The sequence below is a fragment of the Rhodococcus sp. AC861 genome, from assembly GCF_979256035.1.
The window spans coordinates 451,310-507,523 of the sequence record NZ_CEEDMW010000004.1 but is presented as its reverse complement, the minus strand read 5'-3'; the positions used below and the strand labels follow the sequence as shown (position 1 = coordinate 507,523).

Sequence of the window (56,214 nt, the reverse complement as noted above, 5' to 3'; positions counted from 1 at the left end):
CCTTCACGTGGAAACAGGATGCCCTCGCGGAGGACGCGGCGCGGGTGCGCGTGCTGGGACGCGAACTCTACGAACGACTGGGAACGGTCGGAGCGCACGTCGATCGCCTCGGTTCCCAGTTGGGAAAGGCCGTCGACTCGTTCAATGCGGCGGCCGGTTCCCTGGACACCCGCGTGTTCGTGACCGCGCGCAAACTGCACGAGATGTCGCTGTTCGAGGGGGAACCACCGCACGTCACCCCGGTCGATCAGCGTCCGCGCACCATGTCCACGACCGCGACGGGGATCACTCCGTAGTGGTGTCGCGGGCATGCCGACGACGCAACGGCGTGAATCAACGCTAATCTCGCAGTGTGTCCACTAGTCAACGCGCACGATCGGGAGTGCCTCTCGACCAACGCTCCGCGTTGCCCTCGGTACCCGGCATCCCCGCATGGGGCGCCGTCGCGGTCGCGGTAGGAGCAGTTGTCCTCGGCTTCCTCGTCGACGCCATGCGCGTCGGCGAACTCTCGTCCACCTTCGCTGTGCTCTACGTTCTCGGGTCGCTCATCGCCGTCGTCGTGGTCCGCCATCGCGGCCTGTTCACGGCCATGGTGCAACCGCCGATCATCATGTTCCTCGGCGTACCCCTCGCGTACCAGCTCACCACCGAGGATGCGGGAACGTCCATCAAGGACGTCGTACTGAACGTGGCGGTCCCGTTGGTGGACCGTTTCCCGCTGATGCTGCTGACCACACTGCTGGTGCTGGGAGTCGGCGGGGCGCGACTCGCACTCGATCGTCGGCCGAGCCCCATCTCGAAGCCCGCACCGCGGTCCCGCCCGGCAGCGGCCAAGTCCGCGGCCAAGGCTCGGCCCACGACCGATCAGCGCGCAGCAACGCCGCGCAACGAGAGCCCGCGCACCCGATCCGGCGAACGGCGTAGGGCTCGCCCGGAGGTCAGGGACACCGCGAGCGAACCCCGTCACGATCGCACTCGGCGCGAACGGCCCCAGGCTCCCCGTGAAGATCCCGGGTACACCCGGCCGACCGGCTACGAACCGCGACGCACGGGTGCGGAGAATCTGTCTCCGTACCCCGCGCCGCAGGTGCGGTACCGCGACCGGGACTGAGTTCTAGACCCGGCTGCTGGACCGCAGCTCGCGGGGCAGCGAGAAGACCAACGTCTCGTTGGCGGTGGTCACCGACTTCACGTCCGTGTACTCGTGCTTCTCCAGCAGGTCCAGCACACCGCGTACCAGCACCTCGGGAACCGACGCGCCGGACGTGATGCCGACGGTGCGGACACCGTCGAGCCACGACAGGTCGACGTCCTTCGCGTAGTCGACCAGGTAGCTCGCGCGCGCGCCGGCAGCCAGGGCGACCTCGACGAGGCGGACCGAGTTCGAGGAGTTGGTGGAACCCACGACGATCACCAGGTCGCACTCGGGCGCCATAGCCTTCACCGCCACCTGCCGGTTCTGGGTGGCGTAGCAGATGTCATCGCTGGGCGGATCCTGCAGGTTGGGGAACTTCTCCCGGAGTCGCGCGACGGTGGTCATGGTCTCGTCGACGCTGAGCGTGGTCTGGGAGAGCCAGATGACCTTGTTCTCGTCGCGCACGGTGACGGCGTCCACGGAGTCCGGACCGTCGACTACCTGCACGTGCTGGGGTGCCTCACCTGCAGTGCCCTCGACCTCCTCGTGCCCCTCGTGGCCGATGAGGAGGATGTCGAAGTCGTCGCGGGCGAACCGCTTCGCTTCCTGGTGCACCTTGGTCACCAGCGGGCACGTCGCGTCGATGGTGCGCAAGTTCTTGGCGGCAGCGGATTCGTGGACCGCGGGTGAGACACCGTGCGCGGAGAATACGAGAAGGGCGCCGTCCGGCACCTCGTCGGTCTCGTCGACGAAGATCACTCCCTGGTCGGACAGCGTGTCGACGACGTGGCGGTTGTGCACGATCTCCTTGCGCACGTAGATCGGCGCACCGTGCTTCTCCAGTGCCTTCTCCACGGTCTCGACGGCGCGGTCCACGCCTGCGCAGTAGCCGCGCGGCTCGGCGAGCAGGACCCGCTTGGGGCCGTCGTACGCCTTCCCGGGAACGGTCGGACGCGCGATTCCCAGGTCGAGGGGGATCGCCGAGGACGCGGTGGCAGAGGACGAGGGAACAGCCGAAGACATATCACGAGGATACGTGGTGCGGAGTCGCCGGCGCTTCCCGCGCACGTCGACTGGGAAAAAGCCGCGCCGTGGGGCACTCTGGGACCATGATTCGTCCTCCGTTCGCAGCCCGCGTCGCGCTCGGGATCGCCGTGACCGTCGTCGAAGAAGCGCGACGTCTGCCCACCACGGCCATCTCCCTGCCCATGACGGCGGTCAGCGAAGTCCTGCAGACCGCGATGCGGCTCCAGCAGACGGTGACCGAGCTGGCAATCAAGGGCGACCAGGTGTTCTCGCTGATCGGAGCTCGCCCGGAGGAGACGGCGTCCTGGGCGACGTTCGACGAGGACGACGACGGGCTTCCCGGCCGCTACACCGACGTGCCGCTGAGGTCCGAACCGCTCTCGACCGAACCGGAGCCGGTCGGAGACATGACGGGCGAGATCGACGTGCCCGACCCCGGTGCCCCCGCGGGACGCTTCGCGCTGTACTCGACTCCCCCGTCCGAGATCGAGTCCGTCGACGCCGGGCCGGGTCCCGTGCTGGCCACAGCTCCGACGAAGGCGCCCGAGATCGTGGAATACCTCGACTACGACGCGCTGACGCTGGCGCAGCTGCGTGCCCGGCTGCGGACGTTGTCCGTGGAGGATCTGTCGTCGCTCCTCGACTACGAGGTCTCCTCGGCCGACCGCGCTCCGTACCGCACGATGCTCGAGAATCGCATCACCACCGCCCGCGCCAAGTGACCTCTTCCCCGTCCGCCGCCCCCTCGAGTACGGCCGAGAACCCCCTACCGGTTCGCACGGTGGCCACGAAGGTCGCCGGATGGATCGACCGGCTGGGAAGCGTGTGGGTCGAGGGCCAGATCACGCAGATCTCGGTGCGCCAAGGGACTCGAACTGCGTTCCTGACTCTGCGGGATCCGTCGGCGGACATGTCGCTGTCGGTCACCTGTTCGCCGATGCTGATCCAGAATTCCCCCGTGCAGCTGGTCGAGGGCGCGCGCGTGATCATGTACGGCAAGCTGTCGTTCTTCACCGGTCGCGGGACATTGTCGTTGCGCGCCACGGAGATTCGCGCAGTCGGCGTCGGTGAACTGCTTGCACGCATCGAACGGCTCCGAGCCCTCCTCGCCGCCGAAGGCCTCTTCGATCCGCGTCTGAAGCGCCCCCTCCCCTTCCTGCCCCGGACCGTCGGCCTCATCACCGCACGGGCGAGCGCAGCCGAACGCGACGTGCTGAGCGTGGCGCAGCGCCGATGGCCCGCCGTGACGTTCGAGGTTCGCAACACGCCTGTGCAGGGGCCGTCCGCGGTGCCCGGCATCGTGCGAGCGCTGGCCGAACTGGACAAGGACCCCGCGGTCGACGTCATCGTGCTCGCCCGCGGCGGCGGCAGCGTCGAGGACCTCCTGCCGTTCTCCGACGAGGCTCTGTGTCGGGCCATCTCCGTGGCGACCACACCCGTGGTGAGCGCCGTGGGACACGAGCCGGACAGACCCCTCAGCGACTACGTCGCCGATCTGCGCGCCGCGACTCCCACCGACGCCGCCAAGCTGGTGGTTCCCGACGCCGTCGCGGAACTGGAGCTGATCGGCGAACTGCGGAGTCGCAGCGCCGCCGCGCTACGGAGTTGGGTGCAACGCGAGACGCGGGCACTCGACGAGATGCGGCAACGTCCCGTCCTCGCCGATCCCCTGTCCGCGATCGACCGTAGGCACGCGGAGATCTCCGAGATGCGCCGCGTCGTCCGCCGGGACGTCGATCGGGCGGTGGCCGGGGAGAGCACGGCCGTCGGACACATGCGGGCCCGGCTGACGACGCTCGGACCGGCCGCGACGTTGGCTCGCGGGTACTCGGTCGTGCAGCGGGTCGTCGCCGGATCGGATCCCGAGGTGGTGCGGTCCGTCGAGGAGGTGGCGCCGGGCACTCAACTGCGCATCCGTGTCGCGGACGGCGCCGTCACCGCCGTCGCCATGGGTCGCAGCGGCTCCACCTGACGAGTCTGTCGGAGCAGTCGGGAACAATGGGCTCCATGAGCGAGACGACGCCGGTTACCGACCTGGGATACGAAGACGCGCGGGACGAACTGGTCGACGTGGTCAAGTTGCTCGAGCAGGGCGGCCTCGACCTCGACGCGTCCTTGGCGCTGTGGGAGCGCGGCGAGGCGCTCGCGACCCGCTGCGAGGAGCACCTGGCCGGCGCGCGCACCCGCATCGAGAAGGCGCTGGCGCGCGACGAGGACTGACCGCGCTCAGCGGGGAGCGAGAACCTTTGCCGACGCGACAGCTGTGGCCAGCGCGACGAACTCGTCCTGCGATCCCGATCCGGTCACCAGCACGCGCGCATCGCCCAGATCCGCGACCCAGTACGGCTCGGTCGCGTCGTTTCCGTACACGACCCAGTTGACGTTCGCGATGGTCTCGGCGCCGCCGGCGGACACCTGCGAGCTGTCGGCCTTGAAACGCACCAACTCGTCCTCCGTGGCGTCGCTCTGAGTGAGCGAAAGGTAGCTGCCCGCGCCGGTGACGTACCCGACGGTGCTGGCGTCGGACCCCGACCCGGTGACGGGGGGCCTGCTCGCGGAGTTCGGAATCCACTCCGCGGGTACCTGCGGTTGACGGATGGGGAACGGCAACGCGTTCGCGTCGGCTTGCAGGGATGCACCGACGTCGATGCGAGGAACCTCACCCGCTTCCGGGCCGCCGACACGCAGCGAACACTGTCCGGCGATGGCCGCGATCACCAGGCACGCGAGAAGCAGCGGGATCAGGGACCAAGCCATGTCCTTGTTGTTCTGCAGAATCCTGGGTTTCTTGTCGGCCACGACTCCAGTATCGCACCGTGCGCGGCGGTGCCCGCCATCCCTGCAGTTCGGCGGCTCACCCGAGAGTCCGCAGCCATGCCGCTAGTGCGACAATCACGACGAGTCTTTTCGCCCGAGTCGATGTTCATCCGGTGCGGACGACGCCCCGACACGGGCTGCGGACCGCGCCACGCGCCAGGAGGCAGCAGTCACATGACGGCCAGCACAGACAGTCCCACGCACATGGCGCCAGATCGCAACCTGGCTCTCGAGCTCGTCCGCGTCACCGAGGCCGGGGCGCTCGCGTCCGGTCGCTGGGTGGGTCGCGGCGACAAGGAAGGCGGCGACGGCGCTGCGGTCGACGCGATGCGTCAGCTGGTCAGCTCGGTCTCCATGCGCGGAGTCGTCGTCATCGGTGAGGGCGAGAAGGACGAAGCGCCCATGCTCTACAACGGCGAGCAGGTGGGCAACGGCAACGGTCCGGAGGTCGACTTCGCCGTCGATCCCGTGGACGGCACCACGCTGATGGCCAAGGGCATGCCCAATGCCATCTCCGTTCTGGCAGTGGCCGAGCGCGGCGCCATGTTCGACCCGTCCGCCGTGTTCTACATGGAGAAGATCGCCGTCGGCCCCGACTACGCCGACGCCATCGACATCACCGCTCCCGTGGCCGAGAACATCGCGCGCATCGCCAAGATCAAGAAGGGGTCGTCCTCGGACGTCACCGTGTGTGTGCTCGATCGGCCCCGCCACCTCGAGCTGATGCAGCAGATCCGCGACACGGGTGCACGCATCCGCCTCATCTCCGACGGTGACGTCGCCGGCGCCATCGCGGCCGCTCGTCCCGATTCGGGCACCGACATCCTGATCGGTACCGGTGGCACCCCCGAGGGCATCATCGCCGCGGCAGCCATGCGCTGCATGGGTGGAGCACTTCAGGGCCGCCTCGCCCCCACCGACGACGCGGAACGCCAGAAGGCCGTCGATGCCGGCCACGACCTCGATCGCATCCTCAACACCACCGACCTCGTGTCGGGCGAGAACGTCTTCTTCACCGCGACGGGCGTCACCGACGGCGACCTGCTGCGCGGAGTCCGCTACTCCGGCGGCGGCGCGTACACGCAGTCCATCGTCATGCGCTCCAAGTCCGGCACCGTGCGCATGATCGACGCGTACCACCAGCTGAACAAGTTGCGGGAGTATTCCTCCGTGGACTTCGACGGCGACACCTCCGGCGCCGTCCCGTCCTTCTGACGCGCGCACTCCCGAATTTCCCACCACCGACTCGAGGCACGAGGTACATGACAGACAACGATCAGCAGTTCCGCATCGAGCATGACACCATGGGTGAGGTCCGCGTCCCGATCGACGCGCTCTGGCGTGCGCAGACCCAGCGCGCGGTGGAGAACTTCCCCATCTCGGGCCGCCCGCTCGAGCGCACCCAGATCCGTGCGATGGGCCTGCTCAAGGCAGCGTGCGCCCAGGTGAACAAGGACCTCGGGCTCCTCGACGCGGACAAGGCCGACGCCATCATCGCGGCGGCCGGCGAGATCGCCGACGGCAAGCACGACGACCAGTTCCCGATCGACGTGTTCCAGACCGGGTCGGGCACCAGCTCGAACATGAACGCCAACGAGGTCATCGCGAGCATCGCGAAGAACGCCGGCGTCGACGTACACCCCAACGACCACGTCAACATGTCGCAGTCGTCCAACGACACGTTCCCCACCGCGACGCACGTGGCCGCCACCGAAGCCGCCGTCACCAGCCTGATCCCCGCGCTGGAGTACCTGCACGCTGCACTCGCGGCCAAGGCCACCGAGTGGAAGACCGTCGTCAAGTCCGGTCGCACCCACCTCATGGACGCGGTACCCGTCACCCTCGGACAGGAGTTCGGCGGTTACGCGCGGCAGATCGAAGCCGGCATCGAGCGCGTCGAGGCCACCCTGCCCCGTCTCGGTGAGCTGCCCATCGGCGGCACCGCTGTCGGTACCGGTCTGAACGCACCCGACGGTTTCGGACCGAAGGTCGTGGCCGAGCTGGTCAAGTCGACCGGTGTCGATGCCCTGACACCCGCCAAGAACTCGTTCGAGGCACAGGCCGCACGTGACGGCCTGGTCGAGGCGTCCGGTTCACTGCGCACCATCGCCGTGTCGCTGACCAAGATCGCCAACGACATCCGCTGGATGGGATCGGGCCCGCTGACCGGTCTCGGCGAGATCAGTCTCCCCGACCTGCAGCCCGGCAGTTCGATCATGCCCGGCAAGGTCAACCCGGTGCTGCCGGAAGCCGCCACGCAGGTTGCCGCGCAGATCATCGGCAACGACGCCGCCATCGCCTGGGGCGGTGCAGCCGGTGCCTTCGAGCTCAACGTCTACATCCCGATGATGGCGCGCAACCTGCTCGAGTCGTACACGCTCCTCGCCAACGTCTCGCGTCTGTTCGTCGACAAGTGCGTCGACGGTCTGGTCGCCAACGAGGAGCACCTCAAGCAGTTGGCGGAGTCCTCGCCGTCCATCGTCACCCCGCTCAACAGTGCGATCGGGTACGAGGAGGCGGCAGCCGTCGCCAAGCAGGCACTCAAGGACAAGAAGACCATCCGCGAGGTCGTCCTCGAGCGTGGTCTGGTTCCCGAGAAGTTGTCCGAGGCCGAGCTGGACAAGCGGCTCGACGTTCTCGCCATGGCGAAGGTCCAGGACTGATCCGACTCCCCCGATTTCCCCCTACTGCGTGCGAAACGCACGTGGTAGGGGGTTCGGAGGGGGATCGTCTCGGCTCATGAGACGAACTGCAGTAGCAATAATCGGCGCCACCGCTGCGGTCGGCGCAGCACTGGCCGCACCGGCCCTCGCGTCGGCCGGGCCCGTTCCGGACGGTGTCTACATCGGCACGACACCGCAGGGCGCGCCCGTTCCGCTCTGGGACGGCAAGACCATCACCGGCGACACCACCGTGAACCGGTTGCTGGGCGTGAACGCGATTCCGGGTGACGTCTACCGCGCGCCGAGCATCGCGGGCGGGGGCGACGTGGTCCACGTCGACTACTCCCGGCTGTCCCCCGCCTTCGGCGCCGTGTTCCACGACGAAATGACGCAGGACGCGGTGAACCCGAACCGGTGGAACGGCACCGTGTACTTCGTCGGTGCCGGTCAGCCCATCGAGGTGGGGGCTTTCGCCATCACCCGGTGATCAGGATGCTGTGCTGAGCGCCGCGTTCAGCTCGGCGCGGGCAGCGAGTCCGTCCTCACCCAGGCCTTCGAGTCCGAAGACGTTCCATGCCTCGAGCAGAGGAGCGACGACCTGGTCGCGCTGCACCGTGCTGTCGTACAGCCCTGCCTCGGCGAGCAACTCCGTGCTGTTGCCACGGCCGGGAAGTTCGACGGACGGCAGTGCGAACGACGCGACGGTGTCGGCGATGGCTCGGATCGCGCCGTCGGCGTCGACGCGGATGGCGGCATTCACCAGGTCGACGAACAGCGTGGTCTGCAGGTCGTCGTCCTGGGCGATGCGATCGAAGATGCTCGCGAGCAGCGGATCCTGCGCCACCGACGCCGACATGCGATGGCGGACGGTCGCAGCACGCTCGTCCAGGGCGAACTTGGCCAGGATGTGCAGGACGTGCAGCGACGGTGCCGAGTATCCGGACGTCATGTGCTCGATGCGCACGCGCTCGAGTTCGACGGGGTCCACCGCACGCGTCGTCATCAGGTAGTTCCGCAGGACGATGGCGTGCCGGAACTCCTCGGCGGTCCAGCGTCCGAGGAGCTTCCACCACGTGTCGTTGCTGCGCAGCGCGAACGCGAGGTCGCGGTGGTACTCGGGCAGGTTGTCCGCGAGCAACACCCCGACGGTGGCGCCGAGCACGTCGACGTCGCCCAGGGTGACCTGGTCCGCGGACCAGTCCTCGCCGCCGAGGAACGCGAAGTTCCTGCCCGAGTCCCACGGCACGTACTCGTGAGGCTGCCAGTCCTGCGCGGCGTCGATGTGCTTCTGCAGCGCCTGCGCGGCGTCGACTTCGAGCTCACTCAACAGGTCCTGGTCACTCTTCGGCATCACAGCAGCATAACGGCACGTGACGGGGTCACCGAACGATCCGACCTGCTCGGGACCGATTCCAGTGATCGTCCCGACAGTCCCGCGCGGAATCAGGGACGCGTCACATGAGCTCCCCCGTCACTTACCTCGACTACCTACCCCGGACTCAGGCGGGCCCGAATTCCTCCAACATCTCCGTGACCAGTGCAGCGATGGGCGAACGCTCGGATCGTGTGAGCGTGATGTGGGCGAACAGGGGGTGGCCCTTGAGCTTCTCGATCACGGCGGCGACACCGTCGTGGCGACCCACCCGCAGGTTGTCGCGCTGCGCCACGTCGTGAGTCAGCACCACGCGAGAACCCGTACCCAGGCGGGAGAGCACCGTGAGCAGCACGTTCCGTTCCAGCGACTGCGCCTCGTCGACGATCACGAACGAGTCGTGCAGCGACCGTCCGCGGATGTGCGTCAACGGGAGCACCTCGAGCATGCCGCGTGCAGTGACCTCCTCGATGACCTCGGGGCTCGCCAGACCGTCGAGGGTGTCGAACACCGCCTGCGCCCACGGGCCCATCTTGTCGCTCTCGCTGCCGGGCAGGTATCCCAGTTCCTGACCACCCACCGCGTACAGCGGCCGGAACACAACGACCTTGCGGTGGGTGCGGCGTTCCAGGACTGCGTCGAGGCCGGCCGTCAACGCGAGTGCGGACTTGCCCGTCCCCGCCTTGCCGCCCAGCGACACGATGCCGATGCTCTCGTCGAGCAACAGATCGAGTGCGACGCGCTGTTCGGCGGAGCGTCCGTGCAGGCCGAAGGCTTCCCGTTCGCCGCGCACCACCTGGATCTGCTTGTCCGCGGTGACCCGTCCCAGCGCGCTCGATGTTCCGCCGAGGAGCCGGACACCGGTGTGGCACGGCAGTTCCCGTGCCTCGTCGAGGTCGATCACACCCTCGGCGAACAACTTGTCGATGGTCGCGCGCGACGCCTCGAGCTCGGTCATGCCGGTCCAGCCGGACGGGACGACGTCGTGAGCCTTGTACTCGTCGGCGGGCAGCCCGACGGCGCCGGCCTTGACGCGCAGCGGAATGTCCTTGCTGACCAGGACGACGTCCTTGCCCTCGGCGGCGAGGTTCAGGGCGCACGCCAGGATCCGCGAGTCGTTGGTGTCCGTCCGGAAGCCGACCGGAAGAACGGCCGGGTCCGTGTGATTGAGCTCGACCTGCAAGGTTCCGTTCTCGGTTCCGATGGGCACGGGCTGATCGAGCCGCCCGTACTGCACCCGCAGGTCGTCGAGCATCCGCAACGATTCGCGGGCGAACCAGCCGAGTTCGTGATGATGACGCTTGCCCTCCAGCTCGCTGATGACGACGAGCGGAAGGACGATCGCGTGCTCGGCGAACCGAGACACCGCCCACGGATCCGAGAGCAGAACCGAGGTGTCCAGCACGTAGGTGCGGACGGGGGAACCTGAGCGAGCTGCAGTCACGAGGGGCTCCTAGGAACGCGCGGTCACCGCGCATCCGTCGATCGCTGGACCGGTCGATCCCGACACTGCAGGGACCGGGGCCGGCCCCTCCCGACCGAATGAATCAGTCATGTGTGAGGACCTCCCGTACGGACGGCTTCCCCGCCACCCGCACTGCTGACGCTAGACCGAAAGACGCTCCGCGGCCTGCCGACACGAGTGGGCGTGTCGGTGAACAGCCTGTTACATGCGCGCCACAGTGTTAACTTCGGCCGATGCAGAATGCGCAGGAAATGCAGCAGCTCAGGGGAACCCACGGCACCGTCGCCTACCGTTCCTGGCCGTCCACCACTCCGGGATTCATCGCCCTCGTCGCTCACGGATACGGAGAGCACTCGGGCCGGTACGGCCACCTGGCGTCGACACTGACCGCTGCCGGCGGTGCGGTGTACGCGCCCGACCACCACGGTCACGGCCGATCCGACGGCGAACCGGCCGAGGTGTCCGACGTCGACGGCATCGTCGCCGACCTGCACACCATCGCGGACACCGCCCGCACCGACCACCCGGGGCTGCCCGTCGTCCTGATCGGCCACTCGATGGGCGGTCTGATCGCCACTCGCTTCGCACAGACGTACCCCGGCGAACTGGCCGCCCTCGTCCTGTCGGGCCCGCTGGTCGGCGAGAACCCCGCGTTCGCGATGCTCCTGTCGATGGACGAGATCCCCGAGATTCCGATCGACCCGTCGGTGCTGTCCCGCGATCCGGCCGTGGGTGAGGCCTACGGGAGCGACCCGCTGGTCTACCACGGTCCGTTCGCGCGCACCACGCTCGAGACCTTCACCGCCGCCGTCGAGAAGGTGTCGGCGTCGGGCACCCTCGGGGATCAGCCGACTCTGTGGTTGCACGGCGGCGACGATCAGCTGGTGCCGCTCGACCCCACCACCGAGGCGATGCGCACGCTCCGCGGACCGAACTTCGGCGAGAAGGTGTATCCCGGTGCGCGGCACGAGATCCTGAACGAGACGAACCGGGACGAGGTCGAGTCGGACATCGTCGAGTTCCTGGCGACGGCCGTACCGGTCACTCAGGACTGACGACGCGGGCGATGCCCGCATAGAGGTCGGGGCGCCGGTCGACGAGGTAGGGATTGTTCCGGTGCGCCGCCTCCACCACGTCGGTGTCGACGACCCCGAGCACCAGTCCGGTCCCGTCCTCGAGCCGGTCGATCACCTCGGCGTCGGGACCGACGATGCTGCTGCGTCCCACGTAGGTGGTCCCACGTTCGGTGCCCACATGGTTGATGTACGCGACGAACATCTGGTTCTCCCAGGCGCGCGTGCGGATCACCACGTCGGCGACGAACGTGAACGGGACCATCTGAGCGGTCGGCACCAGGAGCGCATGCGCCCCGAGAAGTGCTGCGGCGCGGACGTTCTCGGGAAACTCGATGTCGTAACAAATCATAAGGCCCAGTCGTACTCCGCGGAAGTCCACCACGGTCACCGCGTCGTCACCCTCGGTGTAGTAGGCACGGTCCAGGTCGCCGTAGAGATGCGACTTGCGGTGCTGCGCGACGACGGTGCCGTCGGCATCGATCAGAGCGACGGTGTTGTAGACGGCCTCCCCCACCTGTTCGGGGAGCCCGACGAGCAGCGCGATGCCGCGGCGGCGTGCCACTGCGGCCGCCTCGGACACGAGATCCTGCGGCGACAGCTGGTGCAACTGCTCACCGATGTCGTATCCGGTGAGGAACATCTCGGGCGTGATCAGCAGGTCGGCACCGCGTCTGAGCGCGTCACCGGCAGCCTCGTCGAGCTCGGCGAGGTTGGCGGCGACGTCCCCGGGCGTACCGACCGTCTGCAGACCCGCGACGGTCAGTCTCACCCCAGCAGTCCCCATCCTTCGAGACCCTCGTACAGCGGGAAGTTCTGGGCCAGGGTCGACACGCGTGACCGCAGGGCGTCGGTTGCCTCGCCCGTCGCGAGCGCGGTCGCGATGATGTCGGCGACCTCGGTGAACTCGGTCTCGCCGAAGCCGCGGGTCGCGAGGGCGGCGGTACCGATACGCAGGCCCGACGTCACCATGGGCGGGCGAGGATCGAACGGCACGGCGTTGCGGTTGACCGTGATGCCGACCTCGTGGAGGAGGTCCTCGGCCTGCTGGCCGTCGAGCTGGGAGTTGCGCAGATCGACGAGCGCGAGGTGCACGTCGGTACCGCCGGTCAGCACGGAGACACCCTTGTCGGCGACGTCTGCGCCGGTGAGGCGCTCGGCGAGCAGCGAGGCACCGAGCAGTGTGCGCTCCTGTCGCTCACGGAACTCGGGAGTACCGGCGATCTTGAACGCCACGGCCTTCGCTGCGATGGCGTGCATCAACGGCCCGCCCTGCTGGCCGGGGAACACGGCGGAGTTGAGCTTCTTCGCCCACTCCTTCTTCGCCAGGATGATGCCGGAGCGGGGTCCGCCGAGAGTCTTGTGGACGGTCGAGGACACGACGTCCGCGTACGGCACGGGCGACGGGTGCACGCCGGCGGCGACCAGTCCGGCGAAGTGCGCCATGTCGACCCACAGCAGCGCACCGACCTCGTCGGCGATGGACCGGAACGCGGCGAAGTCCTGGTGGCGGGGGTACGCGGACCACCCGGCGATGAGCACCTGAGGACGGGCATGGAGTGCCTGCTTGCGCACCTCGTCCATGTCGATGCGATGGTCTTCCTTGCTGACGCCGTAGGACTCGACCTCGTACAGCTTGCCCGAGAAATTGAGCTTCATCCCGTGCGTGAGGTGCCCGCCGTGCGCCAGGTCCAGGCCCATGATCTTGTCGCCCGGGTTGATCAGAGCCATCAGGACCGCGGCGTTGGCCTGCGCACCGGCGTGCGGCTGCACGTTGGCGAACTCCGCACCGAACAGTTCCTTCGCACGGGTGCGCGCCAGGTCCTCCACGACGTCGACGTGCTCGCAGCCGCCGTAGTAGCGGCGGCCGGGGTATCCCTCGGCGTACTTGTTGGTGAGCACACTGCCCTGGGCCTGGAGCACCGCGCGGGGCACGAAGTTCTCCGACGCGATCATCTCGAGGGTGTCGCGCTGGCGACCCAGCTCTCCCGCCATGGCCGCAGCGACCTCGGGGTCCACCTCGGCCAGCGAGGCGGTGTCGATGTTGGTGGCGGAGACAGGCGCAGCAGTCATGGCCACGAGTCTAATGCTCGTGGTCAGCGCAGTCGTGACGGGATGAGCGGTTCGTCCAGCAGACGCTGGAACCGGTCACTGCGCGCATCGTCGGAGTCCGCCTGATGCAGCCATCCGTGCAGGAGCCGATAGCCCTCGACGTAGGTGCTCGTGTACGCGCGCCACAGCGGCGAGGACAGGAACCGCAGCATCTGCCGCGCGCGCGCCGGGGTCGCCAGGGACCACTGCGACAGGAACGCCGCGACGTCGTCCTGGCTGCGGTGACCGTCGTGCAACATCAGGGCGGCGTCCTGCCGCACCCCCAGGAGCTTTGCCGACGCCGTCTGCAACGCTTCCGCGCGCTCGCCGTCGAAACGCAGCCCGAGGTCCGCGTAGATCTCCTGCGCCCACACGCCCCAGCCCGGTCCGACGACGGATTCTAGGGCCAGGTCCGCCAGCCCCTCGGCCATGAGGCACTGAGGGGTGTTGACGACGAACAGAGTCTGCTCGGCCTGACCGGCGCCCCGCACCAGACCGGCCTCCTTGCGGCAGTGCTCGGTGTGGTGGCCCGGGTAGGACTCGTGCGCGATCAGGTGCGGAAGATGCGCCATGTGCTGCTTGAGGTCCGAGTTGATCGCGACCGTCGAGCGGTAGTCACCGAGGTAGTAGTTGAAGCCGGACCACGGCTTGTCGCCCACCACCTCGTAGGTCACCTGTTCGGTATCGGGGAGGGGGTAGCGGGCGCGGACCTTGTCCCGCAGGGCACTGGAGAACGCGTCGACGCAGTCGGCGAGTCGTTCGGGCGGGATCTCGTCGGTGGCGCGGTGCGCGCGCACGCGGTCCGCCAGGGGGCCGGCGCCCGCGAGCACCTGATCCATGAGCCGGTGCGCCTCGCGGTAGTCGTCCGGATCGCCCGGCTCGATGGACACGTCGAAGTAGGCCGCGACCTCGTCGACGAAGCCGATCTCGTCGCCGGCCAGCCTGCGCGCCGACGTCTCGAGCGCGCGCAGGTGCACGTCCAGGAACGCCGAGCGCTCGGTGTCCAGACCGGACGACGGAAGCTCCGTGCGCAGGTTCCCCGCCCGCCGGGCCAGCTCGCGGGGGTCCGGAGGCGGTGCATTCTCCACCTGTCGTCGCAGCTCGGGGTCGCCCGTGTAGGCGTCGACGAACCCCTCTTCGAGACGATCGAAGGACAAGCCCAGCAGCAGGTAGTCGTGGACCAACGTGTCGGCGTGCATGACCCACGACTCTAGCCACGTCCGCCCCGGGTGGCGGTTCGTCGGAGCCACCCAGCACAATTCAGGCATGGAGGCAGCGTGTCCCGAGTGAACGAGTCGAGTCCGTACGTCGAATTCGACCGTCGACAGTGGCGCACTCTCCGCAACGCGACGCCGTTGGTGCTCACCGAGGACGAGCTCCGCGGCCTCCGCGGCCTGGGTGAGCAGATCGACCTCGACGAGGTCGCCGAGGTGTACCTCCCCCTCGCCCGACTCATCCATCTCCAGGTGGCCGCGCGGCAGCGTCTGTTCGCCGCCACCGCGACATTCCTCGGGGAGAAGACCCCCGACCGGCAGGTGCCGTTCGTCATCGGGATCGCCGGCAGCGTGGCCGTCGGGAAGTCGACGACGGCGCGTGTGCTGCAGGCCCTGCTCGCCCGGTGGGAACATCACCCACGCGTCGACCTCGTGACGACCGACGGCTTCCTCTACCCCTCGGCCGAGCTGGTGCGCCGGAACATCATGCATCGCAAGGGTTTTCCCGAGAGCTACGACCGACGCAAACTTCTCCGCTTCGTCACCGAGGTCAAGTCCGGATCCGAATCCGTACGCGCGCCGGTGTACTCCCACGTCTCCTACGACATCGTGCCGGGCAAGTACACCGAGGTGAACCAACCCGACATCCTGATCATCGAAGGCCTCAACGTCCTGCAGACCGGTCCGCGACTCATGGTCTCGGACCTGTTCGACTTCTCCATCTACGTCGACGCCCGCATCGAGGACATCGAGAAGTGGTACGTGGACCGGTTCCTCGCGCTGCGGTCGACATCGTTCGCCGATCCCGCGTCACACTTCCACCACTACTCGGGGCTGTCCGACGAGCACGCCCGCATCGCCGCGGCGGATATCTGGCAGTCGATCAACCGCCCGAACCTGGTGGAGAACATCCTCCCGAGCCGGCCGCGCGCGACGCTGGTGCTGCGCAAGGACGCCGACCACACCATCAACCGGCTACGACTGCGCAAGCTGTAGCTCTCGCTCAGGTACCGAATCTCCGGTGTCGCGCTGCGAAGTCACGGAGCGCGCGCAGGAAGTCGACGCGGCGGAACTCGGGCCAGTAGGCCTCGGTGAACCAGATCTCCGAGTAGGCGCTCTGCCACAGCAGGAACCCGGACAACCGCTGCTCACCCGACGTGCGGATGACGAGGTCGGGGTCCGGCTGACCGGACGTATAGAGGTGGGCGTCGATCGCGTCCACGGTGACGGCACGGACCAGGTCGTTCCCGGCCGTACCCTCGGCCAGCCGATCCTTGAGCAGCGACTGCACGGCGTCGGCGATCTCCTGGCGACCGCCGTATCCGACCGCGACGTTGACATGCGTCCCCGACCGTCCCGCGGTACCGGCAGCAGCCTGTTCCAGACGCCGAGCCGACTCGGCGGGAAGCAGATCCATCGTCCCGACGATCTTGACGCTCCAGTTCTTGCCCGGACCGCTGATCTCCTCCACGACGTCGGTGATGATCTCGAGCAGCGACTCGAGCTCGTCGTGTTCGCGGCGGAGGTTCTCGGTGGACAGCAGGTAGATCGTCGCCATCTCGACCTCCGCCATGTCGCACCACGTGAGCAGTTCGGCGATCTTGAGGGCGCCCATGCGGTGGCCGTGACTGACGTCGGTGAAACCGTTCTCACGGGCCCAGCGGCGGTTCCCGTCGCACATGACCGCGACGTGTCGTGGACGCTGGGCGCCGTCGAGCTCCCGCAACAAACGCCTCTCGTACAGCGTGTACAGCAGACCTCGAGCCTTCACTCAGCTCCCCACATCGACATTGTTTCTCGGCAGGCAATCACCCTACGCCGCACGGCGTGACCTACTCGTCACACGCCATGCCGATGTTCTCCGCCCGGACGGGGTACAGACAATGGCAATACGCACCACCGAGAGGAAAGGACGCACCATGACCGTTGTCCGAGACACCACGGCCGGAGCTGCGGACGTGTGGAACGTCCTGTCCGACGGCTGGAGCTACGCCACCTGGGTCGTGGGTGCGTCGCGCATTCGCGCGGTCGATCCTCACTTTCCCGCCCCCGGATCCGAGATCCACCATTCCGTCGGCCTGTGGCCCGCCGTCCTGAACGACGTGACCCGTGTCCTGGCGATGACGGAGGGACGCGAGCTGGTCCTCGAAGCGCGCGGGATGCCCGCAGGGAAGGCGACGATCGTCCTGCGCGTCACGCCGCGGGGTACCGGCAGCCGCATCGAGATGATCGAGCATGCGCGGACCCTGCCCTTCTCGCTGGTTCCCGAGACCGTCCAGCACGCCATGGTCTATCCCCGCAACCGTGAAGCCACGCGACGTCTGGCTCTCCTCGCCGAGCGTGCCGCGGTGCCCCAGTGACCACGACGACCGTCGACGCCGTCGTGATCGGCGCGGGCCACAACGGCCTCGTCGCCGCGTCCGCCCTCGCCGACGCCGGGTGGGACGTGGTGGTTCTCGAGTCCGCACCCGAACCCGGTGGCGCAGTTCGCAGCGCGGAACTGACGCCCGGATACGTCAGCGACCTGTTCAGCGCCTTCTACCCTCTCGGCATCTCGTCCCCGGCGTTCACGGCGCTGGAACTGGACCGGCATGGCCTGCGCTGGACCCACTCTCCCGTCGTCTACGGCCATGCCCGCTCGCCGCTGGACGAGGACGCGCCGGTGGTGCACCACGATCCCGCGGATACCGCGGCGATGCTCGCGGAGCACGACCCGCGCGACGGCGATGCGTGGATGTACGTCGTCGATCAGTGGAACCGGATCCGTGATCCATTGTTGCAGTCGCTCTTCGGCAGCTCGTTCCCGCCGGTGAAGGGCGCCGCGACATTGTTCCGACGTCTCGGGACGGCGGAGACGATCCGCTTCCTGCGGTTCGCCGTGCTCCCTGCGCGGGTGATGGCGCACGAGTTGTTCCGGAGCGAGGCCGCGCGCTGTCTGCTGCTCGGCAATGCCATGCATGCGGACGTGCCGACCGACGCGCCCGCCAGCGGCGTGATGGGCTATCTGTTGATGATGCTGGCCCAGGACGTCGGCTTCCCCGTTCCGGTCGGCGGCGCATCGGAGCTCACCGCCTCGCTCGTACGCCGCGCCGAGAGTGCCGGCGCCCGCGTGGTGTGCGGCACGAAGGTCACGTCCATCGACGTGTCGGGCGGTGTCGCACGAGGCGTCCGCACAGCCGGAGGCGACACCTACATCGCCCGGCGCGCCGTGGTCGCCGACGTCTCGGCGCCGGCCCTGTACGGATCGCTTCTGCCGCGGGACGCCGTGCCCGCCCGGGTCCACAGCGATCTGGAGAAGTTCGAGTGGGACACCCCGGTGGTCAAGGTCAACTACGCGCTCGACGCGCCGATCCCGTGGCGGTCGAAGAGCTTGACGGACGCCGGCACGGTGCACCTCGGTGCCGACGACGACGGCCTCGTGCGGTGGAACGCCGATCTGGTGACCGGCACCATTCCCGAGCGCCCCTTCATGCTGTTCGGCCAGATGACGACGGCCGACCCGACGCGGTCTCCGGCAGGTACGGAGAGTGCCTGGGCGTACACGCACCTGCCGCGAGGTGTCACCGACGACGAGTCCGCGGACCTCCTCGCCGAGCGTGTCGACACCGTCCTCGAGGAGCATGCACCCGGATTCGCCTCGTCGATCGTCGGCAAGCACGTCCAGCGTCCGAGTGACCTGACAGCGGACGACGCCAATCTGTTCGGCGGAGCGGTGAACGGCGGCACGTCGCAGCTGCAGCAGCAGTTGATCTTCCGGCCGACCCCGGGGCTCGGCCGCGCGGAGACGCCGGTGGGCAGGCTGTACCTCGGCAGCGCGTCGGCTCACCCCGGCGGAGGCGTGCACGGCGCACCCGGGCTGACGGCGGCACGGGCAGCGCTGGCCGGCGACGGTCCGACGGGGTGGCTGCGCCGCAAGGCGATCAGCGCGCTGATGGATCTCACACTCGGCGACCGATGACCTAGTTACGGTACCGTAGGTTCGTGACTGTATTCGGACTCGGCGAACTACCGGTCAAGCCGCGCATGCGCGGGTGGATCCACCTCTACGCCTTCTACGTGTCCGTGGTCTGCGGCATCGTCCTGGTCGCGTCGGCGTACTCCCTGGTGTCCGCGAAAGCGGGTCTCGCCGTCACCGTCTACGCCGTCGCGACGTGCGGGCTCTTCGGGGTCAGCGCCACGTATCACCGCGTGCACTGGAACACCGTGCAGAGTCGGACGTGGATGAAACGGGCGGATCACTCGATGATCTTCCTGTTCATCGCCGGCAGTTACACACCCTTCGCCGTGCTCGGCATTCCGAGCGGCACGGTGATCCTCGTGGTCGTCTGGATCGGCGCACTTGCCGGCGTGACACTGAAGATGTTGTGGCCCACGGCTCCTCGTTGGCTGGGCGTGCCCCTCTACCTCATCCTGGGATGGGCAGTCGTGCCCGTCGCCGGCGAGTTGATGCGCACCGTCGGCGTCGCGCCCATGGTGCTTCTCGTCGCCGGCGGTGTCTTCTACAGCGTCGGCGCGATCCTCTACGCGACCAAGTGGCCGAACCCGTGGCCGACCACGTTCGGCCATCACGAGTTCTTCCACGCCGCGACGGTCATCGCCGCCCTGTGCCACTACATCGCAGTGTGGCTGGTGCTCTTCAGCCAGTCGTGAGCAGGTCGGTCAACTCGTCGGCCGTCGTGACCGGCCGATCGCACACGTAACCCCGGCACACGTACGCCGCGGAACGCCCGTCGACCAGAGGACGGTCGGCCAACAACGGCGTCGAGTCCGGTGCACCGGACACCACGATCGTTCCGCCTGCTGCCACACGTCGGGCGAGTCGGACCAGCTCGTCGTCGGCGTGCTCCGACGCGACGGCCACCTGCACCGGCCCGGCCACCGCGGCTTCCGCCACCACCAACCAGTGGCCCGCCGAGCGTGGGGCGCGATCGAGGAGGATCGAGGCGCGCGCCAATGATCGCGCAGCGATGTCCGCGTACCGCGTCGCCTCAACTCCTGCCACCGCCCCCAGAGTCAGGGCCGCCTCGGTGACCAGGGAGGCACCCGACGGCGTCGCGTTGTCCAGCGGATCCCTCGGCCGAGTCACCAGAGTCTCCGCATCGTCCGCGGTGTCGAACCACCCTCCGGGCTGCTCCGGGTCGGCGAAATGATCGAGGGCCACCTCGAGGATTCCCGCGGCGGCCGTGGCCCACCTGAGTTCCCCGGTCGCCTGGTGCAAGGCCGCAAGCGCGACAGCCAGCGCGCCGTGGTCCTCGAGGATGCCGGCAGCGTCGCCGACCACTCCACCCAGCGACGCTCGACGCAGCCGTCCGTCGATCAGGTGCGCGTCGAGAAGGCGGTCGGCGCAGCGCGCAGCGGCATCGACCCACGAGGTCTCCCCCAGCGCCGCACCACCTTCCGCCAGGGCGGTGACGGCGAACGCGTTCCAGGCGGTCACCACCTTGTCGTCACGCCCTGGTTGTGGACGGCCGGCGCGTGCGGCGGCGAGCCGGGATCGCACGCTCTCGAACCGTGCCTGATCGGTCGGCTCCGCCCGCAGCTGCAGGACAGAGGTACCGCCTTCGAACGTTCCGGCGGCGGTCACCCCGAACAACTCGGCCGCCCACTCGCCGTCCTCGGCGCCCAGAACGTCCACCAGCTGACCCGGAGTCCAGGCGTACGTCAGGCCTTCCTCGCCCTCGGTGTCCGCGTCCAGGGCCGCGGCGAAACACCCGTCCTCGGTACCCAGGTCCTCCATCAGGAACCGCGCGGTGTCCGTCGCGACGCGGCGCGCCACGGCGTCGCCGCGGCGAGCGAGGTGCGCGTAGAAGCGCAGCAGAAGTGCGTTGTCGTACAACATCTTCTCGAAGTGCGGGACGATCCAGTCCGCATCCACCGAGTACCGCGCGAATCCACCCGCGAGCTGGTCGTACATGCCGCCGCGCGCCATCGCATCCGCTGTCCGCGCCACCGCCGCACGAGCAGCGTCGGAGCCGGTGCGCTCGACGTGCCGCAGCAAGCCTTCGACCAGGGAAGACGGCGGGAACTTGGGTGCGCCGCCGAAGCCGCCCCGCGCCGTGTCCTCGCTCTGCAGAACGGCCGCCACCGCGTCGTCCAGAAGCGCGGCGTCCACTGCGCGGTCACCTTCCGGAATGCCGGCGGCTCCGCGTCGGAGCTCCGCCACCACGGACGCCGACGCCTGCTCCACCTCGTCGCGGCGGGTGGACCAGGTGTTCGCGATGGCCTCGAGCAACTGCGTGAACGACGGCATGCCCTGGCGCGGCGACGGCGGGAAGTACGTTCCGCAGTAGAACGGTTCACCGTCCGGGGTGAGGAACGCCGTCATCGGCCACCCACCCTGACCCGTCATCGCGACCGTGGCGTTCATGTAGACCGCGTCGATGTCGGGCCGCTCCTCGCGGTCGACCTTGATGCAGACGAAGTCCCGATTCATCAGTTCGGCCACCGCGTCGCTCTCGAACGACTCGTGCGCCATGACATGGCACCAGTGGCAGGCCGAGTAGCCGACGGAGAGCAGAATCGGCACGTCGCGCTCGCGTGCCCACGCCGCGGCGTCGTCACCCCACTGCTGCCAGTGCACGGGGTTGTCCGCGTGCTGCCTCAGGTACGGGCTCGTCGACTCCGACAGGGTGTTGCGTTCACGGGGATCCACAGTCCCAGTGTCCCCCGTTCCCCGGTACGCAATCACGCGTCGGGGCGGATACCTCCGCGGTCGGTGCCCTCGTCGACCGCTTGATCCGGCGTCGGATCCGTGGGTTCGAAGGATGCGGGAAGCTTCTTGAAGTGCCCGTTCATCGAACGGACCAGCAGCGCGGTGCCGATCAGGAGCAGCACGACGATGACCAGGCCGAGCGGCGACGCCTTGCCGAACTCGGGGCCCGTGCTGTTCTGTGCCAGCAGGAGCGCGGTGTTCACCGAGATCATCTACTCACCGATTCCGGCGAAGAGGTCGGTCTCGGGAAGCGACGTCCGCACCCTCGTCCTGGCCAGCTCGTATTCCTCGGTGGGCCACAGCTTCTTCTGCACGTCGACCGGGACGGCGAAGAAGCGGCCGTTGGGATCGATCTGCGTGCGGTGCGCACGGAGCGCGTCGTCACGTGCCTGGAAGAACTCTGCGCACTCGACCTGCGTCGTCACCCGCTCCATGATCTCGCCGCGGTCCTTCGGCCACTGCGCGAGCCACTCGGAGTACGGGCCTTCCTTGCCGGCGGCGATCATCTCGTCGTCGAACAACTGCATGCGCTGGCGGATGAAACCGTGCGAGTAGTAGAGCTTGGACACCTCCCACGCCTCGCCGGTGCCGGGGAACTGCTCGGGATCGCCGGCTGCCTCGTATGCCGCGACCGACACCTCGTGGCAGCGGATGTGATCGGGGTGCGGGTAGCCACCCTTCTCGTCGTACGTCGTCATCACGTGGGGGCGGAAGTCGCGGATCACCTTCACCAGCGCCTCGGTGGACTCTTCGAGGGGAACCAGGGCGAAGCAGCCCTCGGGAAGCGGTGGGAGCGGATCGCCCTCCGGCAGACCCGAGTCGACGAAGCCGAGCCACGTCTGCTGCACTCCGAGAATGGCGGCCGCCGCGGCCATCTCTTCCTTGCGGACGTCCGACATGCGCTCCCGGATTCCGGGGATGTCCATGGCCGGGTTGAGGATGTCGCCGCGTTCACCGCCGGTGAGGGTCACCACCAGCACCTCGTGACCCTCGGAGGCGTACCGGGCCATCGTCGCGGCGCCCTTGGAGGATTCGTCGTCGGGATGGGCGTGCACTGCCATCAGTCGCAGTCCGCTCACGTGTGCCTCACTTCTCGAAACTCGCTCAGTACTCGGACACGTCGATTCCCGTGCCAGGACTCCATGATCCCACTTCACCGAGTGCCCCGGCGAAGCGGGACCGCGTCCGCGGGTAAGTTCGATGCCGATGTCCACCACAGCGCAGAACCTCCCCGAGGGTCGGTATCCCACCAGTCGCGGGATCGCCCCGTCCCGGATTCTCGCCGTGGTGCTCGGACTGATGGTCGTCGCACTCGGCGTCGGCGTCGCGTATCTCGGGTACACCAAGTTCACGACACCGGACGTCGACGGCACGCTCGTCTCGTTCGACATCGTCGGGCCGGACCGTGTCGACGTCCGCCTGAACGTCACCCGCGACGATCCGTCGGAGCCCGCCGTGTGCATCGTGCGCTCCCGCTCACGGGACGGATCCGAGACGGGCCGCCGCGAAGTGGTCATTCCTGCCTCCGACAACGGCACCGAGGACGTGCGGAGCTTCATCGTCACCTCGGCCGATCCGGGGCTCGCCGACCTGTACGGATGCAGTCTGAACGTGCCGGCACATCTCATGTCCCGGTGACCGGCACGTGCAAGGCAGGGAACCAGGAAGTCGTTCCGTGGTAAAATCTTTTCGTACACGGCTCACCCAGTGGGGCCGTGTATTGCTGCATTGAGGTATCGCTGCTGTCGACGGGCGAGACGCGGACACTCGAGCCAAGGGCTGTTCGCATCGACCGCATCTCATGTCGACGAGTTGCCCTACTCGTGACCGAGCTCGCGCCCAGCGCGGGCTTATTTCACGTGCGGGCTCCTCTGTCACACGGCAAGCGACTACGAATACCGGAGCCGAACGGCTCTGAAGAACACGAGGGAGTGATCGAGATGACCGAGACCCAGGTGACCTGGCTGACCCAGGAGTCGCACGACAGACTCAAGGGCGAACTCGACCAACTCATCGCCAACCGGCCTGTCATCGCGGCCGAGATCAACGAGCGACGCGAAGAGGGCGACCTCAAGGAGAACGGCGGCTACCACGCAGCGCGCGAGGAGCAGGGCCAGCAGGAAGCTCGCATCCGCCAGCTCCAGGAACTGCTGAACAACGCGAAGGTCGGCGAAGCCCCCACGCAGTCGGGCGTCGCGCTTCCCGGATCCGTCGTCAAGGTCTACTACGACGGCGACGAGTCCGACACCGAGACCTTCCTGATCGCCACTCGTGAGGAAGGCGCTCGCGACGGCAAGCTCGAGGTCTACTCCCCCAACTCGCCGCTCGGCGGTGCCCTGATCGACGCGAAGGTCGGCGACACCCGCGAGTACCGGCTGCCCAACGACAAGACCATGAAGGTCACGCTCGTCAGCGCGGAGCCTTACCACAACTGATTTCCCGCACGATGTCACAGATCGGCCCCGCACCCGGTGCGGGGCCGAACTGCGTTGTGTAACAGGTGTCGCCCGTGTGCGATGTTCCCGGCATGAGTCTTGCCTCGAAAGCGTTCGCCGGTTTCGACGTCGACGGTCGGCACATCCGCATCGTGATCACCGACGCGGCACGCATCGTCGAGGCCACCGCACTCGCCCGGCGTGAACTCGACTCGGCCTTCGACGTCTTCTCCGCGACGCGGCTGCAGTCCGAACTGCAGAAGCTCAACCGTTCGTTCGGACGCACGATGCGGGTCTCGCCGGCGATGGCCGAGCACCTGCGCCGCGCCCTCGCCGCGGCCGAGAGCTCCGGCGGCGCCGTCGATCCGCTGGGCGCCGGATCAGGCTCCTACCAGGACATCGACTTCGACGGGACGTCCGTGCGACTCCCGCAGTGGGGCACTCTCGACCTCGACGGCACCGCCCCGGAAGCCGCCGCGCGGCGCGTCGAAGCGTCGATCGCGAGGCGCTTCGGGTGCGACGTCGTGATCACCGTGTCCGGCGCCCGACGCGACGACGGCCGCAGCCCGCGTCACTCCTGGATCTCGGCCTCGTAACCTGCTGCGGCCAGCGCGGACAGCACGGCCGCGCGATGATCCGGGCCACGGGTCTCGAGAGTCATGAGAATCTCGACCTCGTCCATCGCCAGGCGTCCGGCCGTCCGCGCGTGGACCACGTCGACGACGCTTGCCGCGGAATCCCGGGCGACGCCGAGCACGCCCACCAGACCACCCGGACGGTCGGGGATGACGATGCGCACGGTCAGGTACCGTCCCGCCGCGCGGAGTCCGTGCGCGACGACGTGCGTGAGCAGTAGCGGGTCGATGTTGCCACCCGACAGCACGGCCACGACGGGTCCGTCGCCGGCGAATTTCTCCGGGTAGTCCATCAAGGCGGCGACGGCAGCGGCGCCCGCAGCTTCGACGATGAGTTTCGCGCGCTCCATGCACAGCAGCAGTGCCCGTGACAGCGCATCTTCGCTGACGGTGATGACGCTGTCCACCATCTCGGTCACATGAGCGAACGGCACTGCACCGGGACGCCCCACCGCGATGCCGTCGGCCATGGTCGTCATCCGTTCGGCGGATATCGGCATGCCCGCCTCCAGCGAACCCGGCCACGCGGCGGCCTGTTCGGCCTGCACGCCCACGATGCGAATATCCTTGCCGCTCAACGCCACCGCGGCTGCGACGCCGGCGACCAACCCGCCTCCGCCGGTCGGCACCACGATGGTGCCCACGTCCGGCATCTGGTCGAGGATCTCGACTCCCACCGTCGCCTGCCCCGCCACCACGTCGATGTGATCGAAGGGGTGGATCAGGATAGCGCCCGTCTCCTCGGCGTATGCCATCGCGGCGATCAACGCCTCGTCGATGGTGCTGCCCACCTGATGGATGGTGGCCCCGTACGCCTTGGTGGCCACCAACTTCGGCAGCGGCGCACCGGTGGGCATGAACACCGTCGACGTGGCACCCAGCTCGGACGCGGCCCATGCCACACCCTGCGCATGATTGCCCGCACTGGCCGCGACGACACCGCGCGCACGTTCCTCGTCCGTCAACCCCGCGATGCGGTTGTACGCACCGCGGGGCTTGAACGATCCTGTGCGCTGGAGGTTCTCGCACTTGAGCCACACCTGGCGGCCGGTGCGGTCGGACAGGACACGGGACGCCACGAGGGGTGTGCGGCGCATGACGGGGGCCAGCAGCGCGGTGGCGCGGTCCAGCCGGTCGGCGGTGAGGAGATCCATGGCTGGAACCCTAAACCCGAATGCTCCTAGGCGAGCGCCTGTTCGATGTCGCCGACCAGGTCTGCGGCATCCTCGATACCGACCGACAGACGCACCAGGTCGTCCGGCACCTCGAGAAGCGATCCGGCGGTGGACGCGTGAGTCATGGCGCCGGGATGCTCGATCAACGACTCGACTCCGCCCAACGACTCGGCGAGAGTGAAGATCTCGGTCCGCGCGCACAGGTCGAGCGCAGCCTGACGGCCGCCCTTCAACCGCACCGACACCATGCCGCCGAAGCGCCGCATCTGCTTGGCCGCGACGGCATGCGACGGGTGGCTCTCGGACCCGGGGTAGATGACCGACGAGACGGCCGCGTGGCCCGTCAGCAGCTCGACGATCTTCTCCGCGTTGTCGCTGTGACGCTCCATCCGCAGGGCGAGGGTCTTGATGCCGCGCAAGGTGAGGAACGCGTCGAACGGTCCCGGCACACCACCCGCACCGTTCTGCAGGAACGCGAACGCCGCGTCGAGCTCCTCGTCGTTGCACACCAGCGCGCCACCGACGACGTCCGAGTGTCCGCCGATGTACTTCGTGGTCGAGTGCAGGACGACGTCGGCACCGAGAGTCAGCGGCTGCTGCAGGTAGGGCGACGCGAACGTGTTGTCGACGACGATCTTGGCGCCGCCCTCGTGCGCGACGGCCGACAGTGCCTCGATGTCACCGACATTGAGAAGCGGGTTGGTCGGGGTCTCGACCCACACCAGCTTCGTGTTCGGGCGCATCGCATCGCGCACGGCGTCGACGTCCGACACCGCGGCGACCGAGTACTCGATGCCCCACTGTGTGAACACCTTGTCGATCAGCCTGAACGTGCCGCCGTACGCGTCGTTCGGGATGACCAGGTGGTCACCCGGGCGCAGCGCGGAGCGCAGCAGGCAGTCGGTCGCCGCCATGCCCGAGGAGAACGCGCGTCCGTAGTGGCCCTGCTCGAGTGCCGCCAGGTTGGCCTCGAGGGGACGACGCGTCGGGTTGCCGGTGCGCGCGTACTCGAAGCCGCTGCGCATGCCGCCGACGCCGTCCTGCGCGAAGGTCGAACTCGCGTAGATCGGAACGTTGACCGCACCCGTGAGCGGATCGGGCTCGTACCCGGCGTGCACCGCGCGAGTGGAGAACCCCTGCCAGGACGTCGTGTCGGACTTGCTGCGCTGCTCACTCATGCACACCAGCCTAACGAGCGGGCAGGCCGGAGGCCGGTCGGGCTGGGTCAGTAGTTCCGTGTGTCAGGAAGCGGTGGTGACGAACCCGAGGAGATCGTGGCGGGTGATGACACCGACCGGCTTACCGTCGTCGACGACCATCACCGCGTCCGTGTCCCCGAGCGACTTCGTCGCCGCCGAGACCGGCTCGCCTGCGCCGATGAGCGGGAACGGCGCACTCATGTGCGTCTTCACTGCGTCGGACAGGTTGGCGCGGCCCTCGAAGACCGCGCTGAGCAGATCGCGCTCGCTGACGCTGCCGGCGACCTCGCCCGCCATGACCGGAGGCTCCGCGCCGACGACCGGCATCTGCGAGACGCCGTACTCCCGCAGGATCTCGATGGCGTCGCGCAGCGTCTCGGACGGATGCGTGTGCACCAGGTCGGGCAGGGCGCCGGACTTGCCGCGCAGCACGTCGCCGACGGTGGGCTCGGCGGTCGCTCCGTCGAGGCGGGTGCGCAGGAAGCCGTACGAGCTCATCCACTTGTCGTTGAAGATCTTGCCGAGGTAGCCGCGACCACCGTCGGGAAGCAGAACGACGACCAGGGCGTCGGGTCCTTCGCGCTCGGCGACTTCGAGTGCGGCCACCATTGCCATGCCGCAGGATCCGCCGACGAGGAGGCCCTCCTCGCGGGCGAGGCGGCGCGTCATCTCGAACGAGTCGGCGTCGGACACCGCGATGATCTCGTCCGGGATGGACGGGTCGTACGCGCTCGGCCAGAAGTCCTCACCGACGCCCTCGACGAGGTACGGACGCCCGGTTCCGCCGGAGTACACCGAACCCTCGGGGTCGGCGCCGATGATCTTGACCTTTCCGCCCGACATCTCCTTGAGATAGCGGCCGGTGCCGGTGATGGTGCCGCCGGTGCCGACGCCGGCGACGAAGTGCGTGATCTTGCCGTCGGTGTCGTTCCAGATCTCGGGGCCCGTGGTCTCGTAGTGGCTCTGCGGGCCGCCCGGGTTGGCGTACTGGTTGGGCTTCCACGCCCCGTCGATCTCGCGCACGAGGCGGTCGGAGACGCTGTAGTAGCTGTCCGGATCTTCCGGTGCGACCGCGGTGGGGCACACGACGACCTGGGCGCCGTACGCGCGGAGCACGTTGCGCTTGTCCTCGCCCACCTTGTCGGGGCAGACGAAGACACACTTGTACCCGCGCTGCTGTGCGACGAGAGCGAGACCGACGCCCGTGTTGCCCGACGTGGGCTCGACGATCGTGCCGCCGGGCTTCAACTCACCGGATGCTTCCGCGGCGTCGATCATCTTGACGGCGATGCGGTCCTTGGAGCTTCCACCGGGATTGAAGTACTCCACCTTGGCGGCGAGCAGGGCAGATCCGGGGGCCACGACGGTGTTCAGCTTCACCAGCGGGGTGTTGCCGATCAGGTCGACGACGCTGTTTGCAATGCGCATGCTCCCATCCTCCCAGACGATCGCCTCGGCACCCCCATCAGTTCGACCGCACCCTGTCTCACGCACCTAGAATCGGACAGGTGAACGGGCGGGAGTTGCAGCAGACCGGCGGTGGCCACGGCGGATGGCGTCAGGCAGCCGTCGCGGGCGCTGCCACGGTCGTGGCGGGGTCCGGGGCGGGAACGCTGTCCTGGGCGGCGTACAAGCATCTGCTGTCCCAAGCTGCCGCCGCCCGCACGGTCATCGGCCGCAGTACCGATCGGCCACCCGAGGCCGACGGCGTCTACGCGCCCGGCGCACGAACTCCTCTGCGATGGCGTCCGGGCGTCGAGTTCGACCTCCACCTGATGATCTTCGGCGACTCCACGGCCGCGGGGATGGGGTGCGTCGTCGCGGACGAGGTGCCGGGCGTGCTCGTCGCTCGAGGACTCGCCGACGAGACCGGCAAGCGGATCCGGTTGAGCACCAAGGCCATTCCCGGTGCGACGTCGAAGGGCCTCGAAGGTCAGGTCGACGCGATGCTCGTCGCCGGCCGCACACGTCCGGATGCTGCCGTCATCTTCATCGGCGCGAACGACGTGACCAAGAAGCACGCCGTCGCCGCGTCCGCGCAACGATTGGGCACCGCGGTGCGGCGACTGCGCGCGGAGGGCACCGTCGTCGTGGTCGGTACGTGTCCCGACCTCGGGGTGGTCACCGCGATACCTCAACCCCTGCGCGCCGTCGTCCGGACCTGGGGACACCGCCTGGCCAAGGCTCAGACGTCGGCGACGCTCGCCGCGGGCGGACATCCCGTCGCACTCGCCGACCTGCTCGCCCCGGAATTCCTCGCGGCACCGGAGCGCATGTTCTCCGCGGACCGCTTCCACCCGTCGGCCGCCGGGTACGAGCTGGCGGCCCGGCAGATCCTTCCGGTCCTCGCCGCGGCACTGGGCGAGTGGTCGGGCGGGCCGCTACCGACGCTGCCCACCGTCTCGGACGTAGCCGAGCAGCGCAGGCTGGTCGCGCGGCTCACGGCGTCGGCGAACAGGCATGTCTCGCGCCTGAGATCGCGTACGTCCTAGTCCCGTAGGTCGGAGGTCCCCGGGCCCGGGGTTACTCTCCAGTCACATCTTCGCCCCACTATTCGAGGAGTCATTCCATGCCAGAGGCAGTGATCGTTTCCGTCGCCCGTTCGCCCATCGGACGCGCCATGAAGGGCTCGCTCGTCAGCATGCGCCCCGACGACCTCGCCGCGCAGATGGTCAAGGCCGCCCTGGACAAGGTGCCCGCCCTCGACCCCACCATGATCGACGACCTCCTCATGGGCTGCGGACTGCCCGGCGGCGAACAGGGCTTCAACATCGGCCGAAACGTCGCCATCCAGCTCGGCTACGACTTCCTGCCCGGCACCACCATCACCCGCTACTGTTCCTCGTCGCTGCAGACCACCCGCATGGCGCTGCACGCCATCAAGGCCGGCGAAGGCGACGTGTTCATTTCCGCCGGCGTCGAGACCGTCTCCCGCTTCGTCAAGGGCAACTCCGACTCCTACCCGGACACCCAGAACCCCATCTACGCCGACGCGCAGGCCCGCACCGAGAAGATCGCCCAGGGCGGTCAGACCTGGGTCGACCCCCGCGAAGAGGGCAACCTCCCCGACGCCTACATCGCGATGGGCCAGACCGCGGAGAACGTGGCCCAGCTCACCGGCATCAGCCGCGAGGAGCAGGACCACTGGGGCGTCCGCAGCCAGAACCGCGCCGAGGAAGCCATCGCCAAGGGCCACTTCGAGAACGAGATCACCCCTGTCACCCTGCCCGACGGCACCGTCGTCAGCACCGACGACGGCCCCCGCGCCGGCACCACCTACGAGAAGATCTCGCAGCTCAAGCCGGTCTTCCGCCCCGACGGCACCATCACCGCCGGCAACGCCTGCCCGCTGAACGACGGCGCCGCGGCCCTGGTGATCATGTCCGACACCAAGGCCAAGGAGCTCGGTCTGACCCCGCTCGCCCGCGTCGTGTCCACCGGCGTCTCGGGCCTCTCGCCCGAGATCATGGGCCTCGGCCCCATCGAGGCATCGAAGAAGGCACTCGCGCTCGCCGGGAAGACCATCGGCGACATCGACCTCGTCGAGATCAACGAGGCCTTCGCCGTCCAGGTCATCGGCTCCGCCCGCGAGTTGAACATCCCCGAGGACAAGCTGAACGTCTCCGGCGGCGCCATCGCCCTCGGGCACCCCTTCGGCATGACCGGTGCCCGCATCACCGCCACCCTGCTCAACAACCTGCGCGCCCACGACAAGCAGTTCGGTCTCGAGACCATGTGCGTCGGCGGCGGACAGGGCATGGCCATGGTGCTCGAGCGCCTCAGCTGAGTCGCGAGTGCCTCGGAGAGGGCGCTTCCCGGGTGTTCCCCGGGGAGCGCCCTTTCCCGTGCGTCAGAAGGCTCGTTCCCGGCCCACCCAGAAGGGTGCGCGCAGATCGCGCTTGAGAATCTTCCCGGTCGCGTTGCGCGGCAACGCATCCAGCACCTCGACGCGGCGCGGCCTCTTGTACGCGGCAAGGTGCTCCGTGCAGTGTGCGGCCAGGCCGTCCAGATCGAGTGCAACGTCACGGGACGGAACGACCACCGCCAGAACGCTTTCGCCCCAACGCTCGTCGGGTACGCCGATGACGGCGACCTCCGCGACCCCGGGGAAGTCGGCCACGACGCGTTCCACCTCGGCCGGGTAGATGTTCTCTCCTCCGGAGATGACGATGTCCTTCACACGATCGCGGATCGTGAAATAGCCACCGTCGTCGACGGTTCCGGCATCGCCCGTCCGGAACCACTCCCCGTCCAGAGCTGCCGCGGTGTCGGCCTCGCGCCGCCAGTAGCCGGCCATCACCTGCGCGCCGCGTACCTGGAACTCACCGATCGACCCCGCGGGGAGCGGCTCACCGGTCACCGGATCGACAACGCGCACCTCGGTTCCGAGCACAGGACGCCCCACCGAGTGGAGCCGATCGGGTCTGGCCACGTCTCGATGGTCGTCCCCGTCGAGGATGCAGAAGACTCCCGACGCCTCGGTCATGCCGTACACCTGGAAGAAGTCGACGCCGAAGGTCGCCATCGCTGTGGCGAGCAGTGCCGACGGCATGGGCGACCCGCCGTAGCCGAGGCAGCGCATCGCCGTGAGGTCGCGGTCGGCGGCTCCGGGTACGGCCGCCAGCATCGCGATCGCCGCGGGCACGAAGAAGGCGTGGGTGACGTGCTCGGCGGCCATCGTGTCCAGCACGACTGGAGGATCGATGGCACGCACCAGCACGGTTCGGCTCCCGGCCGCCAAACCGGCCAGTGCCCAACACGTGCCGCCGACGTGGAACAGCGGCATCGCCACCAAGTTCACGCTCTGTTCGTCGAATCCGAACCCGGCGATCGCCCCCACGCTGTGCGCTCCGACGGAGCGATGAGTCAGCACAGCGCCCTTGGGTCGGCCCGTCGTTCCCGAGGTATAGAGCTGTAGGAACCCGTCGTCCGCACTGCTGCCGAGGACGGTGGACAGCGGCTCCGACGAGGTCAGCCACTGCTCGTACTCGTCGCTGACACCGCCGATCACGATGGTTGCCGGGGTGTGGATCAACTCCCCCGCGATCGAGTCGATCAGGTCCCGGAACTCGTGGCCTACGAGGACGATTCGGGCCTCGCTGTCGTTGAGGACGTGCACGAGTTCGGACGCCGCGAGCCGGAAGTTGACGACAGCGTTCGCCGTGCCGGCCAGTGAACTCCCGAGGGTCGTCTCGAGACACGCGAGATGATTCTTGTCGAGAACGGCGATCCGATCTCCCGGCCGCAGACCTGCGTCGATCTGGGCGGCGGCGTTCCGTCGGACCCGCTCGTCGAGGTCCGACCACCTGTGGGTCACACCCTCGTAGGTCAGCGCGACGCTGTCGGGATCGCGCCTCGCGCGGGCCCTGATCGCGGCCATCGTGTGCCACCGCGGCAGATCGTCGTCCATGCTCGGCGTCCCTTCGACACGGCGTCGGGCACCCATTGACCGTACGCACGGTCAGTCAACCAGGTTGTGACGAGCGCCACAAGGCTCAGGAGAGGGCGATTCCGGCTGCTGCCGCCGCGGCGCCGTCCGGTGCCGCGAGGGCGTCCAGATTCCCGCGGTCGACCAGCAGACCACCCAGCACGGACTGCACGAGGGCCGAGCCCATCTGCGTCGCGCTGAAGCGACCCGTCGGCTCGAACCACGTGTACGCCCAGTGCGCGGAACCGAACAGCAGTAGCGACTGCAGATCGATGTCGACGTCACGGAACAGTCCCTGGGCCACCCCGGAGCGCAGGACCTCCCGCACCGACTCGAGATGGTCGGCTCGCAGACGAAGTCCCCGCTCACCCAGAGCGGGGAGTCGCATCACCTCACGCTGGAACGCCACCGTCGCGTCCCTGTCGTGCTCCTGGTAGAGCATCAGCGCGAACAGCACCGCCGCGAGTTGATGATCCGGTCGCGGCGACCACCCCACCAGACGTGTCATCTCTGCGTTCCGCCGCACCATGTACTGCTCGTGGAGGGCGCCGAGCAGCCGCTCCTTGGTACCGAAATGGTGAACGATCGTGCCCTTGGAGATCGACAGCTCGGCGGCGATGTCGCTGAAATTCGTTCCGTCGTAGCCGTAGCGAGCAACGCGTCGGGTGAAGGCAGCCAGGATGTCGTCCGCACGCCCCTCCCGGCGCGCACGTTCCTGCTTCTCGATTGCCACGGCTCACGCTATCGCGGCGTCCGGTGTCTCACCGGCACCTCGCCCGGAACAGCGGACAGCCCCCGTCCTCTTTCGGAGGACGGGGGCTGTCGGCAGTGATGACGACCGGTGAAACTAGTCGTTGTTGAAGTAGCTCAGCAGTCGCAGGATCTCGACGTACAGCCAGACCAGGGTGATGGTCAGTCCGAGGGCCACGCCCCAGGCTGCCTTCTCCGGAGCCTGAGCCCGGATGAGCTGATCGGCGGCGTCGAAGTCGAGCAGGAAGCTGAACGCGGCGATGCCGATGCAGACGAGGCTGAAGATGATGGCGACGGTTCCGCCGTCACGCAGGCCCAGTCCGCCGGGGGTGAAGAAGCTGGCGACCAGGTTGCCGAGCATCAGCACCACGACGCCGATGAGGGCGCCGACGACCATGCGGGTCAATCGCGGGGTGACGCGGATGGCGCCCGTCTTGTAGACGACCAGCATGCCGAAGAAGACACCGAACGTACCGAGCACGGCCTGCGCGATGAGGGCGCTACCGCCGACACCACCGAATTCGATGGACGTGAACATGAGCGACAGGGCTCCGAGGAACACGCCCTCGAAGGCCGCGTACGCGAGGACCAGCGGCGCGCTGTCCATCTTGCGGCCGAAGGTGGCCACCATGACGAGGACGAAGCCGATGAGTCCACCGCCGATGACGAACATCGGAGCCAGGTCCGGGTTGTTGCTCGCGAGGACGTAGCTGACGATCGCGGCGACGGTGAGGACACCGAGAGTCGTGGCCGTCTTGGTGACGACGTCGTCGATTGTCATCGCACGCTGCTGCGGACCGGTCTGGTACGGCTGCGGCTGGCCCTGCGGAGATCCGTACTGCTGGGTGACCGCACCGGCGCCGGCGGCGGCCGAACCGAACGACGCGTATCCGCCCCCCGACTGCTTGGGCAGATTGCGGAACACCGGGTTGCTGGAAGTGCGCACCGTGTCTCATCCCTTTCGTGTGGTGGAGCCTGTGAACAGAACAACGTTCGGCGACGACGGAAAAGTTCCCATCGGACAAAACGGACTCTACCGGCCGTGATCGGGACCGGACGAGACGGAGGTCGTGCGCGGACGAACACCTGGAGTACACACCACCGGGTTGCGGCCCGCGACCGCTGCCACACGTTTGTGGCCGCAGCGTTACGGGCACCATGGACAGCATGAGCATCGAAGACGGACCCGGAGACACACTCGACCAGAGTGAAAGCCTCGACTCCGAGGAGATCGGCGGGACGAGCGACGGCGACGACGTCGTCACCCCGCCCGACTCCTGGAGCGGAGCGGACAAGTTCGGGACCACCGAACGCGAGGAGCACGACGGCGAGAGCCTCGATCAGAAGCTCGCCGAGGAGGAGCCCGACGTTCCTCTCGAGGAAGAACTCGACGTGCCCGTCGCGGCCACTCCCGACGACGACCTCACGGAGGAACTGGTCGACCGCGTCATCGACAGTGACGACGAGGACGACTACATCCCCGAGATCGAGGACAGCGGCGACTCGTCCGCCATGAAGGACGCGGACGTCGTCGAGGGCGTCGTCGTCGAGAATTCGGCGACCCATCGCGGACAGGTCGACGGCTCACCGGAGGACACCGCCTCGTTCTACGAGTGAGCTCCGAGCAACCGAACAGCTGAATTCACCCTCACCGGATCGACCGGGTGACGGTGAATTTTGCATTCCGTCCCATGACCTCGGTCGGTCCCACCATGCGCCCGAGCATGGGGGTGAAGCGCAGGTGGGAGTTGTGCACGGTCCACAGTTCTCCGCCGGGACGCAGAACCCTGCGTGCGGCAGCGAACAACTTCTCCGCACCTCCGGTGTGCACGGCGGCGTTCTCGTGGAACGGCGGATTGCACAGCACGACGTCGGCGCTCGCGGCGGGTTCCGACGCCATCGCGTCGTCACGCCGGACGGTCAGGGAGACTCCCGATGCCTCTGCGGTCGCGAGAGCGGACGCCACCGCTGCGGCCGACCTGTCCGTGGCGACGATCTCCGCGTCGGGACGCAGCCGAGCGGCGAGAACGGCGAGAATTCCTGTGCCGCAACCGAGATCGACGATACGGCGAGCGTCGGGTGCGGTCCGGTCGAGGAAAGAACACAGGAACCGAGTGCCGATGTCCAGGCGATCCCCGGAGAACACGGCCCCGTGTGCAACCACGGTCATGTCGAGATCGGCAACGGTGGTTCGCACCGGATAGGTGAACGACTCGGCGGGCGTCGGGTCGGAGGCGACGAGGCCGCGGGACTTCTGCGACGCGCGTGTCGCGGTGACGGTGCCGAAGCTCGCCGCCAGGACGTCGTTCATCGAGCGGCTCATGTGCTTGAGTCGGCCCGCGGAGAAGACCCGCACCGACGGATCCGCCCACCGCGCGATCGCCTCCGCGATCTCGGTGAGCTCGGCCAGCGCGCGAGGAAGCTGCATCAAGACCACGGAGGCGCCGTCCAGCAGTCGTCGGTCGAGTGCGTGGTTCGTGTAGACGGCAGCCATTCCCAGCGCATCGGCATTGCGGGCCAACGCCAGTTCGGATGTCAGAGGGTCCTGGTGCACGCGGATGCCGGTCAGGCCGTGGGCCGCTGCCGCGCCCAGCGTCAGCGCTCCGTACCGGTCGCCTATCACGACGACCGCGCCCGGCGTCGCGGCCGACAGCGCGTCGGCGGCCTCGGACAGGACGAGTCTGTCGGAAGCGTCGACGGCGGTGAGGTTGGGCGCCTCCACGTCGGGCGCCCTGCCGAGTGAGTCCAGAACGTCCGCGAGATCCTGCATCGCTGCAGTCTGTCACCCGTGAGGATCGACCGCGGAATCCGTTCCGTGCATGGATCACCGCCTCTGCGGGCATCCTCGGCACATGGGAATCACAGTGGCGGTGACCGGACCGACAGGCGAGATCGGGATGTCTACAGTCGATGCACTCGAGAAGGATCCGGCGGTCGACCGCATCCTGGGTATGGCGCGGCGGCCCTTCGACACCTCGGCACACGGGTGGACGAAGACGGAGTATCGGCAGGGCGACATCCTCGACCGTGATGCGGTGGAGGCGTTCGTCGCCGACGCCGACGTCGTGGTCCACCTGGCATTCCTGATCATGGGCTCGCGGGCCGAGAGTTCGCGCATCAACCTCGCCGGTACCCGGAACGTGTTCGAGGCGACCGTCGCGGCAGCGAAGCCGAACCGGTTGGTCTACACGTCGTCCGTCGCCGCGTACGGGTATCACTCGGACAACCGGGTGCCGATCACCGAGGACACACCGACCAGGGGCTCGAAGGAGCACTACTACTCCGAGCAGAAGGCAGAACTCGAGTCGGTGCTGACGGAGGTCACGTCGGGCTCGGACCTCGACGTCTTCGTCCTGCGGCCCTGCATCGTCGCGGGCCCGAAGGCGCCGGCGCTGGCCGACTCGATGCCGTGGAGGTCGTTCGCCTCCAAGCTTCCCCAGCCGGTGGCCGCTGCCCTCGGCTCGGTGCCTCTGATCCGACCGCTGTTCCCCGATCCAGGACACCCGCTGCAGCTCGTGCACCACGACGACGTCGCCGCGGCGATCGCGGCCGCCGTCACGACGGACGCCGCACCGGGGGCGTTCAACATCGCCGGGGACGGCGTCGTGTCGCTGTCCGAGGTCGCCTCCGCCCTCGGCGCGCAGCCGATCCGGGTGCCGTCAATTCTCGGATCGGCAGCGTCGGCGGTCATCCGGACGCTGCCCGTCGTGCCGTCGATGGTCGAGTGGGTGCATGTCGGCCGGACCTCGGTGGTCATGGACACCTCCAAGGCCAAGCGCGAACTGGGATGGCACCCGAGATACAGCAGTGCCGCCACACTCGACGCACTCGTGTCGTCACTGTCCTGACCGGGCGGGACTTGCACGAGAAGCAGGCGCGAGGCTAGCTTGACCATCGCACTTGAACACCGTTCAAGTCTCGTCCCCGGCCTCAGGAGTTCGCACGGTGTCCACCACACGTTTCTCGGCTCGAGACCTCGCGCAGGTCGCCGTCTTCGCCGCGCTCATCGCCGCCCTCGGGCTTCCCGGATCGATCACCGTCGGGATCAGCGGCGTGCCCATTACCCTGCAGACTCTCGGCGTCATCGCGGCCGGCGCCGTTCTCGGAGCACGTAAAGGCGCTGCCGCGGTGCTCGTCCTGCTCGCGCTCGTGGCCATCGGCCTGCCGCTTCTCGCGGGCGGTCGCGGCGGTCTCGGAGTCTTCGCGGCGCCCAGCGTCGGATACCTCGTCGGCTGGGTCGTGGGCGCCTTCGTGATCGGCGCGCTCACCCGCCTCATCGTGCCCGCGTACCCGCTGTGGGCCGGTCTGCTGGTCAACGCCGTGGGCGGGATCGCCGTGATCTACGTGTTCGGCATCCTCGGACTACTCGTGCGCACCGACCTCGGAATCGGCGCGGCCATCGCCTCCACCGGCGCCTACGTTCCCGGAGATGCACTCAAGGTCGTCGTGGCCACCATCGTCGCGAAGGGCGTCCACCGGGCATACCCGGGTCTGATCGCACCGCGTCGCCGAGTGGCGGCTCGGACGTCCACCGTGTGATGGTCGCGCAGCCCGTCATCGTCGTCGCCCGACGCACCGCGGTGGGAACCGCCGGCCACGCCTTCGCCACCTGCACGGCCGCCGACCTGGCCGCGCCCGTGCTGGCCGACGTCGCCCGGCGGATCGCCCACCTCGGACCGGTCGACGACGTCGTCCTCGGCAACTGCCTCGGCCCCGGCGGCGACATCGCCCGCGTCAGCGCACTGCAGGCGGGACTCGGTCACGGCGTACCCGGCGTGACCGTCGATCGCCAGTGCGGATCGGGACTCGACGCGGTCGCCCTGGCGTCGTCACGTATCCGGGCGGGCGACGACACCCTGCTGCTCGCGGGGGGCGTCGAGTCCGCGAGCACCGCGCCGTGGCGCTACTTCCCCCCGACCGGCGGACAGGACCCGGTTCGCTACACCCGCGCGCCGTTCACCCCAGCAGGAACACCGGACCCCGACATGGGCGTCGCGGCGGACGACCTGGCGCGTCACCTCGGTATCGACAGAGTCCGCCAGGACCTGTACGCCGAGCGGTCGCACAAGCTGGCATCGATCACCGACTTCTCGGGCGAGATCGTGCCCGTCGCCGGGGTCACCGCGGACGAACGCGTTCGTTCCGGCCTCAACGCGGCGCGGCTCGGACGGTTGCGGCCGGCCTTCTCCGCCGACGGCACCGCGACGGCCGGGAACTCGTGCGGCATCTCGGACGGAGCGGCGGTCGTCGCCGTCACCACTGCCGACCGCGCCGACGGGCCGGCGCTCCGCATCCTCGGATGGTCGGTCGCCGGAACCGACCCGGCGCTACCGGGACTTGCGCCGATCCCCGCGATCGAGGCCGTGTTGTCGCGCTGCGGGGTCGCACCGACGGACGTCGGCATCGTCGAGATCACCGAGGCGTTCGCGACCGTCGCGCTCGCAGTCGTCGATCGCCTCGGCTTCGATCCGGACATCGTCTGTCCGGGCGGCGGCGCCATCGCTCTGGGCCACCCGTGGGGCGCCTCCGGTGCCCTTCTGCTCGTCCGGTTGGCTACACAGATGGCATCGACAACCTCGCCCGCGCTGGGCCTCGCCGCATGCGCTATCGGAGGCGGTCAGGGAATCGCGATGCTCGTCGAGCGGGTCGACCGGTGAGCGTCATCCGCTTCGAGCACGTCTCGCACGGCTACGGTCGGCGAAGCGTGCTGCAGGACATCGACCTCGAACTGACCGAGTCGCGCATCGGCATCGTCGGCTCGAACGGGTCGGGGAAGTCCACTCTGGCGCGCATGATCAACGGCCTCGTCTCCCCGAACGAGGGCACCGTCACGGTCGACGGTCTGAACGTCGCCCGCAAGGGTGGACAGGTCCGGCGCAAGGTCGGCTTCGTCTTCACCGACCCCGACAACCAGATCGTCATGCCCACCGTCGCCGAGGATCTCGCGTTCTCGTTGCGACGGACCGGCGCCGGCAAGGACGACGTGCGCAACCGTGTGTCGGAGATGCTCGACAAGTTCGGCCTGGCCGGCCACGCCGACCACCCCGCCCACCTGCTCTCCGGTGGCCAGAAGCAGATGCTGGCGATCGGTGCGGTGCTGATCCGCCGACCCGAGGTCCTCGTGGCGGACGAGCCGACCACGCTCCTCGACCTGCGCAACGCCCGCAAGGTGGGACGCGTCTTCGACACCCTCGATCAGCAGGTCGTCGTCGTCACGCACCATCTCGATCTGTTGACGAACTTCGACCGCGTCATCGTCATCCACGACGCGCGCGTGGCCTACGACGGACGTCCCGCGGACGCCTTGCCCGCCTACGAGGCGTTGCTCGAATGATCGGCCTCTATCAACCGGGTCGATCACTGCTGCACCGACTTCCGGCCGGCACCAAGCTTCTGCTGCTGATGGTTGCGGTCGTCGCCGTGATCGCCCTGGTGCGCAGACCCGTCGATGTCGCCGTGGCCGCCGCCCTGGTGTGCGGAGCGTTCGCGGTGGGAGGCATCGGTCCCCGTGTCGCTCTCGCACAGATCCGCCCACTGTTCTGGATGGTCGCTCTCATCGCGGTGTTCCAGGTCGTCTTCACCACCCCGGCCCGAGCAGTGGTGGTGTGCGGCGTCCTGGTGGTCACCGTCGCGGCCGCGAGCCTGGTCACTCTGACCACCCGCGTCACCGAGATGCTGGACGTCTGCGACCGCCTCCTGCAGCCTTTCCGGAGATTCGGTGTGGATCCCGACCGGGTCGGTCTGCTTCTGGCACTGACCATCCGGCTCGTTCCGGTCCTGACGGGAATCGTTCACGAGGTGTCGGACGCACGCAAAGCCCGCGGGCTGCAATGGTCGATGACCGCGCTGGCGACACCCGTCGTCGTCCGTGCACTCCGTACCGCTGACGCGCTGGGAGACAGCCTCGTCGCGCGAGGCGTCGATGATCCGGCGACAGATCAGGACGAGTCGTGATAGCGGCGCGGATCGAACGGTGGGCGCGGGGCACCCCGGACTCCCGCGCGGTGACCGCGGCGGACGGGTCGCTGACCTATCGGGAGCTGTGGGATCACTCGGGTCGCGTCGCCGCGCGCGTCGCCGGAATGCCTCGTGTCGCAGTGCTTCCTGCGTCCGATCTCGGCTCGGTGGTCACTCTGATCGGCGCGATACGCGCGGGTTCCTCGCTGGTCCTGCTGCATCGCCATCTCCTACCCGACCATCTCGCATCCGTGCTCGACATCAGCCGACCGGGGGCTGTCGTCGCGTCGACACGCGGCAGGGAGCGTCTTCGGCGACTCGGCTACGACGGGCCCCTCGAGTCGCCGACGGATCTCACGGCAACGCCGGCGACGCCTGTCGGCGATCCCGACGAGTCCGCCGAACTGTTGGCGGGGCTGACCTCCGGAACGTCGGGGAAGCCCAAGCTGTTCGTGCGGTCCCGCCGATCCTGGACTCGAACTCTCGATCGCTCGGACGAGGAATTCACCGTCGACGAGCACTCCCGCGTCGCCGCGCCGGGCGTCCTGGACCACACCCATTTCCTGTACGGACTGGTGCATGCTCTGACGCGAGGTGCCTCGGTGGACCTGCGACCGGTCGACTCGTGGGCCGCGAGCGGCGCCGATCCGACGCACGTCTACACCGTTCCCACCATCGCGCACGACATCGCTCGACGCGTCGACCTCACCCCGGGAAGTATCCGAGAAGTGTTGTCCTCCGGTGCCTTCTGGCCCGAATCCGGGAGACGCGCCCTGTCGGAACGCCTACCCGGGGCCACCCTCGTGCACTTCTACGGGGCGTCGGAACTGAGCCTCGTCGCCGTGTCGTCCTCCGCCGAACCGGTTCCGCCGGGCTCCGCCGGGCGACTGGTGTCCGGGGTGCAGGCGCGGGTGGTCGACGGTCTGGTCGAGGTACACAGCGACATGAACTTCGACGGCTATCTGACCTCGCCGGACGACGCGGTACCGACGGGTGGTCCGGTCGACGGATGGATGGGTGTCGGCGATCGGGGCGAGGTGCACGACGGGTGGTTGTTCCTCACCGGTCGCAGCAGCGACACCATCGTGCGCGGCGGCCTGAAGGTCGAACCGATCGACGTGGAGCGAGCGCTGCGGGAGTTTCCCGGCATCGTCGACGCCGCGTGTGTCGGAGCTCCGCACGTGCGGATGGGGCACGTGCCGGTGGCGGCAATCGTCGTCGACGACCCGGTCGATCCCGCTGCGTTGCGACGCCATCTCCGGCGCCGCCTGGAGGCCCCCGCGCTCCCCGCCGCCGTGGTCACGGTGAGCTCGCTCCCCCGCACTCCGCGTGGAAAGCTCGACCGCACTGCCGTTCTCGCCGCAGTGCAGGCCGAGGCGCGCACCTGACGCACCCGCACCGCTGCGGACGTATTGTCTGGACAAACTATTGACAATGCTTGTGATGTGGATTACACATATCTCCGGGTCGCGACCTCATGATCACGACCTCGTATCCAGCACACCGACTAGTCGGCGTTCGAGAAAGAGACCGAATGACACGTCATCTCACCCGTCGGGGCACCGCTGTGGCTCTCGGCGTCGCATTGAGCGTCACCCTGGCAGCGGGCTGCTCGAGTTCCGGCGGGGCTCCGGAGTCCTCCGGTGACGGCGGCGGCAACGCCGGCACGGCCGACACTCCCAAGGCGACCATCGCGATGATCACGCACGAGGTTCCCGGAGACACGTTCTGGGACCTCATCCGCAAGGGTGCCGAGGCGGCAGCCGCGAAGGACAACATCGAGCTGCGTTACTCCTCCGACCCCGAGGCACCCAACCAGGCCAACCTGGTCCAGAGCGCCATCGACTCCAAGGTCGACGGCATCGCGGTCACGCTGGCCAAGCCGGACGCCATGGCGCCGGCCGTCGAGGCCGCGACCGCAGCGGGCATCCCCGTCGTCGCGTTCAACTCCGGGTACGACGCCTGGAAGGATCAGGGCGTCCAGCAGTACTTCGGCCAGGACGAGACCATCGCCGGCCAGGCAGTCGGTGAGCGCCTGACCACCGAGGGTGCGAAGAAGACGCTCTGCATCATCCAGGAGCAGGGTCAGGTCGCCCTCGAATCCCGCTGTGCCGGTGTGACACAGGGATTCACCGGTGGTTCCACCGAGATCCTGAACGTCAACAGCAAGGACATGCCGTCCGTCGAGGCCACCATCACGGCCAAACTGCAGCAGGATCCGTCGATCGACCACATCGTCGCTCTGGGCGCCCCCATCGCGCTGACCGCGGTGCAGTCGAAGGCGAACGCCGGCTCCGAGGCAACCGTCGTCACGTTCGACACCAATGCCGCACTCGTGGAGGCCATCCAGGGTGGCGACGTGGCGTGGGCCGTGGATCAGCAGCCGTACCTGCAGGGCTACCTGGCAGTCGACTCGCTCTGGCTGTACCTCAACAACGGCAACACCATCGGTGGAGGCACCCCGGTTCTGACCGGACCCGCGTTCATCGATTCGACCAACATCGACGCGATCGCGGAATACGCCAAGGGCGGCACCCGCTAGTCCCGTCACGCACACGAATCCGGTGCGGAAATGTTCGCTGAGCGAGCATTTCCGCACCGGATTTCTCGTGTCTCGGGCCGTCAGGCCATGTTCACGTTCCGGGTCTCCACCAGCGCCCGGGTACAGAACAGGCTCAGCACCGACAGCAGGGCGAGCATGACGCCCACGGCGATGCTGCCGAACTCGGCGGTCAGCGGGGCGGCGAGCAGCGGCGGGATCGCGCCACCGAGGACTCCCGCGAGGTTGTAGCCGAGACCGGCGCCCGTGTATCGGAATCGGGTCTGGAACAGCTCCGGCAGCATCGCTCCGGTGGGGCCGTACGCGATGCCGAAGATGGACAACGTGACGCACATGGCGACGACGTAGGCCGTGCTGGACCCGGTGTCCAGCAACGGGAACAGCACCAGTGACCACGGGACGGCCACCGCGCAGGAGACCATGATGACGCGCCGCCGGCCGACCCGATCCGAGAACGTCGCGGACAGCGCGATGGTGATGCCGAAGATGACGGCGCCGACGATGCCGGTCCAGAGTACGAACGGCCGGTCGAATCCGAGGGTCTTGGTGCCGTAACTCGTGAGATACGCAGTGCCCATGTAGAACAGCGAGAACAGCGAGGCGAGTGCGCCCGCCGCGAGCAGCACTTCCCGCTTCTGCACGTGCCACGCCTCGAGGACCGGCAGCTTGCCAGGCACCTTCTGCGCAGCCGCCGCCTGGTCCGCTCGGAAGATCGGCGTCTCCTCGATCGCGAGCCGCATATAGAGGCCGATCAGCACCAGCACGGCGCTGAACAGGAACGGGATGCGCCACCCGTAGTTCAGGAACGTCTCGTTGGTGTCGCCGAAGACGGCGCCGGTGACCAGGAACGTCGCGCTGGACAGGATGAATGCCGCCGACGGTCCCAACTGCGGGAACATTCCGTAGAAGCCGCGCCGCTTCGCCGGCGCGTACTCGGCCGTCAGCAGCGTCGCCCCCGCCCATTCGCCGCCGACAGCGAAGCCTTGGCCGAACCGCAGGACGACCAGGATGATCGGGGCCGCGACACCGATGGTGTCGGCGCCGGGCAGCAGACCGATGACGAACGTCGACACACCCATCAGCAGCAGTGTCGAGATGAGGGTCTTCTTGCGCCCGATGCGGTCACCGAAGTGTCCGAACAGCACGGCACCTGCCGGACGTGCGATGAACGCGACGGCGAAGGTCGCGAACGAGGCCACGGTCCCCGCCGTCGCCCCGAGCGCGGGGAAGAACACCGTCGGGAACACCAGGGCGGCAGCGGTTCCGTAGATGAAGAAGTCGTAGAACTCGATCGTGGTGCCGATACCGCTGGCAACCGCCACCTTGCGCACGCTCGTCCGCGGGGTGGTGGGTGGTGCTGCGACGCGCGCGGTCGCGTCGTCGGGCGAAACTGTGGTCATGGTTCTCCATCCGAGGTGAGGAACGTCCGAATGGTCGGACTTGCGAGGAACCGTATGTGACCTGAACCACTCCCACTACCCTCCGAAGAGGGGGTCGGCGCCAGCGGGCGAGATGCCGCTCACAGCTACCCTCGACTGATGATCGTCGATGCACTGCTCGCCGAACTCCCCGCCGATCGGATCGTCCTGGACCCCGACGTCATGGCGTCGTACCAGCACGACGAGGCGGAGTGGGCGTATTCCACCGCTCCGCTTGCCGTCGTACGGCCCACCACCGCCGAGGAGGTCCAGGCGACCGTGCGCGCCTGTCTCGCGACCGGTACAGCGGTGGTGACTCGCGGCGCAGGTACCGGGTTGTCCGGCGGAGCGAACGCGAGCGAGGGATGCATCGTTCTCGCCCTCGATCGGATGACCACGATCCTCGAGATCGACCCGCTCGAGCGCTATGCCGTCGTCGAACCGGGCGTCGTGAACGATCACCTGCGCGCGGCCGCCGCCGAGGTCGGGTTGTGGTACCCGCCCGATCCCGCCAGCTCACCGTGGTCGACGATCGGTGGGAACGTCGCCACCAATGCCGGCGGACTCTGCTGCGTGAAGTACGGGGTCACCCGCGATTACGTCATGGGGCTGCAGATCGTCACCGGGACAGGCGATCTGGTGCGACTGGGTCGCAAGACCGCGAAGGGGGTCGCGGGGTACGACCTCGCAGGTCTGATGGTCGGCTCCGAGGGGACGCTGGGCATCGTCACCGAGATCACCGTCAAACTCCGTCCGCTCCAGGATCCGCAACGCACCGTCGCCGGATACTTCGACTCGATCGTCGATGCCGGGCGAGCCGTCGCCGCCGTCGCCGCCGCGGGCCTGACGCCGTCGGCTCTGGAACTGGTCGACAAGCAGTGCCTGCTCGCGGTGGACGCCTGGAAGAACATGGGTCTCGCCGTCGACGCCGAGGTGGTGCTGCTCGGCCGGGTCGACACTCCCGGACAGGTCGGCGACCAGGAAGCGGAGACGATGCTGGCGTGCTTCGACGAGGGCGGCGCCACGTGGTCGGCACTGTCCACCGACCAGGAGGAAGCCGACGCGTTGTTCGCGGCCCGGCGTTTGGCGTATCCCGCGATGGAACGCCTGGGGCCGGTGCTGACCGAGGACGTGTGCGTCCCCAAGCGGCACGTGCCGGAGATGCTCTCGCGCATCGAGAAGATCGGCATCGCCCACGACGTCGTCATCGCCAACATCGCCCACGCCGGCGACGGCAATCTGCATCCTCTGCTGATCACTCCGCGGGACGACGATGCGGCGCGCGCGCGAGCACAGGCGGCGTTCGCCGAGATCATCGACGCCGCACTGGAACTCGGCGGTACCGTGACCGGAGAACACGGTGTCGGACTGCTGAAGATGCACGGACTGGTGCAGGAGCTCGATCCGGTGGTGCTGACCATGCACCGTGCAGTGAAGGCAGCTCTCGACCCGCGGGGCATCCTCAATCCCGGCAAGGTGTTCGACTAGGCTCGGCGCGTGACCGACACTCCCGCACCGCCCGTCATGCCCGACGACCTCCGCGAGTTCGCCGAGGCAGCAACGGGTTTCATGCCCGCCGACGAGGGTCTCGCACTGTTCGACGCGGCCGCCGAGTTCCTCGGCGACGGGGTCGCGGTCGAGATCGGCAGCTACTGCGGCAAGTCCACCGTCTATCTCGGCGCCGCCGCGCGTGCCACCGGTGGACGCGTCGTCACCATCGATCACCACCACGGGTCCGAGGAACACCAGCAGGGGTGGGAGTACCACGACGAGTCGTTGGTCGATCCGTCCACCGGATCGCTCGACACGTTGTCCCGGTTCCGGCGCACCATCGGCGGGGCGGGCCTCGACGACGTGATCATCGCGGTCGTCGGACGCTCCAGCGAGGTCGCGGCGATCTGGCGGCAACCGGTCACCGTCCTGTTCGTCGACGGTGGTCACACGGACGAGGCGGCCGCGGCCGATTACGAGGGCTGGGCCCCCTGGATCACCGTCGGGGGCGCCCTGTTGATCCACGACGTGTTCCCGGATCCGGCCGACGGTGGTCAGGCGCCGTACCGCATCTACCGGCGGGCACTCGACACCGGCCAGTTCACCGAGGTGCGAGCTGCGGGGTCACTGCGAGTGCTGACGCGTACCTCCGGTCAGCCGGGAACGCTCGCCGAATAGGACTCCCCCGCGCAACCGCACAATCGGTGCGCGCCGGACAGTCCGACGGGCAGGTCGTCCCCGCGGAAGATTCCGGAACCAGCGCTCGAGCGAGACAGCGCGTCGGCCGCGAGGATCATCGCACCCGTGGTCCACGTGGTCCGTTCGACCGGCCACCGCTTACCGTCCGCGTAGACGAGGCCGGTCCAGTAGGACCCGTCGCTCTCCCGCAGATGCTGCATGTTCGCGAGCAAGGCGACCGCCGCGTCGCGACGGTCCATCGCGTCGAGCGTCAGTACCAGTTCGCAGGTCTCCGCTCCGGTGACCCAGGGGCGGTCGTCGACGCAGCGGATACCGAGCCCGTCCACCACGAAGTCCGTCCACCGCTCGTCGATACGCCGCAGAGCCGCGGGGCCGCGCACCGCGCCGCCCAGGATCGGGTAGTACCAGTCCATCGAGTAGGACGGCTTCGGCGTGAAGGCCGAATCATGGTGCCGGAGAACGTGTCCGAGTCGGCCGACCGCCACCTCCCAGTCGGGCTGGGGGTCGCCGATGTACGCCGCGAGTGCCAACGCGCAGCGCAAGCTGTGATGAATGCTCGCGTTCCCGGTGAGCAGCGCTTCCGCACGCGAGCCGTTCGGTCCGGCCGCCCAGGCGATCTCGCCGCGATCGGACTGCAGGGAGAGGACGAAGTCGACGGCGCGGCGCACGGTCGGCCACAGTGCGAGCGCGAAGTTGTCGTCGCCGGTGACGAGGAAGTGGTGCCACACCCCCACCGCGATGTAGGCGCAGAAGTTGGTGTCGGATCCGGCGTCCTCGACGACCGACCCGCGCATCCGGATGGGCCACGTACCGTCGTCGCGCTGGGTGCGCCGCGACCATTCGTAGGCGGCGTCGGCCTCCTCGACCAGGCCGGCCGCGCTCAGAGCCATCGCTGCTTCGACGTGGTCCCACGGATCCAGATGTCCGCCGTCCGACCACGGCACGGCACCGGACCGTAACTGGACCGCCGCGATGCTCCGGGCGCTCTCCAGACACTGCTCGGCCGTCAGGACGTCGGGGACGGACGGGACCGCATGCTCAGTGAGCGCCACGCTCGACCTCCGGTCGATCGCGACGGGCCTCCGGCTTGCGCAGGTAGATCACGACGGACTTGCCGATGGCCGGGTTCAGCACCTTCTCGAGGATGCGGGTCGTCCGAGGGGCTTTCATCATGTCCCACACCAGCATCGAGTGATACCCGCGCACCAGTGGGTGGTCGTTGTTGCGCACCCCCACGGCGCATTTGAGCCACCAGTACGGCGCGTGGAGCGCGTGCGCATGGTGAGTGTGGGTGACCTCGAGGCCCGCATCGGTCAGCGATGCCGCCAACTCGCCGGCGCGATAGATCCGCACGTGCCCGCCCTCGTTGGCGTGGTACTCGTCCGAGAGCGCCCAGCACACACGCTCGGGCAACCACCGCGGGACACTCACCGCCACGGTGCCGCCGGGCCGCACGACGCGGGCGATCTCGGCGATGGCCCGCGCGTCCTGCGGGATGTGCTCGAGCATCTCGGAGACGATCACCCCGTCGAACCACTCGTCGGGGAAGGGCAGCGACAACGCGTCGCCGACGACGGTCTCCGCGGTCGCGGACTCCGGAACCTGCTTTTCCTCGGCCATCGCGCCGAACATGACCTTGACCTCGTCGAGTTCTTCCGCGTTCTGGTCGAACGCCGTGACATGCGCTCCGCGGCGGTACAACTCGTAGGAGTGACGTCCCTGGCCGCAGCCGATGTCGATGACGCGATCACCCTCGCCGAACCCGAGTCGGTCGAAGTCCATGGTCAGCATGTTCTCACTCGATTCCGTCGTGGTCGGCGACCGTCGTCGATCGCCTTCTCGTACTGCTCGACCGTCGCTGCGGCCACTGCCGCCCAGCCGTAGGTGGAGGTGGCACGTTCGCGTCCGCGTTCACCCATGGCGCGCCGGCGCGGCTCGTCGTCGAGCGCGCGAGTCAGTGCGAGGGCGAGTGCGTCGCTGTCTCCGGGAGGCACCAGATCGGCGCAGAGCCCGTCGGGCCCCACCACTTCGGGGATCGCCCCGGTGCGGCTCACCACCAAGGGCGTCGCGCACGCCATCGCCTCGATCGTCGGGAGCGAGAAGCCTTCGTACAACGACGGCACGCAGGCGACGTCCGCCGAGGCCAGGACGCGCGCCAGTTCGGCGTCGTCGAGGCCGCTGCGGGTCCGCACGATGTCGCCGATCCCGAGTGCGTCGATCAGAACCCGTGTCGGTCCGGCCGGGTCGACCTTCGACACCAGCTCGAGCTCCACGTCGCGCTCGGTGCGGATCTTCGCCACCGCCTCGAGAAGATGCCGCACTCCCTTGAGTGCGACGTCGGCGCTGGCGACCGCCACGATCCGCCCGGGAACTCGCGGCGCGACTCCCGGTGCGAACACCGTCGTGTCGACACCGAGAGGGACCACGGTGACCGCCGCGGGATCGACGCCGAAGGCTTCGACGATGTCGACGGCGGACGAGTGCGACACGGTCAGCAGGCGCGCGATGCGGCGCGCCACCCGCCTCTGCATGGTCAGGAAGCCATACCAGCGACGGACGGTGATCTGCCGACGCCACGGTGCGGCCGCGAGGTCGAGCGCGCGATCCCGCGTGATCGGGTGATGGATGGTGGCCACGAGGGGCAGCGGAACTCGCAGCAGCCCGTAGCTCAGCGACTGGTTGTCGTGCACGACGTCGAACTCGTCGGCCCGCGCGCGAAGCAGTCGTGCGACCCGAGCGCCGAACGTGCGGGGTTCGGGGAAACCCGCGGTCCACATCGTGAGCACCTCGGACACGTCCACGAGGTCTCTGATCTCGGACGGTTTCGGGGTGCGGAACGGATCGTCGTCCCGGTACAGGTCCAGACTCGGGACGCGGGTGAGGCCCACTCGTGGGTCGAGGTCGGGGTACGGCTGACCGGAGAAGACCTCCACGCTGTGTCCCTGGTCGACCAGGGCCCTGCTCAGACGCGAGACGTATACGCCCTGGCCGCCGACGTGGGGCTTGCTGCGGTAGGACAGCAAAGCAATGCGCACGTGGGTCCCCCGAGCTGTCGCGGCAAATGATGACCCGATGTGTCTACCACCTCCGCGGTTCCTCGAATCCGCGTGACCGTCCGGTAGCGCTTCCGCGGCGGCGGGCGGTGGTCCAGACTGGACGACATGACGGGAACTGCGGACAGGGCCCTGCACATCCACCTGCCGGAAGGCGTGCCGCTCATCGATGTTCGGCGTGAGTTCGACGCACCGGTCTCCGCAGTGTTCCGAGCCCACGCCGAACCCGAACTGGTCGCCCGCTGGCTCGGCCCGGCGGGGTACGAGATGTCGGTCGAGGAGTACGACTTCCGCAGCGGCGGGCGCTATCGCTACATCCATCGTGATCCCGGTGGCGCCGAGTACGCCTTCCACGGCGTGTTCCACACCGTGCGCACGGACGAGTTCGCCGTGCAGACGTTCGAGTACGAGGGCTTTCCCGATGTGGTGAGCATCGAGTTCCTCACCTTCGTCGATCTCGGTGACCGGTGTCGGCTCGAGGGACATTCGGTCTACCCGTCCCTCGACGCGCGCGACGGGATGGCGGCGAGCGGAATGGAGAAGGGCATGCGCGAAGGGTACGAACGGCTCGATCTCCTCCTCGTCTGATCGGCTCGTCACTCACTGGCGCAGCGCGGGATCCATCTTCTCGACGAGGGTGTCGAGACGGATGGGAAGGTCCCGCACCCGCACGCCGCACGCGTGATACACGGCGTTGGCGATGGCGGCTGCCGATCCGACGTTGCCGATCTCGCCGATTCCCTTGCTGCCCATGGGATTGAGATCGTCGTCGTCCTCGTCGACCCAGATCGCCTCGATGTCGCGGACGTCGGCGTCCACCGGCACGTGGTATTCCGCGAGGTCCGCATTGAGGAATCCGCCGTGTCGGCGGTCCACGATGCCCTCCTCCATCACAGCCATTCCCAACCCGAAGATCATGCCGCCCATGAACTGCGACCTCGCCAACCGGGGATTGAGCACGCGGCCCACGGAGAAGACACCGAGCATCCGGTTCACCCGCACCTCGCCGGTGTCCACGTCGACGTGCACCTCGGCGAAATGGGCGCCGAAGGCTTGACGAGCCCTTTCCGCACGCTCCTCGAGATCGTCGGCGGTGTCCGCCAGGACGCTCGCACCGGCGGCCGGGTCACCGTCGGCGACCAGTGCCCGGCAGGCCTTGGTCACTGCCCATCCCCACGACGACGTGCCCGACGATCCGCCGGCACCGGGCGCTGTCGGCAGCGAACTGTCGCCGACGTGGATGTGTACGCGGTCCAGGGAGACACCGGCGGCATCGGCGGCGATCTGCGCCAGAACGGTGCGAGCGCCCGTCCCGATGTCGGACGCGGCGATGGCCACGTCGACCGTGCCGTCGTCGCGAGCGGTCGCGCGCGCGGTGCTCGGAGACGTCATGGCCGGGTAGGTCGCCATCGCCACCCCGGTGCCGACCAGCGTCCGCCCCACCCGTCGGATTCCTGGACGCGGATCGCGCTCGGCCCACCCGAATCTGCGGGCTCCCTCATCGAACACCCGGCGGACGGTCCGGGAGGTGTACGCCTGCCCGTCTGCCGGGTCGACCGACGGCTCGTTGCGTAGTCGCAGCTCGATGGGATCCATGCCGAGGGCATAGGCGAGTTCGTCGACCGCGCACTCGAGCCCGAACATGCCGGGGCACTCACCGGGAGCCCGCATCCACCGCGGCGTGCCGACGTCGAGCGCGACGGCGCGGTGGGTCGTGGACACGTCGGCGACGTCGTACACGTGCCGGCTGCCCTCCGAGGTCTGCTCGACGAACTCCATGACCGTCGACGTCTGCTGAAGGGAGTCGTGCAGAAGCGCTGTCATCGAGCCGTCGTGGTCCGCCGAGAGTCGGATGCGCTGGATGGTCGGAGTGCGATAGCCGACGAAGTCGAAGGTCGACCGGCGCGGCACGGGGAACGACACGGGCCGACCCACCACGGACGACGCCATCACCGCCACCACCGCGTTCGGCCGTGTGCTTCCCTTCGACCCGAATCCTCCCCCGACATGTTCGGCGACGACGCGAACTCGGCCAGGCTCCAGGTGGAAGAGTTCGGCCAGATCTCCAGCCACTCCCGACGGCGCCTGGGTGGAATCCCACACCGTCAGCGTGGACCTGTCCTCGCTCCAGGACGCGATCGAGGCGTGCGGCTCCATCGGCGCGTTGTGCTCGGCCGGCGTCGTGTATCGGACGTCGACGCGCACCGGGGACGCGTCGAATCGTGCCTCCGGCTCCCCCTTGACGACGTCGGTGTCGAAGCCCGCGTTGACTTGTTCGGGGGCGTAGATTCCGGGGTGATGTTCTCGTAACTCGTTGTCGCACTGCCTGCTCTCGTACGTGACGTCGACTGCCGACGCCGCGTCCTGGGCCTGCTCCAGCGTGTCCGCCACGACGACGGCGACGATCTGCCCGCGGTAGGAGACTGCGTCGGACTGCAGGACCTGGAGTTCGCCGTCCCCGGGGTCACCCAGCGTCGGGGCGTTGCCGTGCCAGAGCACGTCCAGAACACCCGGAAGCGCCAATGCTGATGCACGATCGACGTCGACCACCCTCCCGGCAGGAACAGTCGCCCCGACGATGACCGCGTAGGCAAGAGATCCACCGACATCCTTGTATTCCGCCGCGTATCGTGCTGCGCCGGTGACTTTCTCGCGGCCCTCGAGCCTCACGACAGGCGTTCCCATGACGGTCATCGACGGGCCTCGTCGGCAGCGACGTCGGACAGGGACATCACGGTCGACGCCGCGGTCGATGCGACGAGCGACATCTTGTAGTTGTTGTCCGGGAACGTATGCGCGGCACCGAGCTCGTGTTCCATCGCCGCCACCACCGCGGCGCGGGACGGAATCGAACCGAGCAGATCGTTCTCGGCGATCGTCGCCCGCCACGGTTTGTGCGCCACACCGCCCAACGCGATCCGCACGGTCGTGAACACACCGTTCTCCACCACCACCACAGCGGCGACGGACACCACGGCGAAGGCGTACGACGCGCGGTCGCGCACCTTGCGGTAGGTCGAGCGCGCACCGGACGGGAGCGGCGGAATGTCGAGGTGGGTGACCCACTCCCCGTCCCGCAGTGTCGAGTCCCGTTCCGGGGTGGATTCGGGTAGACGATGCAGATCGGCGAATCGGATCTCTCGGATCCCGTCCGTTCCGACAACACCGACGGTGGGGTCGAGGGCCGCGAGGCCCACTGCCATGTCCGACGGGTGGGTGGCGATGCAGTACTGCGACGCGCCCAGCACCGCGGCGTTGCGGCGATCGCCTTCGAGAGCGGAGCATCCCGACCCCGGTTCGCGCTTGTTGCACGCCGTGTCGACGTTCATGAAGTACGGGCAGCGGGTGCGCTGGAACAGGTTGCCACCGGTGGTCGCCATGTTCCGGAGCTGGCCCGACGCGCCCGACAACAGAGCGCGCGAGAGCACCGGATACTGCGAGCGCACGACCGGATCGGCGGCCAGATCACTGTTGCGCACCAGCGCTCCGACGCGCAGACCACTGTCCGCGTTCCACTGCGTGTCGGCCAGGGCGAGGCCCGTGATGTCGATCAGTCGATCCGGTGTCTCGACGCCCAGCTTCATCAGATCGACCAGATTAGTGCCACCGGCCAGCACACGCGTCGCTCCCTGTGCCAGTGCCGGCGCCACGGACGCCGCGTCCTCGGCCCTGTCGTAGGCGAATGTCTTCACGCCTCGACCCCCACGGTGGTGGCGTCGCGGGGCGGCATGTTCTCCCGCACCGCGGCGACGATGTTGGCGTACGCGCCGCAGCGACAGATGTTGCCGCTCATGCGCTCTCGTATCTCGTCGTCGGTCGAGACCGCCGCGCTGTCGAGGTCGTCGGTGACCGCGCTCGGCCACCCGCCCTTCATCTCGTCCACCACGGCGACCGCGGAGCAGATCTGACCGGGCGTGCAGTAGCCGCACTGGAACGCGTCGTTGTCGAGGAAGGACGCCTGCATCGGATGCAGGTCGTCGCCGTCCGCGAGACCCTCGACGGTCGTGATGTCGTCACCCTGCGCCGCGACGGCCAGGGTGAGACAACTGGTGATGCGGCGGCCCCCGGACAGCACCGTGCAGGATCCGCACTGTCCGCGATCGCAACCCTTCTTGGAGCCCGTCAGGCCGAGCCTCTCGCGAAGTGCGTCGAGGAGTGTCGTGCGGACGTCGCACTCGACCCGATGCTCCTCGCCGTTGACGGTGAGGGTGACGCTGATGTCGCGAGTGACCTGGCTCATAGCCTCCGGTCTACCCGGCGGACCCGAGGCCAAACCGTCTCACAAGGGCAGCGCGGTCTCCTTCACCGTCGGCGGCGCATCGACAGCGGGCACGATCCGGCGGAACCACTCGGTCCCGAAGGCCGACGCGAGATCCGCGTCGGACATCGGGATGAAGGGGCCGAAGTCGCCGATCTGCGATTCGTGCACCACCATCGCCGCGCGCTTGGCAACTAGCACGCCCGTCACGTCGACGGCCGTGGTCAGCTCCGACTCCGGGAGTCCGAAGGATTCGATGTCGAGCTGGGGCGCCTCGTCGTTCTCGGACGGGTCCCAGTTGGGATTGGCCGCCATCATCTCGCGCATGCGGTCGCGGTTCATCGTCCCCTCGTAGACGAACGGCACCGAGGCGAGCTCCGCCGCACGAACTCCGACGTGATGCACCTGGACATGGTCGGGATGGCCGTAGCCGCCGTTGGGGTCGTACACCGTCAGCACGCGGGCCTGCTCCTCGTCGAGGACGTCGGCAAGACGACGAGCAGCCTCCTCCACCGGCGCGTTGGCGAAGGCGATCGGGTTGTCGTTGCCCTCGGTTCCCGCCATTCCGGAGTCCGCGTATCCGAGCATGACCACGCGCGCGGCACCAAGTATCTCGGCGGACCGCTCGAGCTCGAGTCGGCGCCGATCGTGCAGCGATTCACCGTCCGCGAGCAGTCCCTCCGGGAACTCTCCCAGCGCACCGTCCGTGGCGGTCACCAGAACGACGCGGTGGCCGGCATCGGCCGCTGCACGCATGATTCCGCCGGTGCCGAACACCTCGTCGTCGGGATGGGCATGGAAGCACACCAACACACTCATCGCCAGATCGTCGCACGGAGCGCGCTGCGGCCCGCGATCAGACGGCGTATCGGCGCAGCCCTGCGATGCCGTCGCGCTTACTGATCCTCTCGTCGACCCGGATCACCTCGGCGTCGATGTGCAGCGCGCCGTACGGAACGGCCTCGTCGGCTCGCAGAGTGCGGGTCGGTGCACTCCGAATGCCGACAGCGCATCGGCGTCCGGGGCGATCATGGTGGGTGACTCGTCCGAGACCACGGTGACGTCGGGAAGATCACCGATCAGAACCGTCGCGAGGCTGCCGCCGCGGACCGCCGCGCAGACGTCGTCCACCCCGTCGATCGCCAGACCCGACCCACGACCGAGCTCCGCGGACCACGTCTGCGCGGCGTCGTCCATCGCGGCGAGACGTCGACGCTCGATCTCCTCGTCGATCGCGCGGCCGAGCTCCTCGCTGTGGTCACCGCTCCCGCGCGCCCCGATGTCCAGGTCGACGACGACGTCGGCCGTCCGCTCCGGGAGTGCGGCACGGAGATCGGACCGCGAGCGGACCTCACCGGCGACGAACACGACATCGAGTGCCCGCTGATCCACCAGCTCGGTCACCCGTCCGCCACCGCGCCCACGTTGCGTCTCGCCGCGTCGTCGGTCCGACGCTGCGGGGTGCCGTACCCGGCGGACTCCGCCCCGGCGGACTGGTGGATCGGTCCGGACACCGCGTCGACCGTCTCCTGGTGGGTTCCGCCGCTGCTCTGCACGGTGATGTCGGCCCCTGCATGGTCCACCCATGCGAGGCAGTAGCTCAGGTTTGCCGGCCCGTGATCGAACAGCGGCACGAGGTACGGCAACTCGGAGACCCGGACCTCGGTTCGGACCGGCGGGCCGATCAGTCGCTCGTCGATCAGCACCGTCGATCCCGCGGCGATCAATCCGCGACCGCTCCGCCCGACGGCCGGCGGCGCGTCCAGCACCGCAGCGCGGAGAGCGTCCACCGTCTCCTCCGACGAGGAGTTCCGTCGGAGCTCCTCCTCGATCCCCCGCCACGACAGTTCGAGGCGGGTCCGGCCGTCCTCGGTGTCGTGGGAGTCCTCGAAGTAGACGGACACGAACGGTTCGCTCGACTCGGTCAACGTACGCAATGAATTCGGATGCATCGGTGCCTCCTACGGTCGAATGGTCTCGGCCGCATGGCTGCCCGTCACGCAACGAGTCAAACGGCGGCACTGCTCCCGGGCCAGGATTGCGACCCTCCGGTGCGGGGAACGTCCGGTCGATGACGGATACGAAGAAGAGCGGAACCCCCGACGGCCTGGACGACATCTGGGACGACTGGAACGACGCGGTGAACATGACCAGGAAGGAACTCTCGGACTGGTTGGCAACGGACGAATCCAAGTCGGTCGGTGACTCGAAGGACGGCGAGTCGACAGGACACGAGATGGGTCGACGGATCACCGACATCCTGGACACGAAGAAATCGGATCTGACCGACGACGACGTCAAGGCGATGCACAAGGTCGTCGGCTACGTCCATCGGCACCGCGCGCAGGGGCCGTCGAAGGACGTGGAGCACTCGCGCTGGCGCTACTCCTTGATGAACTGGGGTAACGATCCCCTGAAGTAGGGGGCAGGTATTCGGAGCAGGTAGTCCGGTCGGATGTTTTCTTCACACGATCCGGGTTATACCTCGGAGATGTCCGAATCCATGTCGGTGCTGCTGTGGCACGTTCACGGCTAGTGGGCGTGCGCGTCCTTCGCTGACGCCGACGACACGACTTTCCGACCGCTCG

The 56,214-nt window shown here is 68.3% G+C and carries 56 protein-coding genes and 1 pseudogene (1 of these 57 running past the window's edge); 30 read left to right on the top strand and 27 right to left on the bottom strand.

From position 1 onward, the window contains the following. Positions 1-296: the final stretch of a DNA recombination protein RmuC gene (locus tag AC0IX4_RS15905; protein ID WP_042573592.1), read on the top strand. Its footprint begins 847 nt before the window's first position; 296 of the gene's 1,143 nt are visible here — the last part of the coding sequence; its start codon lies beyond the left edge, outside the window; it ends in the stop codon at positions 294-296. Between the two features lie 56 nt (positions 297-352). After that, on the top strand, positions 353-1,111 hold the full coding sequence (locus AC0IX4_RS15900) for a DUF6542 domain-containing protein (protein ID WP_471829828.1): 759 nt from the start codon (positions 353-355) through the stop codon (positions 1,109-1,111). Between the two features lie 3 nt (positions 1,112-1,114). On the opposite strand, the gene AC0IX4_RS15895 is transcribed toward AC0IX4_RS15900, so the two are convergent. Further along, the gene (locus tag AC0IX4_RS15895; protein ID WP_471829827.1) at positions 1,115-2,158 is read right to left on the bottom strand and encodes a 4-hydroxy-3-methylbut-2-enyl diphosphate reductase; all 1,044 of its coding nucleotides are present in this window, start codon (positions 2,156-2,158) and stop codon (positions 1,115-1,117) included. An 86-nt stretch (positions 2,159-2,244) separates the two neighbouring features. On the opposite strand from AC0IX4_RS15895, the gene AC0IX4_RS15890 reads away from it, so the two are divergent. From AC0IX4_RS15890 to AC0IX4_RS15880, 3 genes are read left to right on the top strand one after another with little or no spacing between them, the layout of a single operon-like run. After that, the gene (locus AC0IX4_RS15890) at positions 2,245-2,883 is read left to right on the top strand and encodes a lipid droplet-associated protein (protein ID WP_471829825.1); all 639 of its coding nucleotides are present in this window, start codon (positions 2,245-2,247) and stop codon (positions 2,881-2,883) included. Further along, the gene (gene xseA, locus AC0IX4_RS15885; RefSeq protein WP_471829824.1) at positions 2,880-4,133 is read left to right on the top strand and encodes an exodeoxyribonuclease VII large subunit; all 1,254 of its coding nucleotides are present in this window, start codon (positions 2,880-2,882) and stop codon (positions 4,131-4,133) included. Before AC0IX4_RS15890 ends, xseA begins: the two co-directional genes overlap by 4 nt. A gap of 35 nt (positions 4,134-4,168) precedes the next feature. Further along, complete coding sequence (locus tag AC0IX4_RS15880; RefSeq protein WP_056072510.1) at positions 4,169-4,381, top strand: exodeoxyribonuclease VII small subunit; 213 nt, start codon at positions 4,169-4,171, stop codon at positions 4,379-4,381. Positions 4,382-4,387: 6 nt separating this feature from the next. Here the strand turns inward: AC0IX4_RS15880 and AC0IX4_RS15875 are convergent, their stop codons facing one another. Then, complete coding sequence (locus AC0IX4_RS15875) at positions 4,388-4,960, bottom strand: DUF4245 domain-containing protein (RefSeq protein ID WP_082518000.1); 573 nt, start codon at positions 4,958-4,960, stop codon at positions 4,388-4,390. 192 nt (positions 4,961-5,152) lie between these two features. Here AC0IX4_RS15875 and glpX point away from each other — a divergent pair, with 192 nt between their 5' ends. The 3 genes from glpX to AC0IX4_RS15860 all read left to right on the top strand — a co-directional run bounded on the left by glpX (position 5,153) and on the right by AC0IX4_RS15860 (position 8,128). After that, positions 5,153-6,193, top strand: a complete 1,041-nt coding sequence (glpX, locus tag AC0IX4_RS15870) for a class II fructose-bisphosphatase (RefSeq protein WP_042573598.1) — start codon at positions 5,153-5,155, stop codon at positions 6,191-6,193. Positions 6,194-6,240: 47 nt separating this feature from the next. Continuing rightward, the gene (locus AC0IX4_RS15865) at positions 6,241-7,641 is read left to right on the top strand and encodes a class II fumarate hydratase (RefSeq protein WP_042573599.1); all 1,401 of its coding nucleotides are present in this window, start codon (positions 6,241-6,243) and stop codon (positions 7,639-7,641) included. Between the two features lie 76 nt (positions 7,642-7,717). Then, positions 7,718-8,128: a hypothetical protein gene (locus tag AC0IX4_RS15860; protein ID WP_471829822.1), complete on the top strand. Its 411-nt coding sequence runs from the start codon at positions 7,718-7,720 to the stop codon at positions 8,126-8,128. Here the strand turns inward: AC0IX4_RS15860 and AC0IX4_RS15855 are convergent, their stop codons facing one another. Then, entirely contained in the window at positions 8,129-8,992 is an 864-nt protein-coding gene (locus AC0IX4_RS15855) for an acyl-ACP desaturase (protein ID WP_471829820.1), read from the bottom strand. Positions 8,993-9,140: 148 nt separating this feature from the next. Next, positions 9,141-10,457 (bottom strand): PhoH family protein, encoded by a 1,317-nt coding sequence (locus tag AC0IX4_RS15850; RefSeq protein ID WP_056069682.1) that lies wholly within the window; start codon positions 10,455-10,457, stop codon positions 9,141-9,143. 254 nt (positions 10,458-10,711) lie between these two features. On the opposite strand from AC0IX4_RS15850, the gene AC0IX4_RS15845 reads away from it, so the two are divergent. Next, the gene (locus tag AC0IX4_RS15845) at positions 10,712-11,533 is read left to right on the top strand and encodes an alpha/beta hydrolase (protein WP_471829819.1); all 822 of its coding nucleotides are present in this window, start codon (positions 10,712-10,714) and stop codon (positions 11,531-11,533) included. Here the strand turns inward: AC0IX4_RS15845 and AC0IX4_RS15840 are convergent. From AC0IX4_RS15840 to AC0IX4_RS15830, 3 genes are read right to left on the bottom strand one after another with little or no spacing between them, the layout of a single operon-like run. Then, positions 11,520-12,323, bottom strand: a complete 804-nt coding sequence (locus AC0IX4_RS15840) for a carbon-nitrogen hydrolase family protein (protein WP_056069688.1) — start codon at positions 12,321-12,323, stop codon at positions 11,520-11,522. The genes AC0IX4_RS15845 and AC0IX4_RS15840 overlap by 14 nt on opposite strands. Then, entirely contained in the window at positions 12,320-13,624 is a 1,305-nt protein-coding gene (gene glyA, locus AC0IX4_RS15835) for a serine hydroxymethyltransferase (protein ID WP_056069691.1), read from the bottom strand. The genes AC0IX4_RS15840 and glyA overlap by 4 nt, the downstream gene beginning before the upstream one ends. Positions 13,625-13,647: 23 nt before the next feature. Further along, complete coding sequence (locus tag AC0IX4_RS15830) at positions 13,648-14,841, bottom strand: DUF885 domain-containing protein (RefSeq protein ID WP_471829816.1); 1,194 nt, start codon at positions 14,839-14,841, stop codon at positions 13,648-13,650. Between the two features lie 78 nt (positions 14,842-14,919). Between AC0IX4_RS15830 and coaA the strand changes: the two genes are divergently transcribed. Beyond that, positions 14,920-15,852: a type I pantothenate kinase gene (coaA, locus tag AC0IX4_RS15825; protein ID WP_471829814.1), complete on the top strand. Its 933-nt coding sequence runs from the start codon at positions 14,920-14,922 to the stop codon at positions 15,850-15,852. A gap of 7 nt (positions 15,853-15,859) precedes the next feature. Here the strand turns inward: coaA and AC0IX4_RS15820 are convergent, their stop codons facing one another. Further along, a complete protein-coding gene (locus tag AC0IX4_RS15820) occupies positions 15,860-16,627 on the bottom strand; it encodes an isoprenyl transferase (RefSeq protein ID WP_042573608.1) in 768 nt (255 codons plus the stop codon). A gap of 148 nt (positions 16,628-16,775) precedes the next feature. Between AC0IX4_RS15820 and AC0IX4_RS15815 the strand changes: the two genes are divergently transcribed. From AC0IX4_RS15815 to trhA, 3 genes are read left to right on the top strand one after another with little or no spacing between them, the layout of a single operon-like run. Further along, positions 16,776-17,216: an SRPBCC family protein gene (locus AC0IX4_RS15815; RefSeq protein WP_471829813.1), complete on the top strand. Its 441-nt coding sequence runs from the start codon at positions 16,776-16,778 to the stop codon at positions 17,214-17,216. Continuing rightward, entirely contained in the window at positions 17,213-18,814 is a 1,602-nt protein-coding gene (locus tag AC0IX4_RS15810) for a phytoene desaturase family protein (protein ID WP_471829811.1), read from the top strand. The genes AC0IX4_RS15815 and AC0IX4_RS15810 overlap by 4 nt, the downstream gene beginning before the upstream one ends. Before the next feature lie 23 nt (positions 18,815-18,837). Continuing rightward, entirely contained in the window at positions 18,838-19,506 is a 669-nt protein-coding gene (trhA, locus tag AC0IX4_RS15805) for a PAQR family membrane homeostasis protein TrhA (protein ID WP_042573611.1), read from the top strand. On the opposite strand, the gene AC0IX4_RS15800 is transcribed toward trhA, so the two are convergent. The 3 genes from AC0IX4_RS15800 to mca are packed head-to-tail and all read right to left on the bottom strand — an operon-like array spanning position 19,493 to position 22,647. Then, positions 19,493-21,508: a thioredoxin domain-containing protein gene (locus AC0IX4_RS15800; RefSeq protein WP_471829809.1), complete on the bottom strand. Its 2,016-nt coding sequence runs from the start codon at positions 21,506-21,508 to the stop codon at positions 19,493-19,495. The two genes, trhA and AC0IX4_RS15800, sit on opposite strands and share 14 nt — an antisense overlap. 32 nt (positions 21,509-21,540) lie before the next feature. After that, positions 21,541-21,780 carry a hypothetical protein gene (locus AC0IX4_RS15795; RefSeq protein ID WP_471829807.1) on the bottom strand — a complete coding sequence of 80 codons (240 nt, stop codon included), beginning with the start codon at positions 21,778-21,780 and terminating at the stop codon, positions 21,541-21,543. Further along, positions 21,781-22,647, bottom strand: coding sequence for a mycothiol conjugate amidase Mca (gene mca / locus AC0IX4_RS15790; RefSeq protein WP_231568609.1), 867 nt, complete (start codon positions 22,645-22,647; stop codon positions 21,781-21,783). A 127-nt stretch (positions 22,648-22,774) separates the two neighbouring features. On the opposite strand from mca, the gene AC0IX4_RS15785 reads away from it, so the two are divergent. From AC0IX4_RS15785 to AC0IX4_RS15775, 3 genes are all read left to right on the top strand, one after another. Further along, entirely contained in the window at positions 22,775-23,206 is a 432-nt protein-coding gene (locus tag AC0IX4_RS15785; protein WP_042573614.1) for a DUF4307 domain-containing protein, read from the top strand. Between the two features lie 302 nt (positions 23,207-23,508). Further along, complete coding sequence (gene greA, locus AC0IX4_RS15780) at positions 23,509-24,003, top strand: transcription elongation factor GreA (protein WP_042573683.1); 495 nt, start codon at positions 23,509-23,511, stop codon at positions 24,001-24,003. Positions 24,004-24,095: 92 nt separating this feature from the next. Further along, a complete protein-coding gene (locus AC0IX4_RS15775; RefSeq protein ID WP_156148810.1) occupies positions 24,096-24,599 on the top strand; it encodes an FAD:protein FMN transferase in 504 nt (167 codons plus the stop codon). Here the strand turns inward: AC0IX4_RS15775 and ilvA are convergent. From ilvA to AC0IX4_RS15760, 3 genes are all read right to left on the bottom strand, one after another. Beyond that, the gene (ilvA, locus tag AC0IX4_RS15770; protein ID WP_042573616.1) at positions 24,575-25,792 is read right to left on the bottom strand and encodes a threonine ammonia-lyase; all 1,218 of its coding nucleotides are present in this window, start codon (positions 25,790-25,792) and stop codon (positions 24,575-24,577) included. The two genes, AC0IX4_RS15775 and ilvA, sit on opposite strands and share 25 nt — an antisense overlap. Positions 25,793-25,818: 26 nt before the next feature. Beyond that, entirely contained in the window at positions 25,819-26,991 is a 1,173-nt protein-coding gene (locus tag AC0IX4_RS15765; protein WP_042573617.1) for a cystathionine gamma-synthase, read from the bottom strand. 63 nt (positions 26,992-27,054) lie between these two features. Then, positions 27,055-28,440, bottom strand: coding sequence for a cystathionine beta-synthase (locus AC0IX4_RS15760; RefSeq protein WP_042573618.1), 1,386 nt, complete (start codon positions 28,438-28,440; stop codon positions 27,055-27,057). Between the two features lie 95 nt (positions 28,441-28,535). On the opposite strand from AC0IX4_RS15760, the gene AC0IX4_RS15755 reads away from it, so the two are divergent. Continuing rightward, a complete protein-coding gene (locus tag AC0IX4_RS15755) occupies positions 28,536-29,504 on the top strand; it encodes an SGNH/GDSL hydrolase family protein (protein WP_056072519.1) in 969 nt (322 codons plus the stop codon). A 77-nt stretch (positions 29,505-29,581) separates the two neighbouring features. After that, on the top strand, positions 29,582-30,799 hold the full coding sequence (locus AC0IX4_RS15750; RefSeq protein WP_056069721.1) for an acetyl-CoA C-acetyltransferase: 1,218 nt from the start codon (positions 29,582-29,584) through the stop codon (positions 30,797-30,799). Positions 30,800-30,862: 63 nt separating this feature from the next. Here AC0IX4_RS15750 and AC0IX4_RS15745 read toward each other — a convergent pair whose 3' ends face one another. The 3 genes from AC0IX4_RS15745 to AC0IX4_RS15735 form a co-directional block, all read right to left on the bottom strand. Next, entirely contained in the window at positions 30,863-32,422 is a 1,560-nt protein-coding gene (locus tag AC0IX4_RS15745) for a long-chain-fatty-acid--CoA ligase (RefSeq protein ID WP_471829805.1), read from the bottom strand. Positions 32,423-32,507: 85 nt separating this feature from the next. After that, positions 32,508-33,173: a TetR/AcrR family transcriptional regulator gene (locus AC0IX4_RS15740; RefSeq protein ID WP_471829804.1), complete on the bottom strand. Its 666-nt coding sequence runs from the start codon at positions 33,171-33,173 to the stop codon at positions 32,508-32,510. 114 nt (positions 33,174-33,287) lie between these two features. Next, positions 33,288-34,136 carry a Bax inhibitor-1/YccA family protein gene (locus AC0IX4_RS15735; protein ID WP_042573622.1) on the bottom strand — a complete coding sequence of 283 codons (849 nt, stop codon included), beginning with the start codon at positions 34,134-34,136 and terminating at the stop codon, positions 33,288-33,290. Between the two features lie 221 nt (positions 34,137-34,357). On the opposite strand from AC0IX4_RS15735, the gene AC0IX4_RS15730 reads away from it, so the two are divergent. Further along, a complete protein-coding gene (locus tag AC0IX4_RS15730) occupies positions 34,358-34,807 on the top strand; it encodes a hypothetical protein (RefSeq protein WP_471829802.1) in 450 nt (149 codons plus the stop codon). Positions 34,808-34,838: 31 nt separating this feature from the next. Here AC0IX4_RS15730 and AC0IX4_RS15725 read toward each other — a convergent pair whose 3' ends face one another. Further along, entirely contained in the window at positions 34,839-35,960 is a 1,122-nt protein-coding gene (locus AC0IX4_RS15725; RefSeq protein WP_471829801.1) for a class I SAM-dependent methyltransferase, read from the bottom strand. A gap of 82 nt (positions 35,961-36,042) precedes the next feature. Between AC0IX4_RS15725 and AC0IX4_RS15720 the strand changes: the two genes are divergently transcribed. From AC0IX4_RS15720 to AC0IX4_RS15690, 7 genes are all read left to right on the top strand, one after another. Next, positions 36,043-37,038, top strand: a complete 996-nt coding sequence (locus AC0IX4_RS15720; protein WP_471829799.1) for an NAD-dependent epimerase/dehydratase family protein — start codon at positions 36,043-36,045, stop codon at positions 37,036-37,038. 97 nt (positions 37,039-37,135) lie between these two features. Then, a complete protein-coding gene (locus AC0IX4_RS15715) occupies positions 37,136-37,729 on the top strand; it encodes a biotin transporter BioY (protein ID WP_042573625.1) in 594 nt (197 codons plus the stop codon). Beyond that, positions 37,729-38,847: a thiolase family protein gene (locus AC0IX4_RS15710; RefSeq protein ID WP_471829939.1), complete on the top strand. Its 1,119-nt coding sequence runs from the start codon at positions 37,729-37,731 to the stop codon at positions 38,845-38,847. The genes AC0IX4_RS15715 and AC0IX4_RS15710 overlap by 1 nt, the downstream gene beginning before the upstream one ends. Next, positions 38,844-39,524, top strand: a complete 681-nt coding sequence (locus AC0IX4_RS15705; RefSeq protein WP_471829797.1) for an energy-coupling factor ABC transporter ATP-binding protein — start codon at positions 38,844-38,846, stop codon at positions 39,522-39,524. The genes AC0IX4_RS15710 and AC0IX4_RS15705 overlap by 4 nt, the downstream gene beginning before the upstream one ends. Continuing rightward, positions 39,521-40,144 carry an energy-coupling factor transporter transmembrane component T family protein gene (locus AC0IX4_RS15700; protein WP_471829795.1) on the top strand — a complete coding sequence of 208 codons (624 nt, stop codon included), beginning with the start codon at positions 39,521-39,523 and terminating at the stop codon, positions 40,142-40,144. Before AC0IX4_RS15705 ends, AC0IX4_RS15700 begins: the two co-directional genes overlap by 4 nt. After that, a complete protein-coding gene (locus AC0IX4_RS15695; RefSeq protein ID WP_471829793.1) occupies positions 40,141-41,535 on the top strand; it encodes a class I adenylate-forming enzyme family protein in 1,395 nt (464 codons plus the stop codon). The genes AC0IX4_RS15700 and AC0IX4_RS15695 overlap by 4 nt, the downstream gene beginning before the upstream one ends. A 146-nt stretch (positions 41,536-41,681) precedes the next feature. Beyond that, positions 41,682-42,689 carry a substrate-binding domain-containing protein gene (locus AC0IX4_RS15690; RefSeq protein ID WP_471829791.1) on the top strand — a complete coding sequence of 336 codons (1,008 nt, stop codon included), beginning with the start codon at positions 41,682-41,684 and terminating at the stop codon, positions 42,687-42,689. An 80-nt stretch (positions 42,690-42,769) separates the two neighbouring features. Here the strand turns inward: AC0IX4_RS15690 and AC0IX4_RS15685 are convergent, their stop codons facing one another. Beyond that, entirely contained in the window at positions 42,770-44,107 is a 1,338-nt protein-coding gene (locus AC0IX4_RS15685; protein WP_471829789.1) for an MFS transporter, read from the bottom strand. 138 nt (positions 44,108-44,245) lie between these two features. Here AC0IX4_RS15685 and AC0IX4_RS15680 point away from each other — a divergent pair, with 138 nt between their 5' ends. Together AC0IX4_RS15680 and AC0IX4_RS15675 are read left to right on the top strand one after the other, a co-directional pair. After that, a complete protein-coding gene (locus AC0IX4_RS15680) occupies positions 44,246-45,613 on the top strand; it encodes an FAD-binding oxidoreductase (RefSeq protein ID WP_471829787.1) in 1,368 nt (455 codons plus the stop codon). A gap of 36 nt (positions 45,614-45,649) precedes the next feature. After that, on the top strand, positions 45,650-46,294 hold the full coding sequence (locus AC0IX4_RS15675; RefSeq protein ID WP_471829937.1) for a class I SAM-dependent methyltransferase: 645 nt from the start codon (positions 45,650-45,652) through the stop codon (positions 46,292-46,294). Here the strand turns inward: AC0IX4_RS15675 and AC0IX4_RS15670 are convergent. Genes AC0IX4_RS15670 through AC0IX4_RS15660 form a run of 3 tightly spaced genes read right to left on the bottom strand, consistent with a single transcriptional unit; the run spans position 46,270 to position 49,350 of the window. Further along, positions 46,270-47,367: a prenyltransferase gene (locus tag AC0IX4_RS15670; RefSeq protein WP_471829786.1), complete on the bottom strand. Its 1,098-nt coding sequence runs from the start codon at positions 47,365-47,367 to the stop codon at positions 46,270-46,272. The genes AC0IX4_RS15675 and AC0IX4_RS15670 overlap by 25 nt on opposite strands. Continuing rightward, positions 47,354-48,106: a class I SAM-dependent methyltransferase gene (locus AC0IX4_RS15665; RefSeq protein ID WP_471829784.1), complete on the bottom strand. Its 753-nt coding sequence runs from the start codon at positions 48,104-48,106 to the stop codon at positions 47,354-47,356. The genes AC0IX4_RS15670 and AC0IX4_RS15665 overlap by 14 nt, the downstream gene beginning before the upstream one ends. Continuing rightward, the gene (locus tag AC0IX4_RS15660; RefSeq protein WP_471829782.1) at positions 48,100-49,350 is read right to left on the bottom strand and encodes a glycosyltransferase family 4 protein; all 1,251 of its coding nucleotides are present in this window, start codon (positions 49,348-49,350) and stop codon (positions 48,100-48,102) included. The genes AC0IX4_RS15665 and AC0IX4_RS15660 overlap by 7 nt, the downstream gene beginning before the upstream one ends. A gap of 126 nt (positions 49,351-49,476) precedes the next feature. Between AC0IX4_RS15660 and AC0IX4_RS15655 the strand changes: the two genes are divergently transcribed. Continuing rightward, positions 49,477-49,956, top strand: a complete 480-nt coding sequence (locus AC0IX4_RS15655; protein WP_471829781.1) for an SRPBCC family protein — start codon at positions 49,477-49,479, stop codon at positions 49,954-49,956. Between the two features lie 12 nt (positions 49,957-49,968). Here AC0IX4_RS15655 and AC0IX4_RS15650 read toward each other — a convergent pair whose 3' ends face one another. From AC0IX4_RS15650 to AC0IX4_RS15630, 5 genes and pseudogenes are all read right to left on the bottom strand, one after another. Continuing rightward, positions 49,969-52,062 carry a xanthine dehydrogenase family protein molybdopterin-binding subunit gene (locus AC0IX4_RS15650; RefSeq protein ID WP_471829779.1) on the bottom strand — a complete coding sequence of 698 codons (2,094 nt, stop codon included), beginning with the start codon at positions 52,060-52,062 and terminating at the stop codon, positions 49,969-49,971. Then, positions 52,059-53,060, bottom strand: coding sequence for an FAD binding domain-containing protein (locus AC0IX4_RS15645; protein WP_471829777.1), 1,002 nt, complete (start codon positions 53,058-53,060; stop codon positions 52,059-52,061). Before AC0IX4_RS15645 ends, AC0IX4_RS15650 begins: the two co-directional genes overlap by 4 nt. Next, on the bottom strand, positions 53,057-53,608 hold the full coding sequence (locus AC0IX4_RS15640; RefSeq protein ID WP_471829775.1) for a 2Fe-2S iron-sulfur cluster-binding protein: 552 nt from the start codon (positions 53,606-53,608) through the stop codon (positions 53,057-53,059). The genes AC0IX4_RS15645 and AC0IX4_RS15640 overlap by 4 nt, the downstream gene beginning before the upstream one ends. A 39-nt stretch (positions 53,609-53,647) precedes the next feature. Then, positions 53,648-54,445 carry a PIG-L family deacetylase gene (locus tag AC0IX4_RS15635; protein WP_471829774.1) on the bottom strand — a complete coding sequence of 266 codons (798 nt, stop codon included), beginning with the start codon at positions 54,443-54,445 and terminating at the stop codon, positions 53,648-53,650. Positions 54,446-54,547: 102 nt separating this feature from the next. Continuing rightward, positions 54,548-55,578, bottom strand: a pseudogene (locus tag AC0IX4_RS15630) (Rv2629 family ribosome hibernation factor). A gap of 119 nt (positions 55,579-55,697) precedes the next feature. Between AC0IX4_RS15630 and AC0IX4_RS15625 the strand changes: the two are divergent. Next, positions 55,698-56,048, top strand: a complete 351-nt coding sequence (locus AC0IX4_RS15625) for a DUF3140 domain-containing protein (protein WP_056069783.1) — start codon at positions 55,698-55,700, stop codon at positions 56,046-56,048. Positions 56,049-56,214 lie beyond the last annotated feature (166 nt).

Coding starts and splice junctions, on each gene's coding strand:
- AC0IX4_RS15860 (WP_471829822.1), top strand. CDS start 7,718: ATGAGACGAACTGCAGTAGCAATAATCGGCGCCACCGCTGCGGTCGGC.
- AC0IX4_RS15725 (WP_471829801.1), bottom strand. CDS start 35,960: ATGCAGGATCTCGCGGACGTTCTGGACTCACTCGGCAGGGCGCCCGAC.
- AC0IX4_RS15650 (WP_471829779.1), bottom strand. CDS start 52,062: ATGACCGTCATGGGAACGCCTGTCGTGAGGCTCGAGGGCCGCGAGAAA.
- AC0IX4_RS15750 (WP_056069721.1), top strand. CDS start 29,582: ATGCCAGAGGCAGTGATCGTTTCCGTCGCCCGTTCGCCCATCGGACGC.
- AC0IX4_RS15845 (WP_471829819.1), top strand. CDS start 10,712: ATGCAGAATGCGCAGGAAATGCAGCAGCTCAGGGGAACCCACGGCACC.
- AC0IX4_RS15880 (WP_056072510.1), top strand. CDS start 4,169: ATGAGCGAGACGACGCCGGTTACCGACCTGGGATACGAAGACGCGCGG.
- AC0IX4_RS15730 (WP_471829802.1), top strand. CDS start 34,358: ATGAGCATCGAAGACGGACCCGGAGACACACTCGACCAGAGTGAAAGC.
- AC0IX4_RS15830 (WP_471829816.1), bottom strand. CDS start 14,841: ATGCACGCCGACACGTTGGTCCACGACTACCTGCTGCTGGGCTTGTCC.
- AC0IX4_RS15635 (WP_471829774.1), bottom strand. CDS start 54,445: ATGAGTGTGTTGGTGTGCTTCCATGCCCATCCCGACGACGAGGTGTTC.
- AC0IX4_RS15855 (WP_471829820.1), bottom strand. CDS start 8,992: ATGCCGAAGAGTGACCAGGACCTGTTGAGTGAGCTCGAAGTCGACGCC.
- AC0IX4_RS15865 (WP_042573599.1), top strand. CDS start 6,241: ATGACAGACAACGATCAGCAGTTCCGCATCGAGCATGACACCATGGGT.
- greA (WP_042573683.1), top strand. CDS start 23,509: ATGACCGAGACCCAGGTGACCTGGCTGACCCAGGAGTCGCACGACAGA.
- AC0IX4_RS15665 (WP_471829784.1), bottom strand. CDS start 48,106: ATGCTGACCATGGACTTCGACCGACTCGGGTTCGGCGAGGGTGATCGC.
- AC0IX4_RS15625 (WP_056069783.1), top strand. CDS start 55,698: ATGACGGATACGAAGAAGAGCGGAACCCCCGACGGCCTGGACGACATC.
- AC0IX4_RS15775 (WP_156148810.1), top strand. CDS start 24,096: ATGAGTCTTGCCTCGAAAGCGTTCGCCGGTTTCGACGTCGACGGTCGG.
- ilvA (WP_042573616.1), bottom strand. CDS start 25,792: ATGGATCTCCTCACCGCCGACCGGCTGGACCGCGCCACCGCGCTGCTG.
- AC0IX4_RS15795 (WP_471829807.1), bottom strand. CDS start 21,780: ATGATCTCGGTGAACACCGCGCTCCTGCTGGCACAGAACAGCACGGGC.
- AC0IX4_RS15720 (WP_471829799.1), top strand. CDS start 36,043: ATGGGAATCACAGTGGCGGTGACCGGACCGACAGGCGAGATCGGGATG.
- AC0IX4_RS15685 (WP_471829789.1), bottom strand. CDS start 44,107: ATGACCACAGTTTCGCCCGACGACGCGACCGCGCGCGTCGCAGCACCA.
- AC0IX4_RS15675 (WP_471829937.1), top strand. CDS start 45,650: ATGCCCGACGACCTCCGCGAGTTCGCCGAGGCAGCAACGGGTTTCATG.
- AC0IX4_RS15690 (WP_471829791.1), top strand. CDS start 41,682: ATGACACGTCATCTCACCCGTCGGGGCACCGCTGTGGCTCTCGGCGTC.
- AC0IX4_RS15640 (WP_471829775.1), bottom strand. CDS start 53,608: ATGAGCCAGGTCACTCGCGACATCAGCGTCACCCTCACCGTCAACGGC.
- AC0IX4_RS15765 (WP_042573617.1), bottom strand. CDS start 26,991: ATGAGTGAGCAGCGCAGCAAGTCCGACACGACGTCCTGGCAGGGGTTC.
- AC0IX4_RS15895 (WP_471829827.1), bottom strand. CDS start 2,158: ATGTCTTCGGCTGTTCCCTCGTCCTCTGCCACCGCGTCCTCGGCGATC.
- AC0IX4_RS15680 (WP_471829787.1), top strand. CDS start 44,246: ATGATCGTCGATGCACTGCTCGCCGAACTCCCCGCCGATCGGATCGTC.
- AC0IX4_RS15655 (WP_471829781.1), top strand. CDS start 49,477: ATGACGGGAACTGCGGACAGGGCCCTGCACATCCACCTGCCGGAAGGC.
- AC0IX4_RS15815 (WP_471829813.1), top strand. CDS start 16,776: ATGACCGTTGTCCGAGACACCACGGCCGGAGCTGCGGACGTGTGGAAC.
- AC0IX4_RS15745 (WP_471829805.1), bottom strand. CDS start 32,422: ATGGACGACGATCTGCCGCGGTGGCACACGATGGCCGCGATCAGGGCC.
- AC0IX4_RS15890 (WP_471829825.1), top strand. CDS start 2,245: ATGATTCGTCCTCCGTTCGCAGCCCGCGTCGCGCTCGGGATCGCCGTG.
- AC0IX4_RS15760 (WP_042573618.1), bottom strand. CDS start 28,440: ATGCGCATTGCAAACAGCGTCGTCGACCTGATCGGCAACACCCCGCTG.
- AC0IX4_RS15785 (WP_042573614.1), top strand. CDS start 22,775: ATGTCCACCACAGCGCAGAACCTCCCCGAGGGTCGGTATCCCACCAGT.
- AC0IX4_RS15700 (WP_471829795.1), top strand. CDS start 39,521: ATGATCGGCCTCTATCAACCGGGTCGATCACTGCTGCACCGACTTCCG.
- AC0IX4_RS15710 (WP_471829939.1), top strand. CDS start 37,729: ATGGTCGCGCAGCCCGTCATCGTCGTCGCCCGACGCACCGCGGTGGGA.
- glpX (WP_042573598.1), top strand. CDS start 5,153: ATGACGGCCAGCACAGACAGTCCCACGCACATGGCGCCAGATCGCAAC.
- glyA (WP_056069691.1), bottom strand. CDS start 13,624: ATGACTGCTGCGCCTGTCTCCGCCACCAACATCGACACCGCCTCGCTG.